Below are 50,761 nucleotides of genomic sequence, written 5' to 3'. Positions count from 1 at the left end.
TTGTACATACAAGCATATGCAATCAAGCGGCCAACTTTGCGCGCAAGGTTTGAAGATTTTTCCGGGACGAGGGTGGAAGCCTTGGAAAACAAGGCTTCGCAGCATGATGAATTTTCTTACGGGGGATTTTTACAGCGCGGGAGACTTGTCATCGAGGCAGGGCTTTGCGCCATGCTGGGGCGTTCGGTAACAAGTTGGTGCGGGAAGAGGGAAACAAAATGTGGGGGAAGAAACCCCCACCTGTTCAGGCGGCGGCAGTCAATTCGATAACGCAGCAACGGCCAGTCACACTGACATCCAGCAGGCCGGTGTTACCGTCCAGTTGCAGGCAGTCGTGACGGTTCAGCCGCTCACCGAGCACCTTCACTTCATCGGCCACGCTGAACACCAGCACGGTGTGCGCGGCACTGAAGAAACGCTGCGTGCCGTCCATCCATTGCAACCGCGCTTGATAGCGCTGCGGCGAATAGATGAGGTTGAAATCGCGGATCGGCCCGCCGATCAAACGGCAGGACACCTGGCTGTCACCCTTGAACGGGAATGGCTGCAGCGGTAACAACCCGAGTTGTTCCTCGCCATCCACCGTCAGCACCATGCCCGAGCCTTGCAGCACGGTGATAATGCGCTGGTACCCGGCAAAGGTGGAGAACCCGCCCGACTCGGCGATATCGGCAATCGACAGGCGCCAGCCGAAACCGTCAAGGCCCTCCCCCGCGTCACGGGTGATTTCTTCAGTGCTGCCGCCGCCGTTTTTCCACGGCATGCGAATGTAATCGGTAGCGCGCCAGACTTTCATCGAACTCATTTACTGAAACGTCCTTCCAGGCTATGACGGGAACCGGGGTGGATCAAACGTGCGGCCGTGACCGGCTGGCGGCCAGACCAGGTGCGGCGGCGAATCAGCAGGCACGGCTCGCTGGTTTCGATTTGCAGCAGCTTGCATTCGTCGGCGTCGGCCAGGATCGCCTCGACCACGTGCTCGCCTTCGGTCAGCGGCGCCACCTGGTTGAGGTAGGCATAGGGCGTTTGCTGGGTGAAATCCTGCTGCAGGTATTCCGGTGCTACCAGGGCGTTGACGAAACGGTCTTCGATTTGCACCGGAATGTCGTTTTCGTAGTGCACGATCAACGAGTGGAACACCCGCCCGCCTTCGCGCATTTCCAGCGCGACGGCGCGCTCGGAACCGGCGGCTTCTTCCCCGAGGGTAATGACCTTGCACGTATGGCGATGACCGCGGGAGGCGATCTCATCGGCAATGTTGTGCACTTCAAACAGCGCCGACTGGCTCTTGGGCTCGGCGACAAAGGTGCCCACACCTTGCATGCGTACCAGCAGGCCTTCGGCAGTCAACTCGCGCAGGGCTCGGTTGATGGTCATGCGGCTGAAGCCCAACTGGTTGACCAGTTCGCTCTCCGAAGGCACGCGATAATGCGGCGGCCAGTTGCCGTTGAGAATCTGCTGGCTGATCATCTGTTTGACGCGGGCATACAAGGGCGCCGGACTTTCGTCCATGTGGGCAGCCAGTGGAGACTTGGCGGGCGGAGTCGACACAGGAAATCCTTGTAGGTGAAAAAGAAGCATAGCTTGCCGGAGTTTACCGAGCAGGCAAACGTCTGTATATGTATATACAAATAAACACACGACCGGGGTGCCTGAATCATGTCCGCTTTCTTTGCCGAACGCGCGCTGCTGCCTAATGGATGGGCCAACGATGTACGTCTTGAAGTCAGCGCCGATGGCCTGCTGACCAAGGTTGAGCCCAACGCCAGTGCAGACGGTGCCGAACGGCTCAGGGGCCCCGTGCTGGCGGGCATGCCGAACCTGCATTCCCACGCTTTCCAGCGCGCGATGGCCGGGCTGGCGGAAGTGGCCGGCAACCCGAATGACAGTTTCTGGACCTGGCGCGACCTGATGTATCGGATGGTCGGCAAGATCCGCCCCGACCAGTTGCAGGTCATCGCGCGCCAGTTGTATATCGAAATGCTCAAGGCCGGCTACACCTCGGTGGCCGAATTTCACTACGTGCACCACGACGTCAGCGGCCAGCCCTATGCCGACCCTGCGGAGCTGTCGCGGCAAATCAGCCAGGCGGCCGCCAGCAGCGGTATCGGCCTGACGTTGTTGCCGGTGCTCTACAGCCACTCCGGTTTCGGCGGCCAGGCACCCAATGAAGGCCAGCGCCGCTTTATCAACAGCACCGAAAATTACCTGAGCCTGCAATCACGCCTGCAACCGATTCTGGCCGCGCAACCGGCACAACGGCTGGGCCTGTGTTTCCACTCGCTGCGCGCCGTCACACCGCAACAGATCAGCGAAGTGCTGGCCGCCAGCGACAAGGCGTGCCCGGTGCATATCCACATCGCCGAGCAGCAGAAGGAAGTCGACGACTGCCTGGCCTGGAGCGGCCAGCGCCCGCTGCAATGGTTGTATGACCATGTTGAAGTGGATCAGCGCTGGTGCCTGGTGCACGCCACCCACGCCAATCCGGAAGAAGTGACGTTGATGGCCAGGAGCCGGGCGATTGCCGGGTTGTGCCTGACCACTGAAGCCAACCTGGGCGACGGGATTTTCCCGGCGGTGGACTTCCTGGCCCAGGGCGGGCGCATGGGGATTGGTTCCGACAGCCATGTGTCACTGAGCGTGGTGGAAGAATTGCGCTGGCTGGAATATGGGCAGCGGCTGCGGGACCAGCGGCGCAACCGGCTGTATCGCAGCGATCAGCCGATGGTTGGGCGTACGCTGTTCGATGCCGCGCTGGACGGCGGTGCCGAAGCGCTGGGGCAGCCGATTGGGCGCCTTGAAGTTGGCAAACGTGCGGACTGGCTGGTGCTGGACGGCAACGATCCGTACCTGGCGACAGCGAACGAAGACGGGATCCTCAATCGCTGGTTGTTTGCCGGTGGTGATCGCCAGGTGCGCGACGTGCTGGTCAACGGGAAGTGGGTGGTGCGCGACGGGCACCACGCCGCCGAAGAAGACAGCAGCCGGGCGTTTACCCAGGTCTTGCGGGATTTGCTGGGCTGACAGACGACACACAACAAATGTGGGAGCGGGCTTGCTCGCGAAAGCAGTGGATCAGTCAATACATCTGGTGACTGTCACACCGCCTTCGCGAGCAAGCCCGCTCCCACATTGGATTGGCGCTGTTTCGTATTACTGCGAGGTCTTCGCCATCTGCTTGTCCGACGTACGCCAGATCAAACGCGTGGTGTCATACCCCTGCTGCCGCGCCCTGCTCAGCAGGTCTTCGCGGGTGTCGGCGCTGACCGTCGGCGTGCGCGACAGCAACCACATGTAGCGCCGGCTCGGGCTGCCGACAATGGCGGTCTTGTAGTCATCGCTGACGTACAGCACCCAGTAATCGCCCTTGGCCACGCCCGGCAACAGCGAGGTGAACCAGTTATTGAATTCGACCCACAGTTTGTCGGTCTTGCCGGCGACCTGCGGCGTTGCGGTGCCCTTGGCTTCCTGCCACTTCCACTCAGGGGTCAGGCAGCGGTTGAACACCGACATGTTGCCATCGGGCAACAGCGTGTAGCGGGCTTCGGACTGCGCACAATTGCGCTGGAAGTACATCGGCAAACGGGCCAGCTCATACCAGGTACCCTGGTAACGCTTGAGGTTGACGCTGCCAACAGTCTTGGGTTGCAGATCATCGCCAGAATGGCTGGCGCAGCCCGCCAAAAACAGGCTGGCGCAGAGGTATAGAACGAAACGCATCATGTTGTTTTTCTCCCGCAGGCTTTCGCCCCGGTTTACTTCAGGCCTTGCCCGGAAAAAATCAGTACTTTGTCACCGGCATATTGCACGCTGATAAAGCTGTTTTTATCGCCCCAGGTGCAACTGGACATACCCAGCGCGCCAGAACAATCAGTCGGCTTGCCCAACAACGACTCCACCTCGGCCTTTGGCATGCCGGCCGACAGTTTTGCGTAATTTTCTTGAGTGACCTTGCTGCAAGCGGCCAGAAGCACGCAAAACGACAACAGGGCGAGACGGCGTAACGACATGGAAAAACTCCTGGAGAGACGAAGCAGCTTGGGGGTCTGCCAGAAGCTTAGAAGGGAAAAGAGGTGTCTGGTTCCCGACGAGCGAAAACAAAAAAGCCCCGAAAACGCTGAAACGTTTCGGGGCTTTTGCTTACCGCAAGGACTTACGCCTTGTGGTAGCCGGTCACACGCTCAACTTCTTCCTTCGAACCCAGGAACACCGCCACGCGCTGGTGCAGGCCTTCAGGCTGGATGTCGAGGATGCGCTGGTGGCCGTCGGTGGACGCACCGCCCGCCTGTTCAACCAGGAACGACATCGGGTTGGCTTCGTACATCAGGCGCAGCTTGCCCGGCTTGGACGGCTCACGGCTGTCGCGTGGGTACATGAACAGGCCACCACGGGTCAGGATGCGGTGCACGTCGGCAACCATCGCAGCCACCCAGCGCATGTTGAAGTTCTTCTTCAGCGGGCCTTCTTCGCCGGCCATCAACTCGCCTACATAGCGGGTAACCGGCTCTTCCCAGTGACGCTGGTTGGACATGTTGATTGCAAATTCCTGGGTGGACGCAGGAATGGTGATGTCTTCGTGGGTGAGCACGAAGCTGCCCATTTCGCGGTCCAGGGTGAAGCCCTTGACGCCGTCGCCCAGGGTCAGCACCAGCATGGTCTGTGGGCCGTAGATCGCGTAACCGGCAGCTACCTGCTCGGTGCCCGGCTGCAGGAAGGCCTTTTCGTTCAGGGCTTCGTTCTGGCTCAGGTATTCGTTCGGGCAACGCAGTACCGAGAAGATGGTGCCGACTGGCGCGTTGATGTCGATGTTCGACGAACCGTCCAGTGGGTCGAATACCAGCAGGTACGCGCCTTTCGGGTATTTGCCCGGGATCTGGTAGGCATTGTCCATTTCTTCGGACGCCATGCCGGCCAGGTGACCGCCCCACTCGTTGGCTTCGAGCAGGATTTCGTTGGAGATCACGTCAAGCTTCTTCTGCACTTCGCCTTGTACGTTTTCAGTGCCCATGCTGCCCAGGACACCACCCAGCGCGCCTTTGGACACGGCGTGGCTGATTTCCTTGCAAGCACGCGCCACCACTTCGATAAGGAAGCGCAGATCGGCAGGCGTGTTGTTGCTGCGGGTCTGCTCGATCAAATAGCGACTCAGGGTAACGCGGGACATGGAAGGCTCCGGAAATGGGGGGCTAAAAACCCGCGCAGTTTAACGCGAGTCGGGGCGTATTTCCTCCTATCAGAGGATTTAAACCCAATAGAGTTCATGGACTTTATTTAACGTGCCACCGGTGGCTTGCGCAGCAAACTGTAGGCCATGGCGCCCAGGGCCGCCACACCGAGCAGCAGCACGGCCCAAAGACCGAGCTTTTTCCAGTTCGGCCCGGCAACAACCGGGGCCGCGACCGCAGCCGATGTGACCACCGCCTCGCCCGCCACCTTGGCCTGCCCAAGCCCCGCTAGACGTTCGGCGCTGTAGTCCGGAATCAGGGTCGACAGCGGCAAGTTCGCGCCTTTCACCGACGGATTGCCGAGCACAAGGGTGAACGGTGGCTCGCCCCGCGCCAGGAACACCAACTGCGTGGCCCGCACCGCAAAGCTCAAGGTCGGCGCCTCCACGCCCAGGCCACCGCCACGTTCGTCCACGTCGAGCTTGAGCTGCGCAACAGCCTGGCCCGGCAACTGCAGTTCGTTCTGTAAAACGTCCTGGCCATTTTGCGTCAACCGGTAGAGCAAACCGCTGCTCATGGGTTGCCAGGCCTGATTAGTTTCCCGGCGGCCCGACAAGGTGACCGGCGCCAGGCTGTTGGGTTGGCTCAAGTCGATTCGCAAGCGTTCGACGTTCAGTGCGTTGGGCAACTGCCAGCTGTATTCCCCGGCCTTGAGCCGGCTGCCCGACAACGGCTGCGACCACACCAGCGGCAACGGCAGGTTGTGGGCGCTGACACTCTCCAACTGCGCCGACGTCAGCGCCGGTGCCGCCTGCCCCTTCCACAGCAGGCGCAGATACCGCGCCGACTGCCCCGGCAAACTCACTTCATGCTGCTCGACGCGCTCATCGGCAAACGACAACCGCGCCACCTGCCCTTCGCCCCAGGCGCGCCAGTGCTGCAAGTCGTCGCTGGCTTCGATGCTGAAACGCTGGAAGCCGTCGCGCTCGCTCGTCCAGTCGAGGATCAGTTGCTGCAATGGGGCCTTGATCGCACTCGCATCGAGCAGCCAGCCGCGCAGCACTTCTTCGCCGGCCTCCAGTTGGCTCGGCGGCTGCACTTGCACCAGCGTGCCGGTGGACGTGGATTGCACACGCACGCTGGGCACGGCTTCGGAGGAGTCAGCCGCAGCGTACAACGGGAACCACTTCACGTTGGACAGGCTGCGGCTTTCGGTGCTTTGCGCCGACTGCCGCGCCAGTGCGTAAGCCTGGGGCTCGCCAGCGGCGTTGAACACCCGCACATCACCCAGGTCGGCCTGACGCGCGCTCAATTGCACCGCCAGCGGCAGTTCCAGGCGGTACCACGGGCCTTCGCCACTGACCGTCAGCGGCACCCGCGTGGTGAAATCGGCGGGCGTCTCCTGGGCCCAGGCCGATAACGTCGTGCACAACCCCAACAGCGCCACACTCAACTTGCCCATCAAGAAGCCACTCCTTCAGTTTCAACCACCGGCTCGGAGCGCTTGGGGGGCAGCGGGGCGAAATAGCCCACCACCAGCAACAGCCCGCCCACACCGATAAACGATACGATCCGCGCCAGCCCGCCACGGTTGCTCAATTCGACGAAGAACAATTTGGCCACCACCACGGCAATCAATGCCGCACCGATCAGCCACACCTCTCGCCGGTGACGCAGATGGCCGCCGATCATCAGGCTCAGGGCAATCAGGGTCCACACGATCGACAGCCCGGCCTGCACCAGCATCGACTCCAGCAACGCATCCAGATGGAACGGCACGCCACCCCAGTGATGAGCCGTGCGCATCACCAGCGCAGTGAAGAAGGCGAACAACGAGACACCGGAGACCGCCTGGGCGACCAGTTCGGCGCGCGGCCCGCGTTGCGGTGCGGCACTGCGGGACCACAGGTACACACCCAACAGCGCGAATAGCAATCCAATATCCAGCGGGTTAAGCAGCGGCACATACGGCAGCGGCTCGGCGGTGCCGTCGCTGAAGATATTCGCCAGCCAGAACCAGCCGAGCATCAACACCGCCAGCGGCAACGCGGCATACAACCGGTACTCGCGCGGGTACGCCGACACCGGCCACGGCCAACTGCGTGGCGCGGCGGCCAGCACCAGGTATAGGCTTGGCAGAATCGCCCAGCCCAGCCAGCGCCAGGCGTTGTATTCCTCGGACAGCAGCAACAGGCCGTAGCGCAGCTCCAGCGCCAGCACGCCGATCAGCAGCCAGCAACCAAGCACATGCGCGGCGCTCAGGGCTTTCTCCGGAATGACCGAAGCCAGGCGTCGCAGCGACACGAAGTGCACCGCAAACACCGCTGCCCATGCCAGCCAGGCGAAGTTCGCCGCCGGGTGATAACGCGAGCCCCACGCGCCCAGCAACACCACGCCCACCGCCGGCATCAACAGCGTGCACAGCAAGCCCAGCGACGCCCATTGCAGCCTCAGGGCCAATACCGCCCAGATCGCCACACTCACCGCCGCTACCGCCAACAGCCAGGTGCCTTGCAGCATCGATGGTGCAAACCGCAGCACTTCGCTGACCAACGCCAGCGTCCACCAACCCGCACCCCACACCAGCAGCACGTCGGACAGCCGCTGCAAACTCAACGCCTCGAACACCGGCGCATGAGGCCTGCGCTGCAAGCGCCAGGCACCGACCAGCGCCGCCAGCCCGAGCACCATTGGCGTCCAGAAACCGCTATGGCCCAAAGGACGCAAACCCTCGCTGGTCAGCGGCCCGAGCAGGTCCGGCACCGCGATCAGGAACGAAGCGCCGCCGATCACTTGCAGCAACAACCCGAAGACAAAACTGACGCGCTGTTGCAGGTACAGGCTCAGCCAGATGATCAACAAACCACTGGCCGCCCACACGCCGCTGGCGGTCTCCCACGGCAGCACAAACAGCACCGCCAGGTTGATCAGCACCAACCCGGCGAGCAACACCACCGACAGGCCACGCAACAACCGCACATCGCTGCGCACCATGGTGTCCCGCGCGGCCAGCAGCATGCCGCCGATCAATGCCAGGCCAATCAGCGATGCGGTGAGCAAGCCGCTCCAGCCCGCACTGAACACCGCGCCTGAATCAGCACCCGCTTGCAGGCGCAGCAGGAACAGCGCACCACCCAGCAGTTGCACGGCAAACGCGGTGAAGAGGAACGTACGCGAGCCGATGCGCAGGCCCACCAGCAAGGTCGCAAGACCGGCAAGCGCCCAACTGATGGCCGTGCCTTGGGTCCACAGCAGCAACGGTGCGAGCAGGTACAAGAAGCCCAGGCCCACACTGGCCAATACCGGCAAGCCTCGACGCTCCCACTGCGCCGCGTGCTCCACCGGCGCCTTGCGCAACTGGTCGAAACTGAACAGCAAGGCCGCCCCCAGCAACAACGCACCCAAGGGTGCACCGTCCAGCAGGCTGGTCTCGCCAATCCGCAATTCGCTGAGGAACGCCAGCGCCGAACCGACTTGCAACAGCAAGCCAAACGCCCGTGCCAAAGGCCGCTGCTGACGCAGGCCGAGCCAGAAAATCCCGGCGCCTTCCACGGCCCAGGCCGCCGCGGTCCAGCGTGCGTCGAGGCCCAACGGAATCGCCAGGCTGGCGAAGATCACACCCAGCGCCAGGCAAGTTTCCGCCAGCAGCAAGGCGCGCCCGCCACTCAGCAAACGAGCCAGGCCCATATAGATAATGCCCAGGGCCAGCGCGCTGAACGCAGCGGCAAATTCCAGGTGCTGCACCAGCGCAAACTGCAAACCGAAGCCCACCAGCGGCGGACCGAACAGCATGCTGCCGTCGACATAATCGCCCTTGGCCGCCGACCAGCGCAGCAACGCGCCGCGGCTGTCATCGTCCGGCGCGTCGCGCATCTCCAGCAACTTGCGCCGGGCGAACAACAGGCCGATGCCCAGGTACATCAGGAAAAATAGAATCAGGAACGGCTCGGTGCTCCACAGCAGCTCCGGTGTATAGGAGCGCATGCCCCAGGCGAAGCCGATGCCGAAGGTGCCGACAAAACCGATCAAATTGAGCAGGCGCCAGGCCTTGAACCAGGCGATGGCGAGAATGCCTGCGTTGAGCAGGGCGAAATAGCTGAACAGCGCCACATGGTTGCCGGCGCCGGTGGACGTGAGGATCGGTGCCGCAAAACCGCCGAGTGCAGCGGCGCAGGCCAGGCCGAGGGCGTCCTGGGTAATCGCCAGGATCGCCGAGAAAACGGTGACCGCCACCAGCAAGCCGAGTGCCGCGCCGGGGTCGAGCAGCGGGTGCAGGCGCATCGCGGCGAACACCGTGAGGTACAACACCGCAATGCCGGTGCCCTGCAGCATCAACCCGTAATTACTGTTGCGCAGCCGCAGCCACCAACCCAGGCCCAGCAGTGCCAATGCGCAACCGGCGACACCTGCGTAACGCAACTCGATTGGCACCACCATGCCTTCAGTGGCATAGCGCAGCAGGAAAGCCAGGCCAAGGAACAACAACACCACGCCGACCCGTAGCACGGTGTTGCCACCGAACAGCCAGTTGCGGGCACCGCTGATTGCGCGCTCGATAAAGTTGGGGCCGCGAGGCACCGCCGGCGCGGCAGGCTGTTCAGGGATTTTCGCGCTCGGTTCGGCCCGCCACACATCAGCCGGCAATGGCTGGCTGGGTTCGGCCACCACGCTTGCGTAGGCGGGTTCCAGTTCGGCGGGTAATTCCCAGACGAGTTCAGGCGGCGCCGCTACCGGCAGCGGCTCTTCGACAAACACAGGTCCGGCGGTTTCAACGGCGGCAGGCCTTTCCAGCAAGGCCAGGCGTTGCTCGACCACTTTCAGGGCGTTGCGGGCAGACTCCAGCTGACGGCCTTGTTCCTCCGTACGCGAGGCGAGCATCGACAGGCGAATCGCCTGGCCAATGCCCAAACCGAGCAGCGCACCAATGCCCGCATCACTGAACGACTCGTCGAGTGTCCAGCCGAGCACCAGGCCAATCAGCATGAAAATCCATTGCATTGTCGATATCCCTAAGCAGCCCGAAGCGGGCAAAGGCGATGCTCAGTATATCGACACGGACCCCATGTGGGAGCGGGCTTGCTCGCGAAGGCGGTGGATCAGTCACAAATTTGTCGACTGACGCTGCGCCTTCGCGAGCAAGCCCGCTCCCACATTTTGTATTGCGGTGTCTAATCCAACGCTTTCCAGATTTCCGTCGCGTATTCGCGGATGGTCCGGTCCGACGAGAACCAGCCCATGCGCGCGGTATTGAGCACCGCCGAACGCCACCATTCCTTGGAGTCGTGCCAATGGGCCTCGACCCGCGCCTGGGCATCCCAGTAGGAATCGAAGTCGGCACAGACCAGGAAGCGGTCGTAGTCGATCAGCGAATCCACCAACCCGGCATAACGGCCCGGATCATCCGGTGAGAACACCCCACCACGAATCGCTTGCAGCACATCATTCAAGCGATGGGACGCGGCGATCTCTGGCCCGGCGTTGAATTCGCCCGCGTGTTTGCGCGCTTCCACCTGCTGTGCGCTGAGGCCGAAGATGAACATGTGGTCGGCACCCACGCGCTCGTGCATCTCGACGTTGGCGCCGTCCATGGTGCCGATGGTCAGCGCGCCGTTGAGGCCGAATTTCATGTTGCTGGTGCCCGAGGCTTCAAAGCCGGCGGTGGAAATCTGCTCCGACAAGTCGGCCGCCGGAATGATGCTTTCCGCCAGGCTGACGTTGTAGTTGGGCAGGAATACCACCTTGAGCAACCCGCGCACGGTAGGGTCGTTGTTGACGGTACGGGCGATGTCGTTGGTCAGCTTGATGATCAGCTTGGCCTGGTGATAGCTGGCCGCGGCCTTGCCGGCGAAGATCTTCACCCGCGGCACCCAGTCGGTGCCCGGCTCGGCCCGGATCGCCTGGTACAGCGCGACGGTGTGCATCAGGTTCAGCAGCTGGCGCTTGTACTCGTGGATCCGCTTGACCTGCACATCGAACATCGCCGCCGGGTTGACCGAAATCCCCAGGCGCTCGTGAATGATGTCGGCCAGTGCCCGCTTACTGTGCAGGCGCTGTTCGGCGAAGGCCTTGCGAAAGGCTTGCTTCTCGGCAAACGGTTCCAGGTCTGCCAGGCGCTGTTCGGGGTTATCCAGCACGTCCGGGCCCAGTGCTTCCACCAGCATCGCCGTGAGCTTGGGGTTGGCCTGGTACAGCCAGCGGCGGAAGGTAATGCCGTTGGTTTTGTTGTTGATGCGGTCCGGGTAGAGCTTGTGCAGTTCGGAGAACACCGTGCTGCGCATCAGTTGCGTGTGCAGACCGGATACGCCGTTGACACTGTGGGAGCCGAGGAACGCCAGGTTGCCCATGCGTACGCGGCGACCGTTGTCTTCTTCGATCAGCGAGACGGCACGCAGCACGTCGAAGTCATGGATGCCCTTGGCCCGCAGCGAGTCGATATGCTGGGCGTTGATCAGGTAGATGATCTGCATGTGCCGCGGCAGCATGCGCTCCATCAGGCCGACCGGCCAGGTTTCCAACGCCTCGGGGAGCAAGGTGTGGTTGGTGTACGAAAGGGTTTCGACGGTGACGTCCCAGGCGGCATCCCACGGGATGTCGTGCAGGTCCACCAACTGACGCATCAACTCGGCCACCGCGATCGAGGGGTGAGTGTCGTTAAGCTGGATGGCCGCGTGCTCGCCCAGGCTCAATACCGAGCCGTGCATGTTCTTGTGGCGACGCAGCAGATCCTGCAACGAGGCGGAGACGAAGAAGTACTCCTGGCGCAGGCGCAGCTCCTGCCCTGCTTCGGTGCTATCGGCCGGGTAAAGCACTCGGGAGATGCTTTCGGCGCGGGCCACCTCGGCGACGGCGCCCAAGTGGTCACCGGCGTTGAAACGTTCCAGGTGCAGGTCTTCCACCGCACGGGCACGCCACAGGCGCAAGGTGTTGACGCTGGCGCCGCGCCAGCCGACGACCGGGGTGTCATACGCCACCGCACGTACGGTTTCATTCGGCGACCAGACCTGGATCGACTTGCCGGACGCGTCCAGCACGGTTTCCACACCACCGCCAAAGCCGATCGGGTAGATCACTTCGGCGCGCTCGAACTCCCAGGGGTTGCCGAAATCCAGCCAGCGTTCGGTTTGCTCCTGCTGCCAGCCATCGACAATCGCCTGGCGAAACAGGCCGTGCTCATACCGAATGCCATAGCCATGGCCGGCGATACCCAGGGTCGACATGCTTTCCATGAAGCAGGCCGCCAGGCGGCCAAGGCCACCGTTGCCCAGGGCCGCGTCGGGCTCCAGCAGGCGAATGCGCTCCATGTCCACACCCAACTCGCTCATGGCCTCACGGGCCACGTCCAGCAAGCCAAGGTTGCTCAGGCTGTCGTAGAGCAGACGGCCGATCAGGAATTCCAGCGAGAGGTAATAGACCCGCTTCTGTCCCTTGCGGTAGATGTGCCGCGTGTGGTCCATCCAGTGGTCGACCATGTGGTCGCGGGCGGCCAGTGCGATGGCTTCAAACCAGTCGTGGTCGAAGGCGTGATCGGGGTCCTTGCCCACCGCATAGGTAAGTTTGGTCAAGACGGCATCGCGAAATGCGGCTACCTCTGCTTCTCGTACAAGCGGTTCCTGAGACATCGATGCGACCTCGGGCGAGATAGAAGGAGTTGCTAGAGCCTAGACGGTCTGACAGACGGTAGACGCTCTGGTTCGGCAGTTTTTTAACTCATTCACCTTTGCGGGAATTTGATGCAGGGGCCGTGCCCGTTTGTGGCTCGGCACAGCCTTCGAGCTGAAAGCTGGAAGATATTGTTCAAAAAACCACCAGTTCCGGTATGATCCCGCGCCGGATAACACCCCTCTTGGAAACCTGATGAAGCCTCAACTGATCGCCGCCGCGGAACTCGACCGTCTCGAGACCTGGCAGAAATACTCAAGCCATATGTGTGGCGGCTGTGTGTCGAGCTGCTGCACCCTGCCGGTTGAGGTGAAGATCAAGGACCTGATCCGCATCGGCATCGTCGATGAGTTCGAGCGTGGCGACCCGCCGAAGAACATCGCCAAGCGCTTGCAGAAGGAAGGCATCGTCGAGCGCTTCAACGCCAAATCCGAGATCTTCACCCTGCAGCGCATGAGCAACAACGATTGCCTGTACCTGGATCGTAAGAGCCGCTTCTGCACTATTTATGACAAGCGCCCGGATACTTGCCGCAATCACCCGAAAATCGGGCCGCGCCCGGGGTATTGCGCGTACAAGCCGAAGGAAGTGGTGCGCGAGACCAGGCTCAAGACCCTCGACAAGTTCTGATCCAGATTTTTTATTGCTTGAACTACCGCTTTCGCGAGCAAGCCCGCTCCCACACTTGACCTCATTCATCCTGAAAAAACGCGGTCGAATGTGGGAGCGGGCTTGCTCGCGAAGGGGCCCGCACAGTCACTACAGATATTGCAGGCATAAAAAAACGCCCCCGGCCTTTCGACCGGGGGCGTTTTTCATTCAGCCTGAGTTAACTCAGTTCTTGGCTTTCTTGGCAGCGCGGGTACGCTCGCCTTCGTCCAGGATCTTCTTACGCAGGCGGATCGACTTAGGCGTAACTTCGCACAGCTCGTCGTCCTGGATGAATTCCAGAGCCTGTTCCAGGGTGAAGCGAACAGGTGGAACCAGAGCGATGGTTTCGTCTTTACCCGAAGCACGCATGTTGTCGAGCTTCTTGCCTTTGGTTGGGTTGACGCCCATGTCGTTGTCACGGCTGTTCAGGCCAACGATCTGACCGTTGTAGATCTCTTGACCGTGTTCAACGAACAGCTTGCCACGCGCCTGGAGGGTTTCCAGGGAGTAGGTCAGCGCCTTGCCGGTTTCTACCGATACCAGAACACCGTTCTGACGACCGGACATGTCGCCGGACTTCATGGTGTCGTAGCGATCGAAGATCGAGGTCAGGATGCCAGCACCGTTGGTCAGGGTCAGGAACTGGTTACGGAAACCGATCAGACCACGAGCAGGGATGTTGTATTCCAGACGCACACGGCCTTTGCCATCCGGCACCATGTTGGTCAGGTCGCCCTTACGCAGGCCCATCTCTTCCATGACCTTGCCCTGGGATTCTTCAGGGGTGTCGATGGTGACGTTTTCAAACGGTTCCTGCTTCACGCCGTCAACCTGACGGATGATCACTTCAGGACGACCAACGCCCATTTCGAAGCCTTCGCGACGCATGGTTTCGATCAGTACCGAGAGGTGCAGCTCACCACGGCCGGAAACCTTGAACTTGTCAGCCGAGTCGCCTTCTTCAACGCGCAGAGCAACGTTGTACAGCAGCTCTTTGTCCAGACGTTCCTTGATGTTACGGGAAGTCACGAACTTGCCTTCTTTACCGCAGAAAGGCGAGTCGTTTACCTGGAAGGTCATGGAAACGGTTGGCTCGTCAACGGTCAGAGGCTTCATCGCCTCGACGTTGTCCGGCTGGCACAGGGTGTCGGAGATGAACAGCGAGTCCATACCGCTCACACACACGATGTCACCGGCAAACGCTTCTTCAACGTCGATGCGGTGCAGGCCGTGGTGACCCATCAGCTTCAGGATACGACCGTTGCGCTTCTTGCCGTCGGCGCCGATGGCGACCACCGGAGTGTTCGGCTTGACGCTACCACGAGCGATACGGCCAACACCGATAACACCCAGGAAGCTGTTGTAGTCCAGTGCCGAGATTTGCATCTGGAACGGGCCTTCACGGTCAACTTTCGGAGCCGGTACGTTGTCGACGATCGACTGGTACAGCGGGGTCATGTCTTCAGCCATGTCGGTGTGTTCCAGACCGGCAATGCCGTTCAGGGCCGAGGCGTAGACGACTTTGAAGTCCAGCTGTTCTTCGGTGGCACCCAGGTTGTCGAACAGGTCGAAGATCTGGTCCAGAACCCAGTCCGGACGCGCGCCTGGACGGTCAACCTTGTTGATGCACACGATCGGACGCAGGCCGGCTTCGAAAGCCTTCTTGGTCACGAAACGGGTTTGCGGCATAGGGCCGTCTTGAGCGTCAACCAGCAGCAGAACGGAGTCAACCATCGACATTACGCGTTCAACTTCGCCGCCGAAGTCGGCGTGGCCCGGGGTATCCACGATGTTGATGTGGTAGCCGTTCCAGTTGATGGCGGTGTTTTTCGCCAGAATGGTAATACCGCGCTCTTTCTCCTGGTCGTTGGAGTCCATCACGCGCTCGTCGTTGAGCTCGTTGCGCTCCAGGGTGCCGGATTGACGCAAGAGTTTGTCTACCAGGGTGGTCTTACCATGGTCAACGTGAGCAATGATGGCGATGTTGCGTAGATTTTCGATCACTTGTGTATCTCGATCAGAGGATTCGGTGTGCTGACAGGTCGTGGCAGCGATTAACAGTAGAGTCAGGCCTTGCCGTTACAGCTTGACGGCAGAGTCGGGGGGCCGGTGACGCAGGCCACAGGCAAACAGCCCCGGGCTCTTAGCTCGGTCGATAAACGCGCACATTGGCATGCCCCTCACTGAGCAAATGGTGGGCATGCAGGCGACTCATCACGCCTTTGTCGCAATACAACAGGTACTGACGGCTGTCATCCAGTTCCTTGAAACGCGCATTCAATGCATAGAACGGCAGCGTTTGTACGTCGATGCCAGCAATTTCCAGCGGCTCGTCTTCAGCGGCATCCGGGTGACGGATGTCGATGATGATCTGACCGGCCAGAGCCTCGCTGACTTCTTCGATCTGCAAATCCTGGCCCAATTCGTCGATAACCCGATCGATCGGCACCAGCTTGGCGTTCTCAAGCGCACGCTCGAGCACCGCCATATCGAACTGTTGTTCTTCGTACTCCACGCGGTTGCGCTTGGCGTGGGTCTTGGGGTTCACCGAGATGACCCCGCAATATTCCGGCATGTGCTTGGCGAAATCCGCCGTGCCGATCTGGGTCGCCAGGTCGATGATGTCTTGCTTGTGACTGGCGATCAGCGGGCGCAGTACCAGCTTCTCGGTCACAGAGTCGATCAACGACAGGTTCGGCAGGGTCTGGCTGGACACCTGGGAAATCGCTTCACCGGTGACCAGTGCGTCGATTTCCAGCCGATCCGCGATTCGGGACGCAGCGCGTAACATCATACGCTTCAATACTACGCCCATATGACTGTTATCGACTTTCCCGAGAATTTCTCCCAGGACTTCCTCGAACGGTACGCTGACAAACAGCACCCGTTGCGAGCTGCCGTACTTCTTCCAGATGTAATGCGCGACTTCCATCACGCCCAATTCGTGTGCACGCCCGCCCAGGTTGAAGAAGCAGAAGTGGCTCATCAGCCCGCGGCGCATGATCTGGTAGGCCGCGACAGTGGAATCGAAACCGCCGGACATCAACACCAGGGTCTGTTCCAGGGCACCCAGCGGGTAGCCGCCGATGCTGTCGTGCTGGCTGTGGATCACAAACAACCGTTGGTCGCGAATTTCCATCCGCACTTCAATTTGCGGCTCTTTCAGGGAAATTCCGGCAGCGCCGCACTCGCGACGCAGCTTGCTGCCCACATATTTCTCGACATCCATGGAGCTGAACGGGTGCTTGCCGGCGCGTTTGCAACGCACTGAAAACACCTTGCCTGCCAGCACATCGCCGTAGTGCTGCTTGCACTTTTCGGTGATGTCGTCGAAGTCGCCCAGCGGGTACTCGTCGACCTGCAGGAAATGCGCGATGCCCGGCACGCAGCTCAGGCGCTCGGTCATGTCCTTCAGGGCCTTGGGGTCTGTGAGGCGGGTTTCCAGCTCGAGATTGTCCCACACACCATTCACCACCACAGCCGGGTCCAGATCGCGGAGCACGGCACGGATGTTCTTGGCCAATTGACGGATGAAACGCATCCGTACCGGTCGGCTCTTGATGGTGATCTCGGGGAAGACTTTAACGATTAATTTCATGAAAACAGCGCGCGCAGGCCCAGCCGAAAAAGGGGGGCGCGGATTATAGCGGAAATCGCTCAAGGTTTAACCAGTTAATATGCAACTGACCTTTCGCGCACCAAAACGGGTCATAAACCAAAATAAGCGCTACATTGCGGTGCGCAATTTCTTCCGTTTCAGCGGATTGCACCTTTATAGGGGCGTTTTTGTGGCAAAAAACCCATGTCGGGGCACTGGCATGCAATTTGCTCTCTTGTGAGGCAGGTTGCCTTGGTCGAGTATTCGCGCCGGCATCACCCACATTCTAAGGGCTACTCCACTACCCCAGCCCGAAGCCACCCGGAGGACACTATGTCGAAGTCGGTTCAACTCATCAAAGATCATGACGTCAAATGGATTGATCTGCGCTTCACGGACACCAAAGGCACTCAGCACCACGTGACCATGCCGGCTCGCGACGCGCTGGATGACGCCTTCTTCGAAGAAGGCAAAATGTTCGACGGCTCCTCCATTGCCGGCTGGAAAGGCATCGAAGCTTCCGACATGATCCTGATGCCGGACGACAGCACTGCCGTACTCGACCCGTTCACCGAAGACCCAACCTTGATCATCGTCTGCGACGTGATCGAGCCTTCGACCATGCAGGGCTACGACCGTGACCCACGTGCGATCGCCAAGCGTGCCGAGGAATACCTGAAGTCGACCGGTATCGGCGACACCGTATTCGTAGGCCCGGAACCAGAATTCTTCATCTTTGATTCGGTCAAGTTCAAGTCCGACATCTCTGGCTCCATGTTCAAGATCTTCTCCGAACAAGGTTCGTGGATGTCCGACCAGGACGTGGAAGGCGGCAACAAAGGCCACCGTCCAGGTATCAAAGGCGGCTACTTCCCGGTTCCTCCGTTCGACCACGACCACGAAATCCGTACCTCCATGTGCAACGCCATGGAAGAGATGGGCCTGGTCATCGAAGTTCACCACCACGAAGTGGCGACTGCCGGCCAGAACGAAATCGGCGTGAAGTTCAACACCCTGGTTGCCAAGGCTGACGAAGTTCAGACCCTGAAGTACTGCGTACACAACGTGGCTGATGCCTACGGCCGTACCGCTACCTTCATGCCTAAGCCTCTGTACGGCGATAACGGTTCGGGTATGCACGTTCACCTGTCCATCGCCAAAGAAGGCAAGAACACCTTCGCTGGCGAAGGTTATGCCGGCCTGTCCGACACTGCCCTGTACTTCATCGGCGGTATCATCAAGCACGGTAAGGCCCTGAACGGCTTCACCAACCCATCGACCAACTCCTACAAGCGTCTGGTCCCAGGTTTCGAAGCTCCGGTAATGCTCGCCTACTCGGCTCGCAACCGTTCCGCTTCGATCCGTATTCCTTACGTGTCCAGCCCTCGCGCTCGCCGTATCGAAGCCCGTTTCCCGGATCCGGCAGCCAACCCGTACCTGGCCTTCGCTGCCCTGGTCATGGCCGGCCTGGACGGTATCCAGAACAAGATCCACCCAGGCGACGCCGCCGACAAAAACTTGTACGACCTGCCGCCTGAAGAGGCCAAAGAGATCCCACAAGTGTGCGGCAGCCTGAAAGAAGCCCTGGAAGAGCTGGACAAGGGCCGTGCGTTCCTGACCAAAGGCGGCGTGTTCAGCGACGACTTTATCGATGCCTACATCGCCCTGAAAAGCGAAGAAGAAATCAAGGTCCGCACCTTCGTACACCCACTGGAATACGAGCTGTACTACAGCTGCTGATCCGGTAGCGCTGCGTAACGCGGCGTGATGAAAAAGGCCTCCTTCGGGAGGTCTTTTTTTTGCCCGCAAAACCCTGTGGGAGCCGGCTTGCCCGCGAAAAATTCAAAGGCACCGCATTTCTTCAATACTTACGCGTTATCGTTAACGACCTTCGCGAGCAAGCTCGCCCCTACAGAAGAGGGATCTGCCTTGAAACTCAAAATTGGGTTCATCTTGCTGGCCATCAGCGCCAATGTATTCGCAGCACCACCCACCCTCGCCCCGCTGCTCGACAGCATTGCCGAACGCCTGGCGATTGCCGACCAGGTGGCCCTGAGCAAATGGGACAGCCACAAGCCCGTCGAAGACCGCCCACGGGAGCAGGACGTGATCGCCAGCGTCGTCGCCCAGGCGCCGAGCTACAAACTGGCACCGGCACAGGCCGAGCAGTTTTTCTCGGCCCAGATCGAGGCGAACAAACTGGTGCAGTACGCCCACCTTTCCGACTGGCAGCTGCAAGGCAAGGCGCCGAATGACCCACGCCCGGATCTGGTCGGCCAGATCCGCCCTAAACTGGACCTGCTGCAAAAACGCCTGCTGCAACAGCTGGCGGACTTCACCCCGGAGCGCACCAACCCGCAATGCCCGCAATGGCTGGCCCAGGCCAATCACGCACCTGCCAAAGACTCGCTGCACCAGCTGGCAATGATCCGCGCCACTGCCGAGCTGTGTATCTATAAAATCTAAAATTGCGAACGCCATCAAAAATGTGGGAGCGGGCTTGCTCGCATGGCGGTGTGTCAGTTGATATATGCATGACTGACACGCCGCCTTCGCGAGCAAGCCCGCTCCCACAATTTAGATCCGACCCATTCAGCCAATCAGTCGCTGCCACCAGCTTCCTGAACAGACTTTTCAAAACCGCACTATATTGGTGCGATACGCTGCACCCTTCCCACTTACGCAACCCATTTTGGTTCGAAACTTCCCGTCCGAGCTGGCAGAACGCCACAGTTTCGCGCCTTAATCCCCCATTTCAGGGCTTTAACGCTTCTTTTCGGAGCTTTGGTTTGGTTTTTGCATTTTCCTTGTATCAGCGTGTGCCTCAAGCCCGCGCCTTGCTCCAAAAGAGGTCCTAATGACCATCAGCGACGCACTGCACCGCCTGTTACTCGACAACCTGACCACCGCGACCATTCTGCTCAATGACGAACTGCGCCTTGAGTACATGAACCCGGCGGCGGAGATGCTGCTGGCCATCAGCGGGCAGCGCAGCCATGGGCAATTCATCAGTGAGCTGTTTACTGAGTCGGCCGAGGCCTTGAGCTCGTTGCGCCAGGCCGTGGAGCAGGCGCACCCGTTCACCAAGCGCGAAGCGATGCTCACCGCCCTCACCGGCCAGACCCTCACCGTCGACTACGCGGTTACACCGATCCTCAGCCACGGCGCCACCTTGTTGCTGCTGGAGGTGCATCCTCGCGATCGCCTGCTGCGCATCACCAAGGAAGAGGCGCAACTGTCCAAGCAGGAAACCAGCAAAATGCTGGTACGCGGCCTGGCCCATGAGATCAAGAACCCCCTGGGCGGGATTCGCGGTGCCGCACAGCTGCTGGCCCGCGAGCTGCCGGACGAAAACCTCAAGGACTACACCAACGTCATCATCGAGGAAGCCGACCGCCTGCGTAACCTGGTAGACCGCATGCTCGGCTCCAACAAGCTGCCGTCGCTGGCAATGACCAACGTGCACGAAGTGCTGGAGCGGGTTTGCCAGTTGGTGGAAGCCGAAAGCCAGGGCTGCATCACCTTGGTGCGCGACTACGACCCAAGCATTCCCGACGTATTGATCGACCGCGAGCAGATGATCCAGGCGGTGCTCAATATCGTGCGCAACGCCATGCAGGCCATCAGCAGCCAGAACGAGCTGCGCCTGGGGCGCATCAGCCTGCGCACCCGTGCCCTGCGCCAGTTCACCATTGGCCACGTGCGCCATCGCCTGGTGACCAAGGTCGAGATCATCGACAACGGCCCCGGCATCCCTGCAGAACTGCAGGAAACCATCTTTTTCCCAATGGTCAGCGGCCGCCCGGACGGTACCGGGCTCGGCCTGGCCATTACCCAGAACATCATCAGCCAGCACCAGGGTTTGATCGAATGTGAGAGCCATCCCGGTCACACCACCTTCTCGATCTTTCTGCCACTGGAACAAGGAGCCCCATCGACATGAGCCGTAGTGAAACTGTCTGGATCGTCGATGACGACCGTTCTATCCGCTGGGTCCTGGAGAAAGCCTTGCAACAGGAAGGCATGACCACCCAGAGCTTCGACAGCGCCGACGGGGTGATGAGCCGCCTGGCTCGCCAGCAGCCCGATGTGATCATCTCCGACATCCGCATGCCCGGCGCCAGCGGCCTGGACTTGCTGGCGCGGATTCGCGAGCAGCACCCGCGCCTGCCGGTGATCATCATGACCGCGCACTCGGACCTGGACAGCGCTGTCGCGTCCTATCAGGGCGGCGCCTTTGAATACCTGCCAAAACCGTTCGACGTGGACGAAGCGGTGGCGCTGGTAAAACGCGCCAACCAGCACGCCCAGGAACAGCAGAACCAGGAAGCCCCGCCGGCCCTGACCCGTACCCCGGAAATCATCGGCGAGGCGCCGGCGATGCAGGAAGTGTTTCGCGCCATCGGGCGCTTGAGCCACTCCAACATCACCGTGCTGATCAATGGCGAGTCGGGTACCGGTAAAGAGCTGGTGGCCCACGCCCTGCACCGTCACAGCCCACGGGCGGCGTCGCCGTTCATTGCGCTGAACATGGCGGCGATCCCGAAAGACTTGATGGAGTCGGAACTGTTCGGCCATGAAAAAGGCGCGTTCACCGGTGCAGCCAACCTGCGCCGTGGCCGTTTTGAACAGGCCGACGGCGGCACGCTGTTCCTCGATGAAATCGGCGACATGCCGGCCGACACCCAGACGCGCTTGCTGCGGGTCCTGGCCGACGGCGAGTTTTATCGGGTAGGCGGGCACACGCCGGTCAAGGTCGACGTACGTATCATCGCGGCGACGCACCAGAACCTGGAAACCCTGGTGCACGCCGGGAAATTCCGTGAAGACTTGTTCCACCGCCTGAACGTGATCCGCATCCACATCCCACGAATGTCGGACCGCCGCGAGGACATCCCGACCCTGGCCCGTCACTTCCTCAGCCGCGCCGCCCAGGAGCTGGCCGTCGAGCCGAAGCTGCTGAAAAGCGAGACCGAGGAATACCTGAAGAACCTGCCATGGCCGGGCAACGTGCGTCAGCTGGAGAACACCTGCCGCTGGATCACGGTGATGGCTTCGGGGCGCGAAGTGCATATCAGCGACCTGCCGCCTGAGCTGCTGAGCCTGCCGCAGGACTCGGCACCGGTGACCAACTGGGAGCAGGCGCTGCGCCAATGGGCCGACCAGGCCCTGGCACGTGGCCAGTCGAACCTGCTGGACAGCGCTGTGCCGGCTTTCGAGCGGATCATGATCGAAACCGCCCTCAAGCATACCGCTGGACGTCGTCGCGACGCCGCCGTGCTGCTGGGCTGGGGCCGCAATACGCTGACACGCAAGATCAAGGAGCTGGGGATGAAGGTTGACGGTGGGGATGATGATGAGGGCGATGAAGGCTGATTGATCCCTCAAGTACACCGAAGATCCAGTGTGGGAGCGGGCTCGCTCGCGAAGGCGATGGTTCAGTCAACATACGTATCGACTGACGCGCCGCCTTCGCGAGCAAGCCCGCTCCCACATTTGGATCTCCACAAGGTTTCAGCACTGTGCACCGCTTCAATGCACCACGAACCGGCATCGCGCACTTATCCAACGCCTGAAACACATGCCTTGTTAAGAAAATATTAAAACCCAAAAAAGCCAAAGCCCCGTATTCCGGGGCTTTGCGCTTTCTGAAGAAATTTTTTGGCGCCACTTCGCAATTCTGGCACGCGCCCTGCAATAACCCTGTTACTACCCAGTTTCGGGGACCTTGGTACAGGCAGGCCGAGAATCCCCTCTTTAACACCCGGGGTGCTTGATGCGGATTGCGTCGCGCCCCACACCCGTTTCGGGAACCTCGGTACAGGCAGGCCGGGGATTCCCTCTTTAACACCGAAGCCTTTGGCTTCACCCCGTTTTGGGAGCCCTGGTACAGGCAGGCCGGGAACTCCCTTCTTTACACCCGGGGCTTATGAGGCAACGCGCCCATAGCCCCAGCCCGTTTTGGGAACCTTGGTACAGGCAGGCCGGGGATTCCCTCTTTTATTGCTCCTGGAGATGGATCTCCACCCGCCAGCGTCCATCGGCCTTCTCTCCCGACCACTCCCCGCGCAACGGCCGAGCCGCCACCAGGTTCAGCAGCAAGCCGCCATCGGTCTTGCGTACGCGCCAGTTCACATCCTTGTCATTGACCTTCAATTGGCCGCCCTGGGCCTTGCCAAGCGCATCGAACAGCAGCGCCACGGTGCCGTCGATATGCTCGCCGTGCAGCTTGGGTTCGCTGTTGAACCACACCACCAGGCCATCGGCGGCGGGCTCTACCTGCTGCAGCTCAACCGGGTCTGGCGTGGTCAGCCGGCCGATCATCAGGCCCACCATCAAGCCGACAATCGCCAACGAGCCTAAAACCCGTGGCAATAGCTTCGGCCTGGGGTCTTCTTCAGGGGTAGAATGCAGCGCATCTTTGCCTTCGGAGCCGTGCATGTTTCACGTCATCCTTTTTCAACCAGAAATTCCGCCGAATACCGGCAACGTTATCAGGCTGTGCGCCAACAGTGGCTGCCACCTGCATTTGATCGAGCCCTTGGGTTTCGACATGGACGACAAGCGCCTGCGCCGCGCCGGGCTGGACTACCACGAGTACGCCACCCTGCAACGCCACGCCGACCTTGCCAGCTGCCTGGAAAGCCTGAACCACCCACGGTTGTTCGCGTTTACCACCAAGGGTTCGCGGCCGTTCCATGATGCCAGCTTTGCCGAAGGCGACGCCTTCCTGTTCGGTCCGGAAAGCCGCGGCCTGCCGGCAGACGTGCTGGACGCCCTGCCAGACGGCCACCGCCTGCGCCTGCCGATGCGCGAAGGCTGCCGCAGCCTGAACCTGTCCAATACCGTGGCCGTCGCCGTTTACGAAGGTTGGCGGCAACTCGGTTTCAAATAACGCACATAACAAATGTGGGAGCGGGCTTGCTCGCGAAAGCGGAGTGCCAGTCAACGAAGATATCGACTGAAGTACCGCATTCGCGAGCAAGCCCGCTCCCACATTGGATCGGCGTCGTTGCTCAGAACAGCTTACTGAACCGTTGGCGAGCCTTCCTGTTGCATGCGCTGCAGCTCTTGCGCATACAGGGCATCGAAGTTCACTGGAGCCAGCATCAGCGCCGGGAACGAGCCACGGGTGACCAGGCTGTCCAGGGTCTCACGGGCATACGGGAACAGGATGTTCGGGCAGAACGCGCCCAGGGTGTGGCTCATGGACGCTTCGTCCAGGCCCTGGATCAGGAAGATACCGGCCTGTTGCACTTCAGCGATGAAGGCCACTTCTTCGCCGTTCTTGACGGTGACCGACAGGGTCAGCACGACCTCGTGGAAGTCACCTTCCAGGGCCTTCTGACGGGTGTTCAGGTCCAGCGCAACGCTCGGGGTCCATTCCTGACGGAAGATGGCCGGGCTTTTCGGCGCTTCGAACGACAAGTCACGCACGTAAATACGCTGCAGGGAAAATTGTGGGCCTTGAGCTTCTTCTGCTGCCGCTTCGGTGTTCTGTTGGTCAGTCATCGCAGATCCTTCGTGATCTTGGGGTCTTTTAGGGGTTAGGAGTCAGACGTGAAGCAGCGCATCCAGTTTACCGGCGCGCTCGAGTGCGAACAGGTCATCGCAACCACCGACATGCTTGTCACCGATCCAGATCTGCGGCACGGACGTGCGTCCCGCTTTCTTGGTCATCTCGGCGCGCACCTGGGGCTTGCCATCAACCTTGATCTCTTCGAAGACAACGCCCTTTTTCACAAGCAGGGCCTTGGCCCGCATGCAATAAGGGCAATAATCGCTGGAATAAACGACAACCTGGCTCATATCACTTCACCAGCGGCAGGTTATCGCCACGCCAGCTGGAAATACCACCCGACAGTTTGGCGGCGTTGAAGCCGGTTTTCAGCATCTCGCGGGCGTGGGTGCCGGAGTGCTGGCCCTGGGCGTCGACCAGGATAATGGTCTTGGCCTTGTGCTTTTCCAGCTCGGCCAGGCGCGAAATCAGTTTGTCCTGGGGAATGTTCAGCGCGCCGACAATGTGACCGGCGGCGAAATCCTTGGCGGGACGAATGTCCACCACTACGGCCTCATCCTTGTTGACCAGGGCGGTCAGCTCGGACGTGCTGAGGCTGCGGCCACCGCGGCTCAATTCGTGAGCGATCAGCAGCGCCAGCAGTACGACGAACGCACCAGCGAGCAAATAGTGGGTAGTGGCAAATGCAATCAGGTGATCAACCATCAAGGAGGTTCCAGGGCGTTAAAATGGCGGTAAGTATACACAGCCGTCATGGTCGGCCAACCCCCGTAAAGCGGTGACGTGGTCGGAACTTCGCTTTAAACTGCCACTCCCTTTTCTATTCCCTTCATTCATTACCGCCGCGAGAGGATCTATGACTACTACGCCTAAACCTTTGGTCCTGATAATTCTCGATGGCTTCGGACACAGTGAAAGCCACCACGACAACGCCGTGTACTCGGCCAGCAAGCCAGTACTGGACCGTCTGAGCGCTACCGTTCCGAACGGCCTGATCTCGGGCTCGGGCATGGATGTTGGCCTGCCGGACGGCCAAATGGGCAACTCGGAAGTCGGCCATATGAATCTCGGTGCCGGACGAGTGGTCTATCAAGACTTCACCCGCGTGACCAAAGCGATCCGCGACGGTGAGTTTTTCGAGAACCCAAACATCTGCGCGGCAGTGGATAAAGCGGTCAAGGCCGGCAAGGCCGTGCACTTCATGGGCCTGCTGTCGGACGGCGGCGTCCACAGCCACCAGGACCACCTGATCGCCATGGCCGAACTGGCCTTCAAGCGCGGCGCCGAGAAGATCTACCTGCACGCGTTCCTCGACGGCCGCGACACCCCGCCGAAAAGTGCCCAGTCCTCCATCGAACTGCTGGACGAAACCTTCAAGACCCTCGGCAAAGGCCGCATCGCCAGCCTGGTTGGCCGCTACTTCGCCATGGACCGCGACAACCGCTGGGACCGCGTGGCACAGGCCTACAACCTGATCGTCGACGGCCAGGCCGAATTCAACGCCGCCACCGCCCAGGAAGGCCTGGAGGCCGCCTACGCCCGTGGCGAGAGTGACGAGTTCGTCAAGGCCACCACCATCGGCGAACCGGTCAAGGTCGAAGATGGCGACGCCGTGGTGTTCATGAACTTCCGCGCCGACCGTGCCCGCGAGCTGAGCCACGTATTCGTCGATGCCGGCTTCAAGGACTTCGAGCGCGCCCGCCAGCCGAAAGTCGAATTCGTGATGCTGACCCAATACGCCGCCAACATCCCGGCCCCGTCGGCATTCGCCCCGGGCAGCCTGGAAAACGTGCTGGGGGATTACCTGGCGAAAAACGGCAAGACCCAACTGCGCATTGCCGAAACCGAGAAATACGCCCACGTGACCTTCTTCTTCTCCGGCGGTCGTGAAGAACCGTTCCCGGGTGAAGAACGCATCCTGATTCCGTCGCCGAAAGTCGCCACCTACGACCTGCAGCCGGAGATGAGTGCCCCGGAAGTCACGGACAAGATCGTCGACGCTATCGAACACCAGCGCTACGACGTGATCGTGGTCAACTACGCCAACGGTGACATGGTGGGCCACAGCGGCAACCTGGAAGCGGCGGTAAAAGCCGTGGAATGCCTGGACCTGTGCGTCGGCCGCATCGTCGACGCGCTGGACAAGGTGGGCGGCGAAGCGCTGATCACCGCTGACCACGGCAACTGCGAGCAAATGTCCGACGAATCCACCGGCCAGGCCCACACCGCCCACACCACTGAGCCGGTGCCATTCATCTACGTAGGCAAACGTGACTTTAAAGTACGTGATGGCGGCGTGCTGGCCGACGTGGCACCGACCATGTTGATGCTGATGGGGCTGGAGAAGCCGAAAGAGATGACTGGCACTTCGATTCTGGTCTGACACAGTTCAGGGGTTGCTCAAAACAGGCAGCCCGTCAATAATGGACTTGAGCGCGAAACCAGTTGCCTCCAGCGGCGATAACTGGCGTAGGAACCCCGCAGATGGCTGGATATCCGCGTAGGGTGAGACCTCCACACCCCTGCTTGAGGGTGTGTATATGAATATCAAGCAAGCACTACTTAGGGCAGTTCGAAAGAGCTGCCCTTTTCTTTGGGCGTCACAAAAGCTCGTAACGCTTGTAGAGCAACTCACCATGACGATGCTTGTTCAAGGCCTTGGCGTCTGTCTGCATGAAGTTCCACAGCACATTGCCAGCCTGAATATTGACCACCACCAGCATTTGCCTCCTGGATTCATAAGCCCCAATGAATGCTAAACGGGCGGAGCAATCGCTATAAGCAACACGCCATATTTCCAGAGGCCCCGTCAATGTGTCCAAGGCGAACCTGACATAACGCTCTCTGGCGTCCTGCCGCTTTTCAACAATGTGCTGCAGACAGCTACGCCTGATCGCTATTTGCCCCAAAGGCGAGGCAACTTCCACTTCCGAACAGCTCGAATGGGCAATGCCAAAATGCATTGCGACTATATCGATGGCCGCTTCGACGTCATTGCCGGCGGCCACTTCCTCAAGTGGACGCGCTCGCAAGGCCCGATCCAGACTACGAAGGTCGGGAAGCCCATAATCAAGCCACGTTTGCTGGCCTTTTGACTCGTGAATACAAGGCATTACTGACTATGCCGACCGTCGGATTAACAGGGCCGAAGAGTCTATTCCGAGCGCAAATGCACCGTCAGGGTGGAGCATTTCAAGGCATTTCGCGAAGCACACAAAACCACTGCAGAAGCACGACACGACGCTCTCTACCGCTCGTCGCCTTCAAAGGGCTATGGGACTTGCCCACAATTGCTTGCAGAATGCGGCCACTGGGCACCTAACTTGCCTGCCAAGCCGAATTGGGCGTTTTTTTTGCAGCGCTTGGCGGGCATACTAGGCCGTCCCTTTCCCTGGTGTCGCCCGCCTCTATGCTTCGCGCCTTGATTACCCTTGCTCTTGTCTGCCTGCTCCAACCGGCGTTTGCCGATGAGCGCGCACAAACCCAACAACAGTTGGACGCTACGCGTCAGGACATTACCGAGCTGAAGAAGCTGCTCGGCAAGCTCCAGGAAGAGAAGTCCGGCGTGCAGAAAGACCTGCGCGGCACGGAAACCGAGATGGGCAAGCTGGAGAAGCAGGTCCAGGAGCTACAAAAAGAACTAAAGAAGAGCGAGTCGGAACTGGAGCGACTCGACGCTGAGAAAAAAAAACTCCAGAGCGCCCGCGTTGAACAGCAACGCCTGATCGCGATCCAGGCCCGCGCCGCTTACCAGAACGGCCGCCAGGAATACCTCAAGCTGCTGCTCAACCAGCAGAACCCGGAAAAATTCGCCCGCACCCTTACCTATTACGACTACCTGAGCAAGGCCCGCCTGGAGCAACTGAAAAGCTTCAACGAGACCCTGCGCCAGTTGGCCAACGTCGAGCAGGAAATCGCCAACCAGCAGTCGCAGTTGCTCGACCAGAAAACCGCCCTCGACAGCCAGCGCGACGAACTGGACAAGGTCCGCAAGGAGCGCCAGCAGGCGCTGGCCAAGCTGAATGACGACGTGAAGGCCCGTGACGCCAAGCTCCAGGCCCGCGAGCAAGACCAGGCCGACCTGGGCAAAGTCCTGAAAACCATCGAGGAAACCCTGGCGCGCCAGGCCCGTGAGGCAGAGCAGGCGCGGCAAAAAGCGCTGCTGGCCCAGCAGGAAGCCGAAAAAAAGCGCGAGCGTGAAGCCGCCGAGGCAGTCGCCAGCGCCACTACCGACGCCCCGGCCCCGCGTAAACCGGCGCGTGCAGCACCTGGCCCGCTGGTTTCCAGCGCCGGCGAATCCTTCGGCGGACCTTTTGCTTCAGCTCGGGGCAAACTTCCATGGCCAGTTGATGGTCGATTACTGGCACGCTTTGGTGAAACCCGTGGCGATGACACCCGCGCCAAGTGGGACGGTGTGATGATCAGTGCCGGTGCCGGCACCCAGGTCCACGCTATCCACGGCGGCCGCGTGGTATTCGCCGATTGGCTGCGTGGCGCAGGTTTGTTGGTGATTCTTGACCACGGTAATGGCTATTTGAGCCTTTACGGCCACAATCAAACTTTGCTTAAAGCGGCAGGTGATGTTGTAAAAGCCGGTGAATCCATCTCCACTGTCGGTAACAGTGGTGGCCAGGACACCCCGGCGCTGTACTTCGCTATTCGTCAGCAGGGCCGCCCGAGCGACCCGGCACAATGGTGCCGTACCCAAGGATAAGGGTCGCATCTACATTAGGAGTTCGTTCGACATGCTGCATTTGTCCCGCCTCACATCGCTGGCCCTGACGATCGCTCTGGTGATCGGCGCGCCTTTGGCATTCGCCGACCAGACCGCCCAGTCGGCCACGGCCGCGACCACCAAGGCCCCGCTGCCGCTGGACGAGTTGCGCACCTTTGCCGAGGTCATGGACCGGATCAAGGCCGCTTATGTCGAACCTGTGGACGACAAGACCCTGCTGGAAAATGCCATCAAGGGCATGCTCAGCAACCTTGACCCGCACTCCGCCTACCTGGGCCCGGAAGATTTCGCCGAGCTGCAGGAGAGCACCAGTGGTGAATTCGGTGGCCTGGGCATTGAAGTCGGCGCCGACGACGGCAACATCAAGGTCGTTTCGCCGATCGATGACACCCCTGCGTCCAAGGCCGGCATCCAGGCCGGTGACTTTATCGTCAAGATCAACGGCCAGCCGACCCGCGGCCAGACCATGACCGAAGCCGTCGACAAGATGCGCGGCAAGATCGGCCAGAAAATCACCCTGACCCTGGTGCGCGACGGCGGCACGCCGTTCGACGTGACCCTGACCCGCGCCACCATCACGGTCAAGAGCGTGAAGAGCCAGCTGCTGGAGTCGGGCTACGGCTACATCCGTATCACCCAGTTCCAGGTCAAGACCGGCGACGAAGTGGCCAAGGCCCTCGCCAAGCTGCGCAAAGACAACGGCAAGAAACTCAGCGGCATCGTGCTCGACCTGCGCAACAACCCGGGCGGCGTGTTGCAGGCCGCTGTGGAGGTGGTCGACCACTTCATCACCAAGGGCCTGATCGTCTACACCAAGGGCCGTATCGCCAACTCCGAGCTGCGCTTCTCGGCCACCGGCAACGACCTCAGCGAAGGCGTGCCGATGGTTGTGCTGATCAACGGCGGCAGCGCCTCGGCTTCGGAAATCGTCGCCGGCGCCCTGCAAGACCAGAAACGCGGCGTGCTGATGGGCACCACCAGCTTCGGCAAAGGCTCGGTGCAAACCGTGCTGCCGCTGAACAACGAGCGTGCCTTGAAGATCACCACGGCGCTGTACTACACGCCGAACGGTCGCTCGATCCAGGCCCAGGGCATCGTGCCGGACATCGAAGTGCGCAAGGCCAAGATCACCAACGAAGCCGACAGCGAGTTCTACAAGGAAGCGGACCTGCAAGGCCACCTGGGCAATGGCAACGGCGGCGCCGACCAGCCGACCGGCAGCGGCTCGAAAGCCAAGCCGATGCCGCAGGACGACGATTATCAGTTGGCCCAGGCGCTGAGCCTGCTCAAGGGCCTGAGCATTACGCGCAGCCGTTGATATGCGCCGTGGACTGATCATCGCTTTGCTGTGCTGTCTGGCGGGTGTCGCCCAAGGCAACCCCGCCAGTGCAGCCCCCGCTGAACACAAAGCCTACCTGACCCTGATCATCGACGACCTCGGGCAAAACCTGCCCCGGGATCGTCGTGTGCTCGCCCTGCCCGGCCCGGTGACCACGGCGATCATGCCCGACACACCCCACGCCGCCGAATTCGCCCGCGAAGCCCACAAGGCCGGCAAGATCGTCATCCTGCACATGCCCATGGACCCGGCCACCGGCCCGTTCGCCTGGCACCCCGACCTGCCTATCGAAGAGCTGGGCAAACGCCTGGACGCGGCCTTCAAGGCAGTGCCCTACACCGCCGGCATCAACAACCACATGGGCAGCCGCATGACCGCCCAGCCGGAGGCCATGGCCTGGTTGATGGGTGAGCTGCAACGACGCCACAAGTTCTTCGTCGACAGCCGCACCAGCGCTAAAACCGTCGCCGCCGCCGAGGCGCAAAAGATTGGCCTGGCCAGCGTCTCGCGGGATGTGTTCCTCGACGACGAACGCACCGAAGCGGCCATCACCACCCAGCTGCAGACCGCGATCAAGCTGGCCCACAAACAGGGGTCGGCGGTGATGATCGGCCACCCTTATCCACAGACCCTGGCGGTACTCGAACGTGAGCTGCCCAAGCTCAAGGCCCAGGGCGTCGAGTGGATCGACATCAAGTTGATGATCAGCCTGCGCAGCAACCAGGCCATGGCCGGGCACGGAAAAAACGGCACTTACCGCTAGTGCTATATAGCTACCGCGCCTGACCGAGCGGACTCTTCGATAGTGCATCTTCGTATCCACTGGAGAGTCTGTAGATGAACTCACTGCAATACAAAGACCTGCTGATCAACTTCACCACCGAGTTCGTTCCTGTATGGAACGACAAAGGCACTCGCGCCGAGAAACCCGTGACCTTCTGGCGCCCGAGCACATCCTCCGACGCGCTGGGCAACTTCGTCCCGCTGGGTGATGTGGCGGTGGCGGGTTACCACAACATCAATCAACTGAACATCGTCGCTGTTGTCAGCGAAGTTGACCGGGAGAATGGCACCGCCTTGCGGCCCCCCGTCGACTTCGAGAGAGTCTGGGAACACTCGGGACCAAGGGCACGCGCCAATTTCTCAATCTGGCGGCCCACCGCTCCAGAAGGTTATGTGGCGATGGGGCTGGTCTGTGGCCTCGGTAACGACAAACCACCACGCAATACCATCCGCTGTGTCAGAGAAGACCTGGTGACTCAGGCCTATGTCGACCAATTGATCTGGAGCGACCAAGGCAGCGGCGCCCACCGGGACTTCAGCGCCTGGGGTGTCTCCCCGTCGCAAGCAGCTCCTGGCCAAGCCTACCTGGCACCGGGCACCTTTACCGGCGCCGAGGGCTATGCCAAGCCAACCAGGCAAAGCCCGGTGCACGCCCTGCGGCTGGACCTTGCGCTTCATTCCGAAGATTTGCCGCCACTTTCACCCGAAATGGCACCAGGACGCACGATGCCGGAGCAGGTAACAGCGGGCATTCATGTGTGCGAACTGCCCTGGTTTACCGTGAACGACCCGACCCTGACGCCCCTGGAAAAACTGCAAACGTGCCCGGTATATCGGTTGAAAAGAATCGACCAGTACAGCTTGGTGGCCAGCGGTCAAAACACCACGCCAGCAAGCCAAACCTTCAGTTGGGTATTCGCAAAAGGAGAGATCAGTGACTTCTCCATGGGCCTGCGCGCCTTGACCGGCGTCGATATAAAGGCTGCCTGGGCACCCCGGCATCCGTTGAGTATCAGTGCCAACCTCAATCGCGACTTCACGCATACGGGCTTGACCGCACAAGGCTGGGAACGGGAGGGCGTGGCGGATGTGATGGCTTACATCCCGGCGAATAAATCCATCGCTGCCTACCTGGTCAAAAGCCGATACGAGCTATTGCGGGCTGACGGCAGCCAGCTCGGGCCAACCCTGACCTATGCCAGCGGAGATAACGTCTACTTCAGCGAGCTGCTGCAACCTGAAGCGGCGGTTACTGCTGTTGAGGAGCCAGAGGAAGTACCAGCAGCGGTGCCCGAGCCCACAGAAAACAACCTAGAGATAACGCCCCATGATTTCATCGACGACACCCTCCTGCCGTAACTGATCGAGGGCCGCCTGGAGTTTCGCCACTACGTCATCCGGCACGTTTTTGTTCAGCGCCAGATACAGCTCCGCGCTGTTGAAACGCAACACAGTCTTGAGCCCGGTCACCCCGACCTGGCGTGCCAGATAACGGCCCGCCGGGTCCCCGGTGGCCCACAGGTCGATCTGGCCATCCACCAGCTTTTTCGCGTTGTCCTGATCCCGCAACACGATCACCGGCTTGAGCCCCTGCTTCTCCAGGCTCTCGGCGATGGCGTCGCCCTTGTAGGCGCCGATCTTGTAGCGCCGCGCCTGCTCAAGGTCGCTCAGCTGGATCTTGCTGTCAGCCTTGGCCAGCAGCACCCAATCGTCCGGGCCGATGGGGCCGACCCATTTGAACAGCGCCTCACGGTCCGGCAAGCGCGCCATCACGAACACGCCGTAACCGGGTTTTTCCAGGGCGAGTTTGTAGATCCGGTCCCAAGGGAACCGCAGGGTCAGGTTGTAGGAAATACCCGCACGCTGGAACGTCTCGCGGACGATGTCCACGGCAATGCCTTCGATGTTCTCTTCCTTGGCGAAGTTCTTGCCGTTTTTTGCCATGTTGTACGGCGGGAAGTTTTCCGTCAGCAACACCAGGGAAGCGCCATCGGACGGTTCATCAGCGTAAGCCGAACCCGTCAGCAGAACGGTGGTACTGGCGAGGGCGAGCAGCAGGTCTTTGAACATGAAAGTTACCGGAATCCATGGCAAGCCCAGAGAGTGCCGCGAGCCTGCCATGGTGTCCAGTGACGTTTAGCGTACGACGATACCGCGCGCCGCCATGTAGGCCTTGGCCTCAGGCACGGTGTATTCGCCAAAGTGGAAAATACTCGCCGCCAGCACTGCGCTGGCGTGGCCTTCGATCACGCCGTCGGCCAGGTGCTGCAGGTTGCCGACGCCGCCGGAAGCAATCACCGGGATGCCCAGTGCGTCGCTGATGGCGCGGGTCACGCCCAGGTCGAAGCCGTTTTTCATGCCGTCCTGGTCCATGCTGGTCAGCAGGATTTCACCGGCACCCAGGGCTTCCATCTTCATCGCCCACTGCACGGCATCCAGCCCGGTCGGCTTGCGCCCGCCGTGGGTGAAGATCTCCCAGCGCGGGGTTTCGCCCGGGCCGGAGACTTTCTTGGCGTCGATGGCGACGACGATGCATTGAGAGCCGAAGTGCTGCGCAGCTTCGCCGACAAATTCCGGGTTGAACACCGCCGCGGTGTTGATCGAAACCTTGTCCGCGCCGGCATTCAGCAGGTTGCGAATGTCCTGCACGGTACGCACGCCACCACCCACGGTCAGCGGGATAAACACCTGGCTGGCCATGCGCTCCACGGTATGCAGCGTGGTGTCGCGACCATCGACGCTGGCGGTGATGTCGAGAAAAGTAATCTCGTCGGCACCCTGTTCGTCGTAGCGACGGGCGATTTCCACCGGGTCGCCGGCGTCACGGATGTTCTCGAACTTGACGCCCTTGACCACGCGACCGTTGTCGACGTCCAGGCAAGGGATGATGCGTTTGGCCAGCGCCATGGTCAGTCCTCAGCCGTTGTAGGCGTCGCAGTAAGCCTGGGCTTCAGCGACGTCCAGGGTGCCTTCATAGATCGCCCGGCCGGTGATCGCGCCGATGATCCCCGGCGCCTTCGCGTCCAGCAGCGACTTGATGTCGCCGAGGTTGTGGATACCGCCGGACGCGATCACCGGGATCTTGGTGGCGGCGGCCAGCGCAGCGGTGAACGGTACGTTGCAGCCCTGCATCATGCCGTCTTTGGCGATGTCGGTATAAACGATGGCGGAGACGCCGTCGGCTTCAAACTGCTTGGCGAGGTCGATCACCTGGACGGTGCTGATCTCGGCCCAGCCGTCGGTGGCGACGAAACCGTCCTTGGCGTCCAGGCCCACGATCACCTTACCCGGGAACGCGCGGCAGGCTTCGGCGACGAAGGCCGGGTCTTTCACGGCCTTGGTGCCGATGATCACGTAGCTCACGCCCGCTTTCACGTAGTGCTCGATGGTTTCCAGGGAGCGGATACCGCCGCCGATCTGGATCGGCAGGTTCGGGTAGCGCTTGGCGATCGCCGTGACGACTTCACCGTTGACCGGCTGGCCTTCGAACGCACCGTTCAAGTCCACCAGATGCAGACGACGGCAACCGCCTTCCACCCACTTGGCAGCCATGCTCACCGGGTCATCGGAGAACACCGTGGAATCTTCCATGCGGCCCTGGCGCAGACGTACGCAGGCGCCGTCCTTGAGATCGATAGCGGGAATAATCAGCATCTGGCAAACCTTATTCGATATTCAGCGTTGCTCGGGAAATCAGGGTTTCTCGAGCGCCCACAAGTCGCTTTCGATGCTTTCGAACCTTTCTTTAAGGTGCGTCTGCACATCGAAAATCGCCCTGTTGTAATAGTGCGGAGCAATTTCAGTGGTGAACAGTTCGAGGATTTCTGCAACCTCGAACGAGCCGAGCTTGAGCTCGAAGCGGTCTTCCATGAAACGCTTGATCTTGTCGGTGGCCTCACTCTCCTGCTGGGGAGTGAGGTTCAAGATCGGCGGCTTGACCTTCTTGGCCATTACCAGCGCCCGTCCCACGCGGCGAAGTTCTGCAGCAATTGCAGGCCATGGGTATGGCTCTTCTCCGGGTGGAATTGCACGGCAAAGCGCGAACCGTCGGCCAGGGCCGCGGCGAAGTCGACGCCATAGTGCCCGCCACCCACCACCTGGCGCGGGTTACCGGCGGCGATGTAATAGCTGTGCACGAAATAGAAACGCGCCAGGTCCGGCACTTCGTGCCACAACGGGTGATCCACGGTCTGGCGCACTTCGTTCCAGCCCATGTGCGGTACCTTCAGGTGCTCGCCGTCTTCGTGCAGGTCCTTGCCGAAAAACTTCACCTGGCCCGGAAACAGACCGATGCAGTCGACGCCGTCGTTCTCTTCACTGCTGTCGAGCAAGGCTTGCATGCCCACGCAGATGCCGAGGAACGGCCGGTCCTGGCTGACTTCACGCACCAGGCTGTCGAAGCCCAGGCGGCGAATCTCGGCCATGCAGTCGCGAATCGCGCCAACTCCCGGGAACACTACCCGGTCGGCTTCGCGAATCACGTCGGCATCGCTGGTGATCAGCACCTTGCCGGCACCTACGTGCTCGAGGGCCTTGGCCACCGAGTGCAGGTTACCCATGCCGTAGTCGATAACCGCGACCGTCTGCATTACAGGACGCCCTTGGTCGACGGCATTTGCCCGGCCATGCGGTCATCCAGCTCCACGGCCATGCGCAGGGCACGGCCGAAAGCCTTGAACACGGTCTCGATCTGGTGGTGGGTGTTGGTGCCACGCAGGTTGTCGATGTGCAGGCTGACCAGGGCGTGGTTGACGAAACCCTGGAAGAATTCCTGGAACAGGTCGACGTCGAAGCCGCCCACGGTGGCGCGGGTGTACGGCACGTGCATCTGCAGGCCCGGGCGGCCGGAGAAGTCGATGACCACACGCGACAGCGCTTCATCCAGCGGGACATAGGCGTGGCCGTAGCGACGGATGCCTTTCTTGTCGCCGATGGCTTTGGCAAATGCCTGGCCCAACGTGATACCGACGTCTTCCACCGTGTGGTGGTCGTCGATATGCAGGTCGCCCTTGCTGACGATATCCAGGTCGATCAGCCCGTGACGGGCGATCTGGTCCAGCATGTGCTCAAGAAAAGGTACACCGATATCAAATCGGGCCTTTCCGGTGCCATCCAGGTTGATCGAGGCTTTGATCTGGGTTTCCAGAGTGTCGCGCTCGACGGACGCCTTACGTTCGGCCATCACCAGCTCCGCAAAATCATTGGGCGAAAAAGGCAGCCATTATAGGGGCGCGGGCGCTAAACAGAAACATCGGAGGGGATAAGACTGATGGAGTGTCGGGGATAGACATGTCAGTACAAGTGTGGGAGCAGCTTTGTGTGTGAGCGGGCTTGCTCGCGAAGGCGGTGGGTCAGCCAATACATGTGCTGACTGATCCATCGCATTCGCGAGCAAGCCCGCTCCCACACAAGCCCGCTCCCACAAGGGTTACGCGGTGTTAGTGGAACAGTACCGCAGTTTTCTGCAGGGTGACCCACACGCCCCACGCCAACGGAATGCCCACCGCCAGCCAGGCGGCAACCGCCAATGGCACGCTGCCGGAGGAGGCTTTCCACTCCAGCACGGTGCTGGAATCGGCGCCCTTGTCATGGCCCAGCGCCTGCTCGGCAGCCAGTTCGGCGTCGGTCATGAAGTACTTGTCTGCCACCGGCCGTACCAGCAGGTTGCAGATAAAGCCCAGCACCAGCAGGCCGGCGAGGATGTACAAGGTGATGTCGTAGGCGGCAGCGCGTTCAACGCCGATGCTCAACTGATACTCACGCAGGTAGTTCACCAGCACCGGACCCAGTACGCCCGCCGCTGCCCAAGCGGTCAGCAGGCGACCGTGGATCGCACCCACCATTTGCGTACCGAACAGGTCCGCCAGGTAAGCCGGCACCGTCGCAAAACCACCGCCGTACATCGACAGGATGATGCAGAACGCCGCCACGAACAGCGCGACGTTACCCAGGTGACCCAGGTTCGGGATCAGCGCGTACAGGGCAAAGCCCAATGCGAAGAACACGAAGTAGGTGTTTTTACGGCCCAGGTAGTCGGAGAACGATGCCCAGAAGAACCGGCCACCGATGTTGAACAGGCTCAACAGACCGGTAAAGCCGGCTGCGATGGCCGCGATGGAAGCCAGTTGGCCGGCATCCAGTTGGCCAAATGCCAGGCCGTTACCCAGCAACTTGCCGCCGAACACTTCCTGCAGCAGCGGCGAAGCCATGCCGAGGATGCCGATGCCGGCAGACACGTTCAGGCACAGCACCAGCCACACCAGGCGGAATTGCGGGGTTTTCCAGGCCACGTTCACGTGCACGTGACGGTGGGTGATCATCGCGTTGCTGGCTTTTTTCGCCGGGGCAGTCCAGCCCTCAGGCTTCCAGCCGGTAGGCGGAACACGGTAGGACAAGGCGCCGCCGATCATGAACACGAAGTAGATCACGGCCATGACCACGAAGCTCTGCCACACGCCAACGCTGGTCGGCGAGGCAAAGTGGCCCATCAAGGCGGCTGCCAGTGGGGCACCCACCATCGCGCCGCCGCCGAAGCCCATGATCGCCATGCCGGTGGCCATGCCGCGCTTGTCCGGGAACCACTTGATCAGGGTCGAGACCGGCGAGATATAGCCCAGGCCCAGGCCGATACCACCAATGACCCCGGAGCCGATCCACATCAGCCAAATCTGGTGGGTATAGATCCCCAGCGCGGAGATCAGCAAGCCGCCACACCAGCACAAGGCCGAAACGACACCAGCCTTGCGTGGCCCGGCGTGTTCCAGCCAGCCGCCCCAGATCGCTGCGGAGCAGCCGAGGAAGATGAAGAACAGGGTGTAGATCCAGCCCAGCATGGAGATGGGCCAGTCGCATTGCGACGAGAAGACCTGGCTGATGAAGCTCATGTCCGGCGCGCAGGCGACTGGTGCGGTGATCCCCAGCGCCTTGGACAACGGCAGCCAGAACACCGAAAAACCGTAGGCCATGCCGATACACAGGTGGATCGCCAGGGCGGCCGGTGGTACCAGCCAACGGTTGAACCCGGGCTTGGCGATAATGCGTTCCTTGGACAGGAACGCAGGCTGTGCAGCAGTATTACCCGCCGCAGTGCTAGTGCTCATTGGTGTTTCCCCCAGTTATTAGTATGTGTCCGTCGGGCGCTCTCTCCCTCGGCCTTACACGCAAGGCGTGGCCGTTTTGTTGAGTAAAGCTCCTTTTAAACGCGACGTTTAGTCGCAGACGGCAGACGAACATGCGCAGATTAGCATCTGTGGATGACAGAAAAACCAAACTGATATCACCTTTCTGGAGTTATCTGATTTGTTTGACGCCATGTAACGATCCCTAAACAGCCATAGGGCTACGAGCGTTATACTCTTCGGCTAAATTTTAAAATCGACATACAAGGACTCGCCCATGAAAGCGTTCGGCAAAATCCTGGGTCTGGTACTTCTCGGGCTGTTGCTGATCATTGTGGCTCTAGGCTTTGCCCTGACCCATCTCTTCGATCCCAACGACTACAAAGACGAGATTCGCCAGATTGCCCGCGACAAGGCCCACATCGAGCTGACGCTCAATGGCGACATCGGCTGGAGCCTGTTCCCCTGGCTCGGTCTTGAATTGCACGAGGCCAGCGTTGCGACCCTGACCAATCCGAGCCAACCGTTTGCCGACCTGCAGATGCTCGGCCTGTCGGTGCGCGTGCTGCCGCTGCTGCGCCGTGAAGTGCAGATGAGCGATGTACGTGTCGAAGGCCTGAACCTGCGCCTGAACAAAGACGTGCATGGCCACGGCAACTGGGAAGACATCGGCAAGAATGTGCCGGACCCGGCTACCGCCGCCACCACGCCTGCCGTGGCTGAAGCGACCACACCGCCCAAGCCTGAAAAGCCGCCGCAGCCGATCCGCCTGGACATCGACAGCCTGACCATCAACAACGCCCGCGTCGAATACAACGACGAGCAGACCGGCAAGCAGTTCAGCGCCGAAAGCATCCAGCTGAGTGCCGGCGCCGTGCACGAAGGTGCAAGCATCCCGGTCAAACTCACCGCGTTCTTCGGCACCAACCAGCCGCTGATGCGCGTCAAGACCGAGGTCAACGGCAACCTGCGCATTCAGCGCGCCCTCAAGCGCTACCAGTTCGAAGACATGAAGGTCACTGGTGAAGCCACCGGCGAGCCGCTGCAAGGCAAGACCGTGACCTTTTCGACCCAGGGCCAATTGCTGGTGGACCAGTCTGCGAATATCGCCGAATGGACCGGCATGAAGTTGTCGCTGAACCAACTGCGCGCCCTGGGCGAGCTGAAGGTCAACGACCTGGACAAGACTCCACAGTTCAGCGGCGCCCTGTCGATTGCCCAGTTTGACCTGGCCAAGTTCCTCGACAGCGTCGGCAACCCGCTGCCACCGATGGCCGCCGGCAGCCTGAGCAAGGTCGAACTGGTCAGCCGCCTCAAGGGCACGCCGACCAGCCTGGCGCTTGAAGACCTCAACCTGAAACTCGACGACAGCACCTTCACCGGTCGCGTGGCCGTGGATGATTTCGCCAGGCAATCCCTGCGGGTGCAGCTCAAGGCCGATACGTTCAACGCCGACAACTACCTGCCGGCCAAGTCCGAAGCCGCCAAGGGCGCCGCGGCCGCACGCCAGGCTGAAGTGCAGAACAGCGAAGCCGGCGCCATGGCGGCCGGTGGCACCACACCGTTGCCGGACGCCCCGACCAAAGCCGCGTGGAGTACCGACAAGCTGCTGCCGCTGACCCGCCTGCGCACCCTGGACGTAAACGCCGACCTGTCCTTTGGCCAACTGACCCTGAGCAAGCTGCCGATCCAGAATGCCGCCCTGAAAGCCTCCGGCCTCGATGGCCAGCTCAAGCTCGATACCTTGAGCGGCGGCCTCTACAACGGCACCTTCCAGGCCAACGGCAACCTAGACGTGCGCCAGGACATCCCGCTGCTGGCGCTGCAAACCCGCATCAAGCAGGTACCGGTCGAACGCATCCTGCAAGCCCAGGGGCAGAACCCGCCGGTGAAGGGCCAGCTCACCCTCGACAGCAACCTCAACGGCCGCGGCAATAGCCAGAAAGCCCTGATCGACAGCCTCAACGGTACCGCCAGCTTCGCGATCAACAACGGCGTGCTGCTCAACGCCAACATCGAGCAACAGCTGTGCACCGGCATCGCCCTGCTCAACCGCAAGACCCTCAGCGGCGACCAGCGCGGCAAGGACACCCCGTTCCAGGAACTCAAGGGCAACCTGATCTTCCGCAATGGTGTGGCCAGCAACCCCGACCTGAAAGTGCGCATCCCGGGCCTGACCGTCAACGGCGACGGTGACGTCGACCTGCGCGTGCTGGGCATGGACTACCGCGTCGGCATTATCGTCGAAGGCGACCAGCGCGACGTGCCGGACCCGGCTTGCCAGGTGGGCTCCAACTTCCAGAACATCGAAGTCCCGCTGCGCTGCCGTGGCCCGCTGGAACTGGGCGCCAAGGCCTGCCGCCTGGACAAGGACGGCTTGAGCCAGGTCGCCATCAAGGCGGCAGGCAACAAGCTCGGCGAGAAGCTTGAACAGAAGCTCGACAAGGTCAATCCACAGCTGAAAGACGCGCTTAAAGGCCTGTTCAAACGATGAGAAACGAGCAGTTTTCAACGGCGGTGCTCGACTGGTACGACCGCCACGGTCGCCATGACCTGCCCTGGCAACAGGGCATCACGCCTTACCGGGTGTGGGTCTCGGAGATCATGTTGCAGCAGACCCAGGTCAGCACCGTGCTGAACTACTTCGACCGGTTCATGGCGTCCTTGCCAACGGTCGAAGCCCTGGCTGCCGCGCCGGAAGACGAAGTGCTGCACCTGTGGACCGGGCTGGGTTACTACACCCGGGCGCGCAACCTGCAAAAGACCGCGAAGATCGTCGTTGCCGAATATGGCGGCGAGTTTCCCCGTGACGTCGAAAAACTCACCGAACTGCCCGGCATTGGCCTGTCCACCGCGGGTGCGATTGCCAGCCTGAGCATGGGCCTGCGAGCGCCGATCCTCGATGGCAACGTCAAGCGCGTGCTGGCGCGCTTTACCGCGCAAGAGGGCTACCCTGGCGAGCCAAAGGTCGCCAAACAGCTGTGGGCCACCGCAGAGCGCTTTACGCCCCATGACCGCGTCAACGCCTACACCCAGGCCATGATGGACATGGGCGCCACCCTCTGCACCCGCAGCAAGCCCAGTTGCCTGCTGTGCCCGCTGGAAAAGGGCTGCGAAGCGCACCTGCTCGGTCTGGAAACCCGCTACCCGATCCCCAAGCCACGCAAGACCGTGCCCCAGAAGCGCACGCTGATGCCGTTGCTGGCCAATGACGAGGGCGCGATCCTGCTTTACCGTCGCCCTTCCACGGGCCTGTGGGGCGGTTTGTGGAGCCTGCCGGAGCTGGATGACCTGGCCGACCTGGAACACCTGGCCAACCAGCACTCGCTGGCGCTGGGCAAACACCAGGAGCTGCCGAGCCTGATCCACACCTTCAGCCACTTCCAACTGGCTATCGAACCCTGGCTGGTCCAGGTCCAGGAGTCTGCCCATCACGTGGCCGAGGCTGACTGGCTCTGGTATAACCTCGCCACCCCGCCGCGCCTGGGCCTTGCCGCCCCGGTGAAAAAACTGCTGAAGCGCGCGGCTGAAGTATTGAACGCAGGAGTTCCGTCATGACCCGCACCATCATCTGCCGCAAGTACCACGAAGAACTGCCCGCCCTGGAGCGCGCCCCGTTCCCTGGCGCCAAGGGCCAGGACATTTTCGACAACGTCTCCGCCAAGGCCTGGGCTGACTGGCAAAAGCACCAGACCCTGTTGATCAACGAAAAGCGCCTGAACATGATGAACGCCGAAGACCGCAAATACCTGCAGGGCGAGATGGACAAGTACTTTTCCGGCGAGGATTACGCCAAGGCCGACGGCTACGTGCCACCTGCTGAATAATTGATCAAATTTGGGGGTTGGCCCGTAAGCGACGGTAATAATTAAATATTTTTTGAAAACTTGCTTGACGACCCCCTGAAAAACCCGTTTAATGCGCCCCGTTGCCCAGATAGCTCAGTCGGTAGAGCAGGGGATTGAAAATCCCCGTGTCGGCGGTTCGATTCCGTCTCTGGGCACCACTAATTAGTTTCAGGTGGTGCAAATGTCATCTGAAACACACAAAAAACCCGCCTGGTGCGGGTTTTTTGTTGCCTGCCGTTTTTGACTCCTTCAGCCCCCGCCCCGCATCAACGTCAACACCGCAACCCGCTCCTGCTCGGAGATGTGAAAACCACTCTCCTCCACGCGCGCAATCCAATCCTGCGCCGAGAGCGACTCGCCAAAACGCACCAGGCGTCCGTAGCGCCTGAACACAGCCTCCAGCACGCTGATCATCGAGGGGTAGCTGCAGCCTCCGTCAAAACAGATGCTGAGGCCGCCAAGCCAGGAACGGCCGATCACGTGGGCACTACCGACGCTCTCGGCACCGGCATACTCAAAATCCATTTTTACTGCTTCCATGTCGCACCCAAACTCATCACCACGAAAGTACCCAAGCCTAGCAGGCGCCTGTTTTGCGGCAGGCTGCAAAGCGCTCCAATCAGACCAACCGGTCATCCAGGCGGCGACCATACAGTAAGACGATCCAAAGCGCCGGTTATCAACACCTCATTCCGACCCCATTGATCCATCCTTAATTCCCCAGTGATCGCCACTCTTGTCGGCGTTACCACCGACAAGGATGTCAAGGCGACTGAGTCACTTCACCAGGAACACCAGCAGCGGGTTGTCATTCAACCGCCCATTGAACACCGGCGCCATGTGTTCCAGCGGCGTGCCGCTGAGCAATGCGGTTTGCTTGCGCTCCACAATCACCCAGGCGGGGCGCGGCAGCGTATCCACCAGCAAGGGTTGGTTGCGCCCGATGAACAGCGGCTGCTCGTCGTGATCCAGGTTCATGATGTAGCGAATCGCCCAGGTGTCCTTGGCCAGATCGACGAACACCAGGGTCCCGGGATTATCGGCACGCAGCTTTTCCACCGCGCTTACGAAGTTCCTGGTGTCGAATTGCAGATCCTTGGCCGGCTCCACAACCTTCACCAGCACCAGCCATTGGGTGGCCAGCGCAATCAGGCTGAGCACCACCAGGCGCTGGCCGAGATTGCCCTGCAAACGGCGCCAGGCAACCACGGCTGCGAGTTGCAGCACGATCAGCACACCCACCAGCGCCGGCACTGAAACGTCCGGCCAGTAGCCGTGCTTGTGCCACAGATGCCGACAGACAAACACCACGGCAATACCCAGCACCGGCAGGACCGCCACCAGCCACTCATAGCCACGCCGCACGCCGAGCAACCAGCCCTGGGCCTGGAGCAAGCCATAGGCGGCCACCGCGGCAAACATCGGGACCATGGGCACGATGTAGTAGGCGCGCTTGAAGTGCGGCACCGACAAGCCCAGCAAAATCATCAGGCCGCAGGCGGCCAAACGCAGCATCAACTGCACATCGGCATCGTCGTGGCGGGCCGACCATTTGTGGCGCAGGGCAATCATCGTCGCCAGGGCCAGCGGCACCACCGGGAAATAGCGGTACAGGCTCAGCTTGAAGTAGAAGTAGAACGCCTCACCGGTTTCATCAAGGCGCCCGGTGAATTGCATCCGCAGCACATCATCGACGAAAGCATCGCCCCCGCTGATCCGCGCCAGTTTCAACAGCGCCCACCAACAGCCGGCCAGCAGGATCAAACCGACCACGCCGTGGGCAATCACCTTTTTCAGCAGCGCAATCCGCTCTTGCCGCGTACGAGCGGTGCCCAGCGCCCAGTAGACACAGGCCACCCCGCACACCTCGATCAACCCCAGCGGCCCGCGAATGGCAAACGCCACCACGAACAACGGAAAGATCGCATATTGGCGCAGCCGCGAGCCCAGGCGCTCACCAGTATGCAGCAGGTAGAAACACCCCAGGCACAACAACGAGATCATCTGGTCCAGGCACACCGAGCGCGACTTCTCCAGCAACTGGGCAGTCAATGCGGTGAGCAGCACCGTCAGCAATGCCCACGCCCGACCGGACGGCACCAGCAAGCGATAGATCAGCGCCATGACCCCGGCAGACGCCAGGGCGGTGGGCATCACGTTAGCCAGGTCGTTGGGCGCGCCGAATAAACGGGCAAAGAGGTAGCTGAGGTAGGTCGCGGTGCCCGGATAGTCCGGGTAAGGCTCACCGTAGGTGGTAGGAAACAGGCTCGCACCGTGGCGAAACATCTCTTGCATGAACACGGCCCAGCGGCCGTCGAAGCCCTGTGGCTGCTGGTCCCAGATGCCCAGGGTGAACAGCAGCAAGGCGATAAGGAAAATACCCAGCGATTCCATTCGAAAGCGATTGTGTTGATCCATTATTCAGCCTGTCAGGTGGGGTAAACCGGCTCATGTTGCCGAACGCCACCCTGAATAAGCCCTGAACGGAATCAAACATTCATCCGCCTAACGACGAGCGGGCCAGATCAGCAGCGGCAGCAGGCGGATATAGAGTAGCTCCCCTACCAATTCCACCAGGGTTTGCGTGATCACCGCTGCAGCAGCGAGCCCGCGGATCTCATCAGGCAACGCCAGCGCCAGCGGCAGCACCACCAGGGAATTACGCGTGGAGGCGCTGAAGGTGACCGCCCGCGCCGTGGGCGCCGATAGCTTGAACAGGCGCGAAGCCAGCGCCCCCATCAGCGGGGCCAGCAACAGGAAGCCGATATACACCGGGATCACCGGCGCCAGCAGGCCGATATCGCGGACCACGGCGGTGATCTGCGAACCGATCACCACCATCAGCACCAGCGCCATGGCCGGCACGGGCAGCCAGGCCCAGGCATCGTTCCAGGCACTGACGACCGGTGAGCGCCGGGACAGGGATGTGGTCAGCACCGCCAGAATCATGGGCGCAACGATCAGCAGCAGGAAGGCCTCGACAAACGGCCCCACTGCAACCACCACCTGCGACTGCGCCCCCAGCATCAACCCCAGGTAGACCGGCAACAGCAGCAGTTGCAGCAACAACAGAATCGGGGTCGCCGCCAGCATCAACCGCGAGTCACCCTTGCCGATATGGGTAAACACCACCACGTAGTCGATGCACGGCGTCAACAGCACCAGCAACGCACCCACCAGGATCGCCGGGTGTTCCACCAGGCCCCGAGTCAGCGCCCACACCAGCAGCGGAATCAGGATGAAGTTGGCCAGCAGCAACGCGGCCATGAAGTGTTTGTTGCCCAGCCCCTGGCGCAGGTCCAGAAACGGGATTTGCAGGAACATCGCGTACATCAGCACGGCAATGGCGGGCGTAACCAGGGCAGCCACACCTTGAACCATGGAGGGCGCCAGCAGGCCGACAACGGCAGCCAGCACCACGCTGGCGAAGTAGATCGGGATCTGGTTTTGTTCGAGGGTGTCGCGGGTCATGGGCCGGCTCTGGTGGGCGAAAGGGTCTAAGCCTAGGCATCTGTGCCGCTCAGGTCGAGCCTCAGAAAAATCCCCGGGGTCTTCATAGCAGAAATTTGTTAGTTTCGACTTCTCATAAAACTGCGCACGGGCCTTTGACACCCCATCGAAAGCGCAATGATCGAGCCTGTTCATGAACCTGCCAGCCCGACCTCAAGCCGAAGCATTCCGCGAGCCCACAGCCGATGGGCATTCCATCGGCGGCTTCACGTGGCGCCATCCGCGCACAGACGTTGAACGCCCGGTCGTCATCATCAACGCCGCCACCTCCGTACGCTGCCGTCACTACTCACGGTTTGCCGATTACCTGTTTGCCAATGGCTTCGACGTCATCACCTACGACTACCGCGGCATCGGCGAATCCCGCAGCGGCTCGCTGAAAGGGTTCAAGGCCTCGTGGTCGGATTGGGGCGTGCTGGACTTCGAAGCGATCCTGCAGCGGGCCCAGCGGGAGTTTCCCGGGCAGCCGATTGATGTGGTCGGGCACAGTTTTGGCGGATGTGCGGCGGGGCTCGGGGCTTCCGGCGCAGTGATTCGGCGCCTGGTGACGGTAGGCGCGCAGTTTGCCTACTGGCGCGACTACGAGGCGAGCGGGCGCTGGCGGATGCTTGCCAAATGGCATGTGGTGATGCCGCTGGTGACAGCGGTTTTTGGCTACTTCCCGGGCAAGCGCATAGGCTGGCTGGAGGATACCCCGGCGGGCGTGGTACGCGACTGGAGTACGCCGACGCCGAGTTATGAAAAACGTCCGAGTGGGCGAGCCTTGCCCGAGTTGCCGTTTTCGCGGGTGAAGGCACAGATATTGGCGATCAGCATTACCGACGATCCGTTTGGTACCGTCGCAGCAATCGAACGCCTGCTGGGTTACTTCGACGGCAGCGAGCGCACGCATCTGCGAATCGCGCCTGAAGATATCGGCGAAAAAGAGGTCGGACACTTCGCATTCTTTCGCAGCCAGTATCAAGATCGGTTGTGGCCGATTGCATTGGCTTGGCTGCAACGGGGAGAGTTGGCCAACGGCACGCCGGGGCGCCAAGTGACGGATCGCACCTAGAAAGCCTTGGGATTTCTCCAGACCTGCGCTTCAATACCCCACCCCCAGATCCTGACACCAAGGACGTGAGCCCATGGCTTCGCCGAACAAGCAGCAAAAACGCGCCCACCGGGCAAAAGCCAAGGCCAAGCAGAATCGCACCCAACGCGCCGTCGCCACCAAGCCGGATGCCTTTGCCGGCGATGACAGCCGCATTGATCTTGAATCGGTGGATTTGACCGAGCTGTTCCTGGAGATGCGCACCGCTGGCGAAACCAGCCAGCAGGCGCTGTGTGCCGTGTTCCTGGCGCACCCGCTGCTGGCAGTGGTACTGGAGCAGGAAGGCGAAGAAGAAGCGACGGACTTTATCCTCGCGGCGCTGATCGAGTATCGCCAGTGGGCCACGGATACCGAGGATGAAGCGGCAGCGCTGGCGTGGATTGAGTCGCCGGAATTCCAGGCCGATTACGTCGCGGCGTCACAGGCGATTGTTAGCTCCGAAGGCTGATACAAAACGAAATGTGGGAGCGGGCTTGCTCGCGAAGGCAGTGTGTCAGTCAGCTCAAATGTCGACTGATCCACCGCATTCGCGAGCAAGCCCGCTCCCACATTTGATCAACGGTATTGCGACGAAAGCACTCCGTCAGTTAAGCACCGCCGCCCCAACCTTCCGGCCCTTGCGCCGACGCGACACCATCAGCCCCGCCGCAACTACCAGCAAGCTCAGGATCCCGGTGGCAATGATCTCCACCTGATGCGCTTCCTGGAACAACATGATCGTCAGCACGCCCACGATGAACACGATCACCGCATACGTCAGGCCCGGGAACAGCCACATCTTGAAGGCAATCTTCTCGCCCGCTTCCGTGCGTTTCTGGCGCATGCGCAGTTGCGACACGGCGATCACCAGGTACACCAGCAGCGCGATGGCGCCGGAGCTGGCCAGCAGGAATTCAAACACCGCCGCCGGTGCCACGTAGTTGGCGAATACCGCCAGGAACGCCGCGCCGGTAGACAGCAACACCGCCCAGTAAGGCGTGCCGCTCTTGTTGGTGATCTTGGACACCGCCGGTGCATCACCGCGACGGCCCAGGGAGAACATCATGCGCGAAGCGGTGTACAGCGCCGAGTTCAGGCAACTGGTCACGGCCACCAGCACCACCAGGTCAACGATCAGCTTGGCATTCGGGATGCCCATGCGTTCCAGCACGGTCTGGTAGGAACCGACCGCTGCCAGCGCAGGATCATTCCACGGCACCAGGGCCACGACGATGAAGATCGACACCAGGTAGAACAAGCCGATCCGCCAGATCACCGAGTTGGTGGCCTTGGAAATCTGCTGGCCCGGGTTCTTCGATTCAGCGGCCGCGATGGTCACGATCTCGGTGCCCATGAACGAGAACATGGTGGTCAGGATCGCCGCCAATACCGCGCCCATGCCGTTGGGCAGGAAGCCCTGGGTGTCGAACAGGTGCGAAACGCCGCTGACCTGACTGCCCGGCAGGAAGCCGAAGATCGCCAGGATGCCGAGGATCACAAACCCGATGATCGCCACCACTTTGATCAGCGCAAACCAGAACTCGAACTCGCCGTAGTTCTTCACACTGAACAGGTTGGTCGCGGTCAGCAGCAAGGTAATGATCAGGGTGAAGGCCCAGATCGCCACGCCGGGGAACCAGGCGTGCAGGATGGTCGCGGCAGCGTTGGCTTCCAGCGGAATCACCAGCACCCAGAACCACCAGTACAACCAGCCGATGGTGAAACCGGCCCAGTGCCCGATCGCACGGTCGGCATAAGTAGAGAACGAACCCGTGTCCGGCGATGCCACGGCCATCTCGGCCAGCATGCGCATCACCAACACCACCAGCGTACCGGCGGCGGCATAAGCCAGCAGCACGGCCGGGCCCGCCGCAGCAATCGCGTGGCCGGAGCCCACAAACAACCCGGCACCGATAACGCCGGCAATCGACAGCATGGTGACGTGACGCGGTTTGAGCCCCTGTTCGAGGTCATTGGAGCTTTGCGTACTACTCATTGACACACCTTTGCGAGGAATTGCGAATACGGTCCACCCGGTCTGGCGTCTTTCTCGTGAAAAGAAACCAACGGGGCGTTCTTTATTTTTTACGCAAGATTTGCGCCAAAATGTTACAGAGCCACGATTGACGCGGGCTGTAGGGAAACTCAATAGCTCTCGTAAGTCACTGACACTAATGGCATTCCGCTATAGCGTTACTGTGCGACTCACTTGAAAGACGAATCAGTGCACCAAAAACACACACAATTTGTGCGTGACGCCCCATAAAAGGGCTGATAAGGACCGTTCGCCGGTTTAACCCTTCCAACACCCGGCCAAAGCTGGCACCATCGCGCCCTTTTTTACGCGAAACCTGTAGGAATACTGGTTCAAACGGCTGTTCGGTTGTTGATGGCGCGACACACTGCTGTGCCGATGCGACACCCTGCCGCAGACCGTCTGTTTACCGCCTGCAGGGCTGTTGGCTGTCATCCGGACGCTATGCTAGCTTGGCGCCTCGCCAGGAAGGCGGGCCAACAGCAGGAGCGCAATGAACACAATGAGGACCGCACATGGCTGAGGCCACGCCCGCGCTTGAAATCCGCAACTTGCATAAACGCTATGGTGAGCTGGAGGTGCTTAAAGGTATCTCGCTGACCGCCCGCGACGGCGATGTGATCTCGATCCTGGGTTCCTCCGGTTCCGGCAAGTCCACGTTCCTGCGCTGCATCAACCTGCTGGAAAACCCGCACCAGGGGCAAATCCTGGTGGCTGGTGAAGAGCTCAAGCTCAAGGCTGCGAAAAACGGCGAACTGGTGGCCGCCGACGGCAAACAGATCAACCGCCTGCGCAGCGAAATCGGTTTTGTGTTTCAAAACTTTAACCTGTGGCCGCACATGAGCGTCCTCGACAACATCATCGAGGCCCCGCGCCGCGTGCTCGGCCAGAGCAAGGCCGAAGCCACTGAAATCGCCGAAGCCTTGCTGGCCAAGGTCGGCATCAGTGACAAGCGTCATGCCTACCCCGCGCAACTGTCCGGCGGCCAGCAACAACGCGCCGCGATCGCACGCACCCTGGCCATGCAGCCCAAAGTCATCCTGTTCGACGAGCCCACATCGGCCCTTGACCCGGAAATGGTTCAGGAAGTACTTAATGTGATCCGCGCCCTGGCCGAAGAAGGCCGCACCATGCTGCTGGTCACCCATGAAATGGGCTTTGCCCGCCAGGTGTCCAGTGAAGTGGTGTTCCTGCACCAGGGCCTGGTCGAAGAGCAAGGATCGCCACAGCAGGTATTTGAAAACCCGCTTTCGGCGCGCTGCAAACAATTCATGTCCAGCAACCGCTAACGGAGCAACATGCATGCAGAACTATAAAAAATTCCTCTTGGCCGCCGCTGTTTCGATGGCGTTCAGCGCCACGGCGATGGCTGAAACCTTGAAAATGGGGATCGAAGCGGCCTACCCGCCGTTCAACAATAAAGATGCCAGCGGCAACGTCGTCGGCTTCGACAAGGACATCGGCGACGCCCTGTGCGCCAAGATGAAAGTCGAGAAGTGCGAAGTGTATGTCTCCGACTGGGACGGCATCATCCCGGCCCTGAATGCCAAGAAGTTCGACTTCCTGGTCTCCTCGCTGTCCATCACCGATGAACGCAAGCAGGCAGTCGACTTCACCGACCCGTACTACTCCAACAAGCTGCAGTTCATCGCGCCCAAAGCCAACAAAGACTTCAAGACCGACGCGGACTACCTGAAGGGCAAGATCATCGGTGCACAGCGCGCAACGC

45 protein-coding genes and 1 tRNA gene (1 of these 46 only partly in view) are annotated in these 50,761 nt (G+C 60.8%); 20 read left to right on the top strand and 26 right to left on the bottom strand.

Annotation, left to right across the window (positions count from 1 at the left end; all coding sequences use genetic code 11):
• Positions 1-244: 244 nt before the first annotated feature.
• Positions 245-805 (bottom strand): HutD family protein, encoded by a 561-nt coding sequence (locus HX805_RS26775; RefSeq protein WP_003217978.1) that lies wholly within the window; start codon positions 803-805, stop codon positions 245-247.
• Positions 802-1,581, bottom strand: coding sequence for a histidine utilization repressor (gene hutC / locus HX805_RS26770; RefSeq protein ID WP_173406113.1), 780 nt, complete (start codon positions 1,579-1,581; stop codon positions 802-804). Before hutC ends, HX805_RS26775 begins: the two co-directional genes overlap by 4 nt.
• Positions 1,582-1,659: 78 nt before the next feature.
• On the opposite strand from hutC, the gene HX805_RS26765 reads away from it, so the two are divergent.
• Complete coding sequence (locus HX805_RS26765; protein WP_087693348.1) at positions 1,660-3,024, top strand: formimidoylglutamate deiminase; 1,365 nt, start codon at positions 1,660-1,662, stop codon at positions 3,022-3,024.
• Between the two features lie 129 nt (positions 3,025-3,153).
• Here the strand turns inward: HX805_RS26765 and HX805_RS26760 are convergent, their stop codons facing one another.
• The 6 genes from HX805_RS26760 to HX805_RS26735 form a co-directional block, all read right to left on the bottom strand.
• Entirely contained in the window at positions 3,154-3,723 is a 570-nt protein-coding gene (locus HX805_RS26760; RefSeq protein WP_003217984.1) for a lipocalin family protein, read from the bottom strand.
• A gap of 32 nt (positions 3,724-3,755) precedes the next feature.
• Positions 3,756-4,010 (bottom strand): hypothetical protein, encoded by a 255-nt coding sequence (locus tag HX805_RS26755; RefSeq protein ID WP_003217986.1) that lies wholly within the window; start codon positions 4,008-4,010, stop codon positions 3,756-3,758.
• Positions 4,011-4,153: 143 nt separating this feature from the next.
• On the bottom strand, positions 4,154-5,164 hold the full coding sequence (locus HX805_RS26750; RefSeq protein WP_003217989.1) for a class 1 fructose-bisphosphatase: 1,011 nt from the start codon (positions 5,162-5,164) through the stop codon (positions 4,154-4,156).
• A gap of 107 nt (positions 5,165-5,271) precedes the next feature.
• Entirely contained in the window at positions 5,272-6,627 is a 1,356-nt protein-coding gene (locus tag HX805_RS26745; RefSeq protein WP_177117451.1) for a DUF3999 domain-containing protein, read from the bottom strand.
• Positions 6,627-10,163, bottom strand: coding sequence for a DUF2339 domain-containing protein (locus HX805_RS26740; protein WP_177117450.1), 3,537 nt, complete (start codon positions 10,161-10,163; stop codon positions 6,627-6,629). Before HX805_RS26740 ends, HX805_RS26745 begins: the two co-directional genes overlap by 1 nt.
• 170 nt (positions 10,164-10,333) lie before the next feature.
• Positions 10,334-12,784 carry a glycogen/starch/alpha-glucan phosphorylase gene (locus tag HX805_RS26735; RefSeq protein ID WP_003217995.1) on the bottom strand — a complete coding sequence of 817 codons (2,451 nt, stop codon included), beginning with the start codon at positions 12,782-12,784 and terminating at the stop codon, positions 10,334-10,336.
• A gap of 235 nt (positions 12,785-13,019) precedes the next feature.
• On the opposite strand from HX805_RS26735, the gene HX805_RS26730 reads away from it, so the two are divergent.
• Entirely contained in the window at positions 13,020-13,454 is a 435-nt protein-coding gene (locus tag HX805_RS26730; RefSeq protein ID WP_177021045.1) for a YkgJ family cysteine cluster protein, read from the top strand.
• Between the two features lie 204 nt (positions 13,455-13,658).
• Here the strand turns inward: HX805_RS26730 and typA are convergent, their stop codons facing one another.
• Positions 13,659-15,479 carry a translational GTPase TypA gene (typA, locus tag HX805_RS26725; RefSeq protein WP_003217997.1) on the bottom strand — a complete coding sequence of 607 codons (1,821 nt, stop codon included), beginning with the start codon at positions 15,477-15,479 and terminating at the stop codon, positions 13,659-13,661.
• A gap of 139 nt (positions 15,480-15,618) precedes the next feature.
• Positions 15,619-17,073, bottom strand: coding sequence for a tRNA uracil 4-sulfurtransferase ThiI (gene thiI, locus HX805_RS26720; protein ID WP_023659343.1), 1,455 nt, complete (start codon positions 17,071-17,073; stop codon positions 15,619-15,621).
• A gap of 333 nt (positions 17,074-17,406) precedes the next feature.
• Here thiI and glnA point away from each other — a divergent pair, with 333 nt between their 5' ends.
• The 4 genes from glnA (at position 17,407) to ntrC (ending at position 22,449) form a co-directional block, all read left to right on the top strand.
• Positions 17,407-18,813, top strand: coding sequence for a glutamate--ammonia ligase (glnA, locus tag HX805_RS26715; RefSeq protein ID WP_003217999.1), 1,407 nt, complete (start codon positions 17,407-17,409; stop codon positions 18,811-18,813).
• Between the two features lie 189 nt (positions 18,814-19,002).
• Complete coding sequence (locus HX805_RS26710; protein ID WP_134325592.1) at positions 19,003-19,539, top strand: chorismate mutase; 537 nt, start codon at positions 19,003-19,005, stop codon at positions 19,537-19,539.
• 391 nt (positions 19,540-19,930) lie between these two features.
• Positions 19,931-21,016 carry a nitrogen regulation protein NR(II) gene (glnL, locus tag HX805_RS26705; RefSeq protein ID WP_003218001.1) on the top strand — a complete coding sequence of 362 codons (1,086 nt, stop codon included), beginning with the start codon at positions 19,931-19,933 and terminating at the stop codon, positions 21,014-21,016.
• A complete protein-coding gene (gene ntrC / locus HX805_RS26700) occupies positions 21,013-22,449 on the top strand; it encodes a nitrogen regulation protein NR(I) (RefSeq protein ID WP_003218003.1) in 1,437 nt (478 codons plus the stop codon). The genes glnL and ntrC overlap by 4 nt, the downstream gene beginning before the upstream one ends.
• A 624-nt stretch (positions 22,450-23,073) precedes the next feature.
• On the opposite strand, the gene HX805_RS26695 is transcribed toward ntrC, so the two are convergent.
• Entirely contained in the window at positions 23,074-23,514 is a 441-nt protein-coding gene (locus HX805_RS26695) for a hypothetical protein (protein ID WP_003218005.1), read from the bottom strand.
• Between HX805_RS26695 and HX805_RS26690 the strand changes: the two genes are divergently transcribed.
• A complete protein-coding gene (locus HX805_RS26690; RefSeq protein ID WP_003218007.1) occupies positions 23,513-23,968 on the top strand; it encodes a tRNA (cytidine(34)-2'-O)-methyltransferase in 456 nt (151 codons plus the stop codon). The two genes, HX805_RS26695 and HX805_RS26690, sit on opposite strands and share 2 nt — an antisense overlap.
• 131 nt (positions 23,969-24,099) lie before the next feature.
• On the opposite strand, the gene secB is transcribed toward HX805_RS26690, so the two are convergent.
• Genes secB through HX805_RS26675 form a run of 3 tightly spaced genes read right to left on the bottom strand, consistent with a single transcriptional unit; the run spans position 24,100 to position 25,297 of the window.
• Entirely contained in the window at positions 24,100-24,585 is a 486-nt protein-coding gene (secB, locus tag HX805_RS26685; protein ID WP_003218009.1) for a protein-export chaperone SecB, read from the bottom strand.
• Positions 24,586-24,627: 42 nt separating this feature from the next.
• Positions 24,628-24,882 carry a glutaredoxin 3 gene (grxC, locus tag HX805_RS26680; protein ID WP_003218011.1) on the bottom strand — a complete coding sequence of 85 codons (255 nt, stop codon included), beginning with the start codon at positions 24,880-24,882 and terminating at the stop codon, positions 24,628-24,630.
• A 1-nt stretch (position 24,883) separates the two neighbouring features.
• The gene (locus HX805_RS26675; RefSeq protein WP_003218014.1) at positions 24,884-25,297 is read right to left on the bottom strand and encodes a rhodanese-like domain-containing protein; all 414 of its coding nucleotides are present in this window, start codon (positions 25,295-25,297) and stop codon (positions 24,884-24,886) included.
• Positions 25,298-25,448: 151 nt separating this feature from the next.
• Here HX805_RS26675 and gpmI point away from each other — a divergent pair, with 151 nt between their 5' ends.
• A complete protein-coding gene (gene gpmI, locus HX805_RS26670) occupies positions 25,449-26,975 on the top strand; it encodes a 2,3-bisphosphoglycerate-independent phosphoglycerate mutase (RefSeq protein WP_087693337.1) in 1,527 nt (508 codons plus the stop codon).
• A 217-nt stretch (positions 26,976-27,192) separates the two neighbouring features.
• Here the strand turns inward: gpmI and HX805_RS26665 are convergent, their stop codons facing one another.
• Entirely contained in the window at positions 27,193-27,624 is a 432-nt protein-coding gene (locus tag HX805_RS26665; protein ID WP_256344182.1) for a PBECR2 nuclease fold domain-containing protein, read from the bottom strand.
• Between the two features lie 377 nt (positions 27,625-28,001).
• Between HX805_RS26665 and HX805_RS26660 the strand changes: the two genes are divergently transcribed.
• The 4 genes from HX805_RS26660 to HX805_RS26645 all read left to right on the top strand — a co-directional run bounded on the left by HX805_RS26660 (position 28,002) and on the right by HX805_RS26645 (position 32,808).
• Positions 28,002-29,306 carry a murein hydrolase activator EnvC gene (locus tag HX805_RS26660; RefSeq protein WP_003218021.1) on the top strand — a complete coding sequence of 435 codons (1,305 nt, stop codon included), beginning with the start codon at positions 28,002-28,004 and terminating at the stop codon, positions 29,304-29,306.
• 31 nt (positions 29,307-29,337) lie between these two features.
• A complete protein-coding gene (locus HX805_RS26655) occupies positions 29,338-30,645 on the top strand; it encodes a S41 family peptidase (protein WP_003218023.1) in 1,308 nt (435 codons plus the stop codon).
• A gap of 1 nt (position 30,646) precedes the next feature.
• Complete coding sequence (locus HX805_RS26650; protein ID WP_008435686.1) at positions 30,647-31,429, top strand: divergent polysaccharide deacetylase family protein; 783 nt, start codon at positions 30,647-30,649, stop codon at positions 31,427-31,429.
• Positions 31,430-31,503: 74 nt separating this feature from the next.
• A complete protein-coding gene (locus HX805_RS26645; RefSeq protein WP_177117449.1) occupies positions 31,504-32,808 on the top strand; it encodes a Vps62-related protein in 1,305 nt (434 codons plus the stop codon).
• Here the strand turns inward: HX805_RS26645 and HX805_RS26640 are convergent.
• The 7 genes from HX805_RS26640 to HX805_RS26610 all read right to left on the bottom strand — a co-directional run bounded on the left by HX805_RS26640 (position 32,761) and on the right by HX805_RS26610 (position 38,549).
• Complete coding sequence (locus tag HX805_RS26640; RefSeq protein WP_003218028.1) at positions 32,761-33,519, bottom strand: ABC transporter substrate-binding protein; 759 nt, start codon at positions 33,517-33,519, stop codon at positions 32,761-32,763. The two genes, HX805_RS26645 and HX805_RS26640, sit on opposite strands and share 48 nt — an antisense overlap.
• A gap of 66 nt (positions 33,520-33,585) precedes the next feature.
• On the bottom strand, positions 33,586-34,356 hold the full coding sequence (gene hisF, locus HX805_RS26635) for an imidazole glycerol phosphate synthase subunit HisF (RefSeq protein ID WP_003218030.1): 771 nt from the start codon (positions 34,354-34,356) through the stop codon (positions 33,586-33,588).
• A gap of 9 nt (positions 34,357-34,365) precedes the next feature.
• The gene (gene hisA / locus HX805_RS26630) at positions 34,366-35,103 is read right to left on the bottom strand and encodes a 1-(5-phosphoribosyl)-5-[(5-phosphoribosylamino)methylideneamino]imidazole-4-carboxamide isomerase (RefSeq protein WP_003187784.1); all 738 of its coding nucleotides are present in this window, start codon (positions 35,101-35,103) and stop codon (positions 34,366-34,368) included.
• A 39-nt stretch (positions 35,104-35,142) separates the two neighbouring features.
• Positions 35,143-35,400: a DUF2164 domain-containing protein gene (locus HX805_RS26625; RefSeq protein WP_003218033.1), complete on the bottom strand. Its 258-nt coding sequence runs from the start codon at positions 35,398-35,400 to the stop codon at positions 35,143-35,145.
• Positions 35,400-36,038 (bottom strand): imidazole glycerol phosphate synthase subunit HisH, encoded by a 639-nt coding sequence (hisH, locus tag HX805_RS26620; RefSeq protein WP_003218034.1) that lies wholly within the window; start codon positions 36,036-36,038, stop codon positions 35,400-35,402. The genes HX805_RS26625 and hisH overlap by 1 nt, the downstream gene beginning before the upstream one ends.
• Positions 36,038-36,631 (bottom strand): imidazoleglycerol-phosphate dehydratase HisB, encoded by a 594-nt coding sequence (gene hisB, locus HX805_RS26615; protein WP_003218037.1) that lies wholly within the window; start codon positions 36,629-36,631, stop codon positions 36,038-36,040. Before hisB ends, hisH begins: the two co-directional genes overlap by 1 nt.
• A gap of 256 nt (positions 36,632-36,887) precedes the next feature.
• Complete coding sequence (locus HX805_RS26610) at positions 36,888-38,549, bottom strand: OFA family MFS transporter (protein ID WP_003218039.1); 1,662 nt, start codon at positions 38,547-38,549, stop codon at positions 36,888-36,890.
• A gap of 295 nt (positions 38,550-38,844) precedes the next feature.
• Here HX805_RS26610 and HX805_RS26605 point away from each other — a divergent pair, with 295 nt between their 5' ends.
• The 4 genes from HX805_RS26605 to HX805_RS26590 all read left to right on the top strand — a co-directional run bounded on the left by HX805_RS26605 (position 38,845) and on the right by HX805_RS26590 (position 42,573).
• On the top strand, positions 38,845-41,061 hold the full coding sequence (locus tag HX805_RS26605) for an AsmA family protein (protein ID WP_177081416.1): 2,217 nt from the start codon (positions 38,845-38,847) through the stop codon (positions 41,059-41,061).
• The gene (gene mutY / locus HX805_RS26600; protein ID WP_087693328.1) at positions 41,058-42,125 is read left to right on the top strand and encodes an A/G-specific adenine glycosylase; all 1,068 of its coding nucleotides are present in this window, start codon (positions 41,058-41,060) and stop codon (positions 42,123-42,125) included. The genes HX805_RS26605 and mutY overlap by 4 nt, the downstream gene beginning before the upstream one ends.
• Positions 42,122-42,394, top strand: a complete 273-nt coding sequence (locus tag HX805_RS26595; protein WP_087693327.1) for an oxidative damage protection protein — start codon at positions 42,122-42,124, stop codon at positions 42,392-42,394. The genes mutY and HX805_RS26595 overlap by 4 nt, the downstream gene beginning before the upstream one ends.
• A gap of 103 nt (positions 42,395-42,497) precedes the next feature.
• Positions 42,498-42,573 (top strand) — tRNA-Phe (locus HX805_RS26590).
• Between the two features lie 91 nt (positions 42,574-42,664).
• Here the strand turns inward: HX805_RS26590 and HX805_RS26585 are convergent.
• From HX805_RS26585 to HX805_RS26575, 3 genes are all read right to left on the bottom strand, one after another.
• Positions 42,665-43,066 (bottom strand): hypothetical protein, encoded by a 402-nt coding sequence (locus tag HX805_RS26585; RefSeq protein WP_003218048.1) that lies wholly within the window; start codon positions 43,064-43,066, stop codon positions 42,665-42,667.
• A 126-nt stretch (positions 43,067-43,192) separates the two neighbouring features.
• Positions 43,193-44,833: a glycosyltransferase family 39 protein gene (locus HX805_RS26580; protein ID WP_177081415.1), complete on the bottom strand. Its 1,641-nt coding sequence runs from the start codon at positions 44,831-44,833 to the stop codon at positions 43,193-43,195.
• Positions 44,834-44,920: 87 nt separating this feature from the next.
• Entirely contained in the window at positions 44,921-45,886 is a 966-nt protein-coding gene (locus HX805_RS26575; protein WP_177081414.1) for an arsenic resistance protein, read from the bottom strand.
• A gap of 172 nt (positions 45,887-46,058) precedes the next feature.
• Between HX805_RS26575 and HX805_RS26570 the strand changes: the two genes are divergently transcribed.
• Positions 46,059-46,979, top strand: a complete 921-nt coding sequence (locus HX805_RS26570) for an alpha/beta fold hydrolase (protein WP_177081413.1) — start codon at positions 46,059-46,061, stop codon at positions 46,977-46,979.
• 73 nt (positions 46,980-47,052) lie between these two features.
• On the top strand, positions 47,053-47,466 hold the full coding sequence (locus tag HX805_RS26565) for a hypothetical protein (RefSeq protein ID WP_177081412.1): 414 nt from the start codon (positions 47,053-47,055) through the stop codon (positions 47,464-47,466).
• A gap of 135 nt (positions 47,467-47,601) precedes the next feature.
• On the opposite strand, the gene gabP is transcribed toward HX805_RS26565, so the two are convergent.
• A complete protein-coding gene (gene gabP, locus HX805_RS26560) occupies positions 47,602-48,993 on the bottom strand; it encodes a GABA permease (protein WP_003218057.1) in 1,392 nt (463 codons plus the stop codon).
• A gap of 554 nt (positions 48,994-49,547) precedes the next feature.
• Between gabP and HX805_RS26555 the strand changes: the two genes are divergently transcribed.
• Entirely contained in the window at positions 49,548-50,321 is a 774-nt protein-coding gene (locus HX805_RS26555; protein WP_003218059.1) for an ABC transporter ATP-binding protein, read from the top strand.
• Between the two features lie 13 nt (positions 50,322-50,334).
• On the top strand, positions 50,335-50,761 hold the 5' portion of the coding sequence (locus HX805_RS26550) for an ABC transporter substrate-binding protein (RefSeq protein ID WP_003218061.1). Its footprint extends 326 nt past the window's final position; the window shows 427 of its 753 coding nt (coding positions 1-427); the start codon lies at positions 50,335-50,337; its stop codon lies beyond the right edge, outside the window.

Source organism: Pseudomonas sp. G5001 (assembly GCF_013385475.1).
Classification (GTDB): domain Bacteria; phylum Pseudomonadota; class Gammaproteobacteria; order Pseudomonadales; family Pseudomonadaceae; genus Aquipseudomonas.
The sequence above is the reverse complement of the archived record's forward strand: the minus strand, read 5'-3'. Positions and strand labels throughout refer to the sequence as shown.

Bases quoted from the DNA above. Each gene is read 5' to 3' on its own strand.
- HX805_RS26775 (WP_003217978.1), bottom strand. From the start codon at position 805: ATGAGTTCGATGAAAGTCTGGCGCGCTACCGATTACATTCGCATGCCG.
- hutC (WP_173406113.1), bottom strand. From the start codon at position 1,581: ATGCTTCTTTTTCACCTACAAGGATTTCCTGTGTCGACTCCGCCCGCC.
- HX805_RS26765 (WP_087693348.1), top strand. From the start codon at position 1,660: ATGTCCGCTTTCTTTGCCGAACGCGCGCTGCTGCCTAATGGATGGGCC.
- HX805_RS26760 (WP_003217984.1), bottom strand. From the start codon at position 3,723: ATGATGCGTTTCGTTCTATACCTCTGCGCCAGCCTGTTTTTGGCGGGC.
- HX805_RS26755 (WP_003217986.1), bottom strand. From the start codon at position 4,010: ATGTCGTTACGCCGTCTCGCCCTGTTGTCGTTTTGCGTGCTTCTGGCC.
- HX805_RS26750 (WP_003217989.1), bottom strand. From the start codon at position 5,164: ATGTCCCGCGTTACCCTGAGTCGCTATTTGATCGAGCAGACCCGCAGC.
- HX805_RS26745 (WP_177117451.1), bottom strand. From the start codon at position 6,627: ATGGGCAAGTTGAGTGTGGCGCTGTTGGGGTTGTGCACGACGTTATCG.
- HX805_RS26740 (WP_177117450.1), bottom strand. From the start codon at position 10,163: ATGCAATGGATTTTCATGCTGATTGGCCTGGTGCTCGGCTGGACACTC.
- HX805_RS26735 (WP_003217995.1), bottom strand. From the start codon at position 12,784: ATGTCTCAGGAACCGCTTGTACGAGAAGCAGAGGTAGCCGCATTTCGC.
- HX805_RS26730 (WP_177021045.1), top strand. From the start codon at position 13,020: ATGAAGCCTCAACTGATCGCCGCCGCGGAACTCGACCGTCTCGAGACC.
- thiI (WP_023659343.1), bottom strand. From the start codon at position 17,073: ATGAAATTAATCGTTAAAGTCTTCCCCGAGATCACCATCAAGAGCCGA.
- glnA (WP_003217999.1), top strand. From the start codon at position 17,407: ATGTCGAAGTCGGTTCAACTCATCAAAGATCATGACGTCAAATGGATT.
- glnL (WP_003218001.1), top strand. From the start codon at position 19,931: ATGACCATCAGCGACGCACTGCACCGCCTGTTACTCGACAACCTGACC.
- ntrC (WP_003218003.1), top strand. From the start codon at position 21,013: ATGAGCCGTAGTGAAACTGTCTGGATCGTCGATGACGACCGTTCTATC.
- HX805_RS26690 (WP_003218007.1), top strand. From the start codon at position 23,513: ATGTTTCACGTCATCCTTTTTCAACCAGAAATTCCGCCGAATACCGGC.
- HX805_RS26695 (WP_003218005.1), bottom strand. From the start codon at position 23,514: ATGCACGGCTCCGAAGGCAAAGATGCGCTGCATTCTACCCCTGAAGAA.
- secB (WP_003218009.1), bottom strand. From the start codon at position 24,585: ATGACTGACCAACAGAACACCGAAGCGGCAGCAGAAGAAGCTCAAGGC.
- grxC (WP_003218011.1), bottom strand. From the start codon at position 24,882: ATGAGCCAGGTTGTCGTTTATTCCAGCGATTATTGCCCTTATTGCATG.
- HX805_RS26675 (WP_003218014.1), bottom strand. From the start codon at position 25,297: ATGGTTGATCACCTGATTGCATTTGCCACTACCCACTATTTGCTCGCT.
- gpmI (WP_087693337.1), top strand. From the start codon at position 25,449: ATGACTACTACGCCTAAACCTTTGGTCCTGATAATTCTCGATGGCTTC.
- HX805_RS26660 (WP_003218021.1), top strand. From the start codon at position 28,002: ATGCTTCGCGCCTTGATTACCCTTGCTCTTGTCTGCCTGCTCCAACCG.
- HX805_RS26655 (WP_003218023.1), top strand. From the start codon at position 29,338: ATGCTGCATTTGTCCCGCCTCACATCGCTGGCCCTGACGATCGCTCTG.
- HX805_RS26650 (WP_008435686.1), top strand. From the start codon at position 30,647: ATGCGCCGTGGACTGATCATCGCTTTGCTGTGCTGTCTGGCGGGTGTC.
- HX805_RS26645 (WP_177117449.1), top strand. From the start codon at position 31,504: ATGAACTCACTGCAATACAAAGACCTGCTGATCAACTTCACCACCGAG.
- HX805_RS26640 (WP_003218028.1), bottom strand. From the start codon at position 33,519: ATGTTCAAAGACCTGCTGCTCGCCCTCGCCAGTACCACCGTTCTGCTG.
- hisF (WP_003218030.1), bottom strand. From the start codon at position 34,356: ATGGCGCTGGCCAAACGCATCATCCCTTGCCTGGACGTCGACAACGGT.
- hisA (WP_003187784.1), bottom strand. From the start codon at position 35,103: ATGCTGATTATTCCCGCTATCGATCTCAAGGACGGCGCCTGCGTACGT.
- HX805_RS26625 (WP_003218033.1), bottom strand. From the start codon at position 35,400: ATGGCCAAGAAGGTCAAGCCGCCGATCTTGAACCTCACTCCCCAGCAG.
- hisH (WP_003218034.1), bottom strand. From the start codon at position 36,038: ATGCAGACGGTCGCGGTTATCGACTACGGCATGGGTAACCTGCACTCG.
- hisB (WP_003218037.1), bottom strand. From the start codon at position 36,631: ATGGCCGAACGTAAGGCGTCCGTCGAGCGCGACACTCTGGAAACCCAG.
- HX805_RS26610 (WP_003218039.1), bottom strand. From the start codon at position 38,549: ATGAGCACTAGCACTGCGGCGGGTAATACTGCTGCACAGCCTGCGTTC.
- HX805_RS26605 (WP_177081416.1), top strand. From the start codon at position 38,845: ATGAAAGCGTTCGGCAAAATCCTGGGTCTGGTACTTCTCGGGCTGTTG.
- mutY (WP_087693328.1), top strand. From the start codon at position 41,058: ATGAGAAACGAGCAGTTTTCAACGGCGGTGCTCGACTGGTACGACCGC.
- HX805_RS26595 (WP_087693327.1), top strand. From the start codon at position 42,122: ATGACCCGCACCATCATCTGCCGCAAGTACCACGAAGAACTGCCCGCC.
- HX805_RS26585 (WP_003218048.1), bottom strand. From the start codon at position 43,066: ATGGTCGCCGCCTGGATGACCGGTTGGTCTGATTGGAGCGCTTTGCAG.
- HX805_RS26580 (WP_177081415.1), bottom strand. From the start codon at position 44,833: ATGGATCAACACAATCGCTTTCGAATGGAATCGCTGGGTATTTTCCTT.
- HX805_RS26575 (WP_177081414.1), bottom strand. From the start codon at position 45,886: ATGACCCGCGACACCCTCGAACAAAACCAGATCCCGATCTACTTCGCC.
- HX805_RS26570 (WP_177081413.1), top strand. From the start codon at position 46,059: ATGAACCTGCCAGCCCGACCTCAAGCCGAAGCATTCCGCGAGCCCACA.
- HX805_RS26565 (WP_177081412.1), top strand. From the start codon at position 47,053: ATGGCTTCGCCGAACAAGCAGCAAAAACGCGCCCACCGGGCAAAAGCC.
- gabP (WP_003218057.1), bottom strand. From the start codon at position 48,993: ATGAGTAGTACGCAAAGCTCCAATGACCTCGAACAGGGGCTCAAACCG.
- HX805_RS26555 (WP_003218059.1), top strand. From the start codon at position 49,548: ATGGCTGAGGCCACGCCCGCGCTTGAAATCCGCAACTTGCATAAACGC.